Genomic DNA, 53,872 nt, shown 5'->3' with positions numbered 1-53,872 from the left:
TCGGCAAGGCGAGCGATTTCTCCATGCCCATCCAGCAGTACATCACGCGCAATGCCTGGGGCGACGTGTGGCAGCGGCCGGGGCTGGACCTGAAGACCCGCAGCCTGATCACCGTGGCCATGTTGACCGCCCTGGGCAAGCAGCATGAGCTCAAGGGCCATGTGCGCGGCGCGCTCAACAACGGCGTGACACCCGAGCAGCTCCAGGAAGTGTTGCTGCACGCCAGCATCTACTGCGGCCTGCCCGCCGCGGTCGAGGCCTTCCGCACGGCGGCCGAGGTGGTGGATGGGCCCAAACCATGAGCCAGGTGCAGATACGCCGCTGCGAGGAAGCCGACTGGCCGGCCGTCTGGCCGCTGTTGCGCGCCACCTTCGAGGCCGGCGACACGTACGCCTTTTCGCCGCAAAGCACCGAAGCCGAAATCCACGCAGTGTGGATGGAGGCGCCGCGCGCCACCTATGTGGTGCGCGAAGGTGACGGCCCGGTGCTGGGCACCTATTTCATCAAGCCCAACCAGCCCGGCCTGGGTGCGCACGTTTGCAACTGCGGTTATGTGGTCGCCCCCGAAGCCCAGGGCCAGGGCCTGGCATCGGCCATGTGCGAACACTCGCAGCGCGAGGCACTGGCCATGGGTTTTCTGGCGATGCAGTTCAACCTCGTGGTGTCGACCAATGAACGGGCTGTCCGGTTGTGGAAGCGATTGGGGTTTGAGGTGGTGGGGATTTTGCCGAAGGCTTTTCGGCATGTGCGGTTGGGGTTGGTGGATGCTTTTGTGATGTTCAAGACTTTGGGGTAAGGCGGGTCTTGCTCCGGCTTGGCGCGCTCTTCCTCTTCATCCTCCTCCTTCCTCTTCTTAGTTCAGCTGGCCGGGAGTGGCCCGGCGGCCAGTAACTTTCTTTTGCTTCGCCAAAAGAAAGTCACCAAAGAAAAGGCGACCCGCAGTCTGGGTCCCTCCGCTACGCTACGGGCAACCTGCGCTGCTCGACTGCGGAGGGGGTCTGGCTAAACTCGCTACGTTTCACTTCGCTCAAACAACGCCAGCCCTTATCCCTCCTCCGTCTGCGCTGCTCGGCCCAGCCAGGACGGGGCAATCGGGAGCGGGGACAGAAAACCAAGAAGACAAATACAAACAAGGACACGCCATGGCGTGTCCTTGTTTCTTCAGTTATTCAGTATTTTTCTCCCACCCCCTTGTGTATGCGCCGAGGAGCGGAGGTTCAGGCGGATAAGGGATCGCGTTGTTTGAGCGAAGCGAGTTTAGCGAGACCCCGCCTGAACCGAGCACCGCAGGTTGCCCGCAGCGAAGCGGAGGGACGCAGACACCAGGGTCGCCTTTTCTTTTGCTTACTTTTGGTGTTTGCGTAACTTCGCTGCGCGAAGTGAGCAAACCCCGCGCGCATAGCGCGCCTTTTGGCGAACAAAAGAAAACCCGCTTTGCGGGTTTCGATAAAAGTGAGTAGCTGCCGGGCTACCCCCGGCCAGCAGAACTTAACAAAAAGCGCAAAGGCCGGAGCAAGAACCGGCCAAACCAAGCCCGACCGGCAAGGTTAAAAAAACCCTTCCAACACCACCTTGCCGCGCGACTTGCCCGATTCAATCAGGGCATGCGCGCGCCGCAAATTCGCGGCATTGATGCTGCCAAAACGTTCGGTCAGTGTGGTGCGGATCAAGCCCGCATCGACCAGCTGCGCAATCTCGGTCAGCAGCCTGTGCTGCGCCACCATGTCGGCGGTGCCGAACATGGAGCGGGTGAACATGGACTCCCAGTGGATGGAAATGCTTTTGCGTTTGAACTTTGTCATGTCCACGTTCTTCGGGTCGTCGATCAGGCCGAAATGGCCTTGGGGTGCCAGCGCCTCGACGATCTGGTCCAGGTGCGAATCGGTTTGTGTGAGGCTCACCACATAGTCGACCTCGGGAATGCCGATGCGCTTGAGCTCCGCGGCAAGCGGCTGGCTGTGGTCTATGACGTGGTGGGCGCCCAGTTCTTTCACCCAGGCCTGGGTTTCGGGGCGTGAGGCCGTGCCGATCACCGTGAGGGAAGTCAGGCGCGCGGCCAGCTGCGTCATGATGGAACCGACACCGCCCGAGGCGCCGATGATCAGCAGCTTTTGGTGCGTGGGCTTTTTGCCCGGCTGCAGGCCGAGGCGGTCGAACAGCATTTCCCAGGCAGTGATGCTGGTCAGCGGCAGGGCGGCGGCTTGTGCGAAGTCGAGCGAGGCGGGCATGCGGCCCACGATGCGTTCGTCCACCAGGTGTAGTTCGCTGTTGGTGCCGGCGCGTGTGATGGAACCCGCATACCAGACCTTGTCGCCGGCCTTGAACAGCGTTACGTCCGGGCCCACGGCGCGCACGATGCCGCTGGCGTCATAGCCCAGCACCTTGTAGTCCTGGCCCGCGGCGCGCGAAACACCTGCGCGCACCTTGGCGTCCACCGGGTTGACGGAAATCGCCTTCACTTCGACCAGCAGGTCCTGGCCCGTGGGCGTGGGGTCGGGCAGGGTGATGTCGACAAGGCCGGTCTGGCCTGCCGGGTCCAGTGCGTGGGCTTGCTGGTAGCCAATGGCTTTCATGGTGGAGTCCTTTGAGTTGAGAAGAGTTGCAAAAGAGGAATGGATGGCTTGAACTGTATGGATTTTGAAAATCAAGATAAACAGGCGGGCAGTTGAAGCTATTTGCAAATAAAATTTGTAAATGAGAGCCCTGCAAGACCTGGAAATCTTTGTTCGCACCGTGGATTCGGGCAGCCTGTCGGCCACCGCCCGCGGCCTGGACCTGACGCCCGCTGCCGCCAGCGCCGCGCTCAAGCGGCTGGAAGAAGAGCTGCAGGCACCGCTGTTTGTGCGCTCCACGCGCAGCCTGCGCCTCACGCGCGAGGGCGAGGTTTTCCTCGCGCATTGCCGGCCCGCGCTGGCCGCCTTGCGGGATGCGCAGCTGGAACTGGCCAGCGGCCGGCAGCAGGTCAGCGGCATGCTGCAGCTGGCCGCGCCCTCCGATTTCGGCCGCAACCTGCTGCTGCCCTGGCTGGAAGAATTCCAGCAACTGCACCCCGGCATCCAGTACCGTCTGCATTTGTCGGACCGCGTCACCAATGTCTACAGCGACCTGGTCGATGCGGCCTTCCGCCAGGGCGAGCCACCCGATTCCAGCATGCTGGCGCTGCCGGTGCAGCTGACGAATCGCCGCGTGCTGTGCGCGTCGCCCGCCTACCTGCAGGCGCGGGGCAGGCCCGAAACGCCGCAGGCGCTTGCCGCGCACAGCTGCCTGTGCTTCATGCTCGGTGAAGAGGTGTATGACCGCTGGAAGTTCTGGCGCGATGGCGAGGAGGTGGTGGTGCGCGCCGGCGGCGGCAACATCGCCAACGACGGCGACGTGGTGCGCCTGTGGGCGCTGGCCGGCCGCGGCATCATGTACAAGTCACGGCTGGACGTGGCGGCCGACCTGGCCGCGGGCCGGCTGGTGGCCCTGTGCACCGACTGGCAAACCGAGGCATCGCCGATGTACATGGTGCTGCCGGGGCGGCGGCAATTGACGCCGGGCCTGCGCTTGCTGCGGGAATTTATCGGGGAGCGCTGCGCGGCATTGGCCACCCGTTAGTTTGCAACCGTGTGTGTGCATACGCAAGCGAATGGTTCAAACCCGCCCTCACTCCAGGGTTGCGTCCAGGACTACAGACCCGCGGCCCCATCGCGCGCACAATGAATTTTCCAGCCGCCACCTTGGCGGCTCACAAGGCAGCCCGGCCCGCAGGCCCGCGCGCTGCAATTCCTGAAAGGAAAAAAATCCCATGCAAATCCAGGTCAATTCCAAGCACACGATGCACACCGGCGAGTCTTTCGAGCGCTGGGCCAGCGGCGAGCTGCATGAGTCGCTGAGTCGCTTCAAGGGTGACATCACGCGCATCGAGGTGCATATGAGCGACGAAAACGGCGACAAGGCCAGTCCCGACCAGAAGCGTTGCGTAATGGAGGCGCGCCTGGCGCACCACGACCCGCTGGCCGTCAACCACCAGGCGCCCAACCAGGACCTGGCTTTTCGCGGCGCCAGCGACAAACTCAAACGTGTGCTGGACCACACCCTGGGCAAGCTGCGCGACCACCACCGCGACCGCGAAACCATACGGCGCGAACCGGCGCCTGAGTCCGGAACGCCTTAGCGCATTCCCGGCCGGATGCGCATGCGCTCAGAATTTCCCGAGGTAGTCCATCTTGCCGAGCGGCACGCCCTGGTGGCGCAGGATGTCGTAAGCGGTGGTCAGGTGGAAGAATAAATTGGGCAGCACAAAATCCAGCAGGTAGGGCTCGCAGACAAAGTTCATTTCCTTGCCGCGTACCTTGAGCGTCACGGTGCCGCCGGCGCGCGCGTTGATTTGCGCTTCGTCCACGGTCTTGAGGAAGTCCAGCGTCTTGGTGATGCGGGCTTGCAATTCTTCAAACGTGGTTTCGGTGTCGGCGAAGCTGGGCGGGGTGATGGCGGCCAGGCGCGCGGCGCCGAACTTGGCGGCATCGCTGGCGCCTTGCACCTGGCCCGAGAGCGGGTACATGTCGGGCGCCAGGCGGGCGTTGACGTAGGTCGAGAGGTCGACCTTGTTGGCCTCTGCGTGGGCCCTGGCTTTTTCAAGCACGGCCGACAGGTTGTGAAAGCCGCGGATAAAGACGGGAATGGAAGCCTGGTAGAGGGTCAGCGACATGGAAATTTTCCTGGGATGGGGTGAATTCGGGGCGGCGCCAAAACGCCGGCCCTGATTTTGTTCCTGTTGCGGAAATTTTGCTGCCGCCTGGTGCAAACTTGGGGCAAAGCCGTGTTTCACGGTGAATGAAACCAGCGCCAAGCCCATGAAGATTGCCCTGCTGTCGGACATACACGCCAACCTGCGCGCGCTGCAGGCCTGCCTCGCCCATGCCGCCGCGCAAGGCGCCGGCAGGCTGGCGGTGCTGGGCGACCTGGTGGGCTACGGTGCGCAACCGGCCGAGGTGGTGCGGCGCATTCGCGGCCTGGCAGGCGATGGTGCCATTGTGCTCAAGGGCAACCATGACGGGTACGCCGTGGCGCCACCCGGCCAGGCCCATTCTCTCGACCAGAGCGGCGCTGCCTGGACCCGCGAACGGCTGGACCCGGAGGCGCTGGATTTCCTGGCGGCGCTGCCGCTGACGGCCACCGTGGATGCGGCGCTGCTGGTGCATGCCAGTGCCGACGCGCCCGAGCGCTGGTACTACGTCGACAACGAACACCGCGCCGAAGCCTGCCTGGACGCCGCCTGCCTGAACCCGGCCGTGCGTTATGTGTTCTGCGGCCACGTACACGAGCAGGCGCTGTTTTTCCGGGGTGCGGGGCAAGGGCTGATGCGCTTTGCGCCCACGCCGGGCGTGCCCATCCCGGTGCCGCCGCACCGCCGCTGGCTTGCCACCGTGGGCTCGGTGGGCCAGCCGCGCGACGGCGACACCCGGGCCATGTATGCGCTGTTTGACACGGACCGGGCCGAGCTGACCTTCCACCGTGTGGCTTACGACCACCTGGCCGCCGCGGCCGATGTGCGCGCGGCGGGTTTGCCAGGCCATTTCGCTGCGCGGCTGGAGGCGGGCTTGTGAGCTTGATGGCGCCCGGCACCGTGGTCGACGGATTTATCGTTGGCGAATGCCTGCATGCCGGCGGCATGGCGCATATCTACCAGGTGGGCTATGCCGACCCGTCGCGGGCCGCGCCCTTTCCCATGGCGATGAAGGTGCCGCGCATGACGGCCGGCGATGGCGCTGAAAACATCGTGGGTTTCGAAGTGGAGCTGCAGCTGCTGTCGGCGCTGACCGGGCCGCACGTGCCGCGCCTGGTGGCGGCGGGCGACCTCGAAAAGCTGCCCTACCTGGTGATGGAATACGTGCCCGGCCGCACCCTGCAGCAATTGCTGGATGACAGCCCGGGGCCGCTGCCCGCGCAGGACATCGCCAGTCTGGGCGTGGCCGTGGCCCAGGCGGTGCACAGCCTGCACCTGCAGGAGGCCTGCCACCTGGACCTGAAGCCGGCCAATGTGCTGCTGCGCCCTGACGGCAGCGCGGTGCTGCTGGACTTCGGGCTGTCCTGCCATGCGCACTACCCGGACCTGCTGGCCGAGGAACTGCGCCCGGCCGTCGGCTCCCCCGCCTGGATGGCGCCCGAGCAGGTGGTCGGTGTGCGGGGCGACCCGCGCAGCGACATCTTTGCCGTCGGTGTGATGCTCTACGAGCTGGCCGTGCGCGAACTGCCCTTTGGCAACCCGCAGACCCGGGGCGGCCTGCGCCAGCGCCTGTGGATGGACCCGGTGCCGCCGCGCGCCTTGCGGCCGGAGCTGCCCGAGTGGCTGCAGGAGGTGATCCTGCATTGCCTGCAGGGCGAAGCCGGCCGGCGTTATGCGTCGGCCGCGCACCTGGCGCTGGACCTGTCGGACCCGTCGCAGATCGCCGTGACGGAGCTGGGGCGGCGCTTGCAAGCCACCGGTTTCTGGGCGCACTTCAAGCGCTGGCTGCGCGCGGCGGGCAAGCACTACCGGCCCAGCCCCCTGCCTTCGCGGCAGCTTGAGGCGGCGCCCATCGTCATGGTGGCCCTGCCTTACCGGGACGTGAGCGACGCCACGCTGTATTCCCTGCGGCGCGCCGTGATGCGGGTGCTGGGTACGGCGCCCGGCGCGCGGCTGGCCTGCGTGACGGTGATTGACGCGGCGAAAGCGGCCGGCAACGACAGCGAGGCCAATGAAACCACCTTGCACCGGCGCTACCTGGGCATGCTCAGGCAGTGGGCCCAGCCGTTGAACCTGGACAGCCGGGCGCTGTCTTTCCACGTCATCGAATCGGGTGACGTCGCGCAGGCGCTGCTGCACTACGCCAGGGGTAACCAGGTCGGCATCATCGTCATGGGGGCGGCGACGCACGGCTTGCAAATGCAGCGCCTGCTGGCGACGGTGCCCATCAAGGTCGCCATGGCGGCGCCTTGCACGGTGATCCTGGTCAAGCAGGCGCTGCCGTTCGGCCGGCTTGCGGGGGAAGAGGACGGCCCGGACTCCTAGGCTGGCTCATTCCATTTCCAAATCAAGCGTGAACGCGAAGGCCCGCCGCAGACAGTGCTACAGCACGGCAAGGCGGACCGACAAAGTGCACGTTTGATTTGGAGATGGAATCAGGAGCCGGCCATCAGCTTGTGCACCAGGTCGGCCGTGGTCGAGGCCTTGTACTTGCGCATCAGGCGGGCGCGGTAAATCTCGACGGTGCGGTGGCTGATGACCAGCGCGCGGCCGATTTCCTTGGAGGTCAAACCGTCCATCAGGTGGGCGGCCACTTCGCGTTCGCGTGCGGTGAGTTCGGCCGTGACGGGGCGGCGCGAGCTGAGGTCTTCAAAGGTCCAGATGCCGGCCTCGTGCGGCGCGCTGCGGTTGAGGGCACGGCCGGTGACGTGGCACCAGAAGGTCTCGCCCTTGTTGCGGCCGTCCACGCGCTTCATGATGCGGTCGTCGGAGTACAGGCCCTTGGCATTCAGGATGGGAATCATGCGCGCGCCTATGCGCTCGTACTCGTCCGCGCTGGGGTAGAGGATCAGGAAAGACTGGCCCGCGAGTTGCTCACGCGTGGCGCCGAACATCTCGCATAAATGCTGGTTGCAGTCCACAATCGAGCGGTTGCGGGACAGCACCAGTCCCACCGGCGCCAGGTCGAATGCGAGCTGGTAATCCACTTCCACAGTACAAACCTTTAGGGAAAACTACGTAACTTGATAAGTAGTATCGTAATGGATTGCCTGGAACACAAGGAGATGATTTGTGAAGAAACTTTTTCCCTCCGCCGCGGAGGCCCTCAAGGGCGTGGTCAAGGATGGCCAGTTATTGGCCGTGGGCGGCTTCGGCCTGTGCGGCATTCCCGAGGCGCTGATTGACGCGCTGCGCGACAGCCAGGTCAAAAACCTGACGGTGATCTCCAACAACGCGGGCGTCGACGGCTTCGGCCTGGGCAAGCTGCTGGAAACCCGGCAGATCAAAAAAATGATTTCCAGCTACGTCGGCGAGAACAAGGAGTTCGAGCGCCAATACCTGGCCGGCGAACTGGAGCTGGAGTTCACGCCCCAGGGCACGCTGGCCGAAAAGCTGCGCGCCGGCGGCGCTGGCATCCCGGCTTTTTTCACCAAGACCGGCGTGGGCACGCAGGTCGCCGAGGGCAAGGAATTGCGCGAATTCGACGGCGAAACCTATGTGATGGAGCGCTCGCTGGTGCCCGACGTGGCCCTGGTCAAGGCGCATGTGGCCGACAAGTCCGGCAACCTGCGCTTTAACCTCACGGCGCGCAACTTCAACCCGGCCGCCGCGATGGCCGGCAAAATTTGTATTGTCGAGGTGGAGAAGGTCGTCGAAGTCGGCGAACTGGCGCCCGACGACATCCACCTGCCGGGCATTTATGTGCACCGCATCGTGCTCAACGCGAATCCTGAAAAACGCATTGAGAAACGGACCATCACCGAGAAAGCAGGAGTTTGACCATGCCCTGGACCCAAGACCAGATGGCGGCGCGCGCCGCCCAGGAACTCGAAGACGGTTTTTACGTGAACCTCGGCATCGGCATCCCGACCCTGGTGGCCAATTTCACCGGCGACAAGGAAGTCTGGCTGCAGTCGGAAAACGGCATGCTGGGCATAGGCCCTTTCCCGACCGAAGACCAGGTCGACGCCGACCTGATCAACGCGGGCAAGCAGACCGTCACCACCATCAAGGGCTCGTCCATCTTCGGCAGCCATGACAGCTTCGCGATGATTCGCGGCGGCAAGATCAACCTGTCCATCCTGGGCGCCATGCAGGTCAGCGAAAAAGGCGACCTGGCCAACTGGATGATCCCGGGCAAGATGGTCAAGGGCATGGGCGGTGCGATGGACCTGGTGGCGGGCGTCAAGCGCGTCATCGTCCTCATGGAGCACGTCGCCAAAAAGAAGGACGGCACCGAGGACCTCAAGATCCTGCCCAAGTGCACCCTGCCGCTCACCGGTGTGGGCGTGGTGGACCGCATCATCACCGACCTGGCCGTGATGGACGTGACGCCGCAAGGCCTCAAGGTGGTGGAGCTGGCGCCCGGCGTGACGCGCGAAGCGCTGCAGGCCAAGACCGGCGTTACGCTGGTCTGACGCCGTAAAGCAAAAAGCCGCCGGCCTGTTCAGGCGGCGGCTTTGGTTTTACCGAATTTCGCGGATGTCGCGGATTTCCCCCGGGCTTATCGGTTTCCGGGCATCTTTTTTTCGGTAATTTTCACCTTTTCGGTTTTCTCCGGCGGCTCGCCTCTGGCGGCGGCCTTGCGCCTGGCGGGCGCGGCCTTTTCCTGCAGCAATTCGTCCCGGGCCAGGTTCTCGATCATGGCCAGCAACACGGTGCGTGTCATCTTGATGTGTTCCGGCTCTATGCCCTCGATGCTCACGTTGTTGGTCTCTTCGGCCAGGGGCACCAGCAGCTGCTTGAGCGCGCGGCCCTTGTCGCTGAGGTACACATACATATTCTTCTTGTTGGTGGGCAGCTGCTTGCGCTCTATGTAGCCCAGCGCCTCCATGGCCTTCATGGCGGTGAAGGTGGTGGGCTCCATCACGCCGGCGCGCTCGCTGAGCTCTTTTTGTGTCAGGCCGTCGGACTCCCAGAGGATGCGCAGAAAGGTCCAGTGGCCGAAGGGTACCCCGTGCCGCGCCAACCGCACCTGCAGCGCGCGGTGGAAGGCGCGTGAGGCATCGCGGATCAGGTGCGCGAGGCGGTCATTGGGCACGGCTTCACGCCAGTGGCGGATGATGTTTTGGGTGTCGTTGCTCATGACCCCGCATTGTGACCGACTTGGTGCGGGGGAGCGCAATCCCGGCCGCTGCGCGCGGATTCCAGCAGCGCCAGGCAGACCGCGGTGGTGGCGCGGGCCCATTCGCCGCTGTGCACCGGAGGCTTGTCATGGGCCACGGCGGCATACAGCTCGTCAACCACCTCCTGGCGCGGGACGGCCGGGGTGGGCAGGGTTTCCGCGGTTTTTTCGCTGTCGGTATAAATGCTTATTTCCGACGGCCCGGGTCGCAGGTCGGCCTTTTCGCAGCTCACGATGAGCTGGCCGAAATGCTGGTGCCGCAGGCCCGCGGGCAGGGCGCTGCCGGCCGTGTACAGACTGCCGCCGTAGTTGCGGGCCGCCTTGAGCGCGCTTTCTTCGGCGGAGGTGGCCGCGCCCTGAAGGCGCTTGCGGGCTGCGCCGTAGTCGGCCGGGTTTTTGAGCTGGCCCATCTCGCCGATGTTGCCCAGCAGCTCGTCCGAGTCGTAGTGGCCGTAGCCGCTGTAGGTGGCCGAGGCAAAGGCGCCGCCTTCAAAGCCCAGCAGCGCGCTGTAGGCGCCCTCGGTGGGGCGGCTCGCGTCCCAGGCGCCGGTATGGGCGCGCACGCTGCGCACCAGGCCGCCGCCCAGCAGGCGCACGATGTCTATCTGGTGGGTGGCCTGGCTGTGGATCACGCCGCCGCCGGCCGCCGTGTCCAGTTCCTCGGGGCGGCGCGGGCGGTACAGGAAATCGGTGAAGTTCAGCGCGTGGATCATCTTCACCGCGCCGTAGCGGCCGCTGTCAATCAGTTCGCGCGTGCGGCGTATCGGGGTGTTGAAGCTGTGGCTGTGGCCCACGATCAGGTGCACGCCCGCACTACGGGCCGCTTCAATCATGGCGCTGCATTCGTCCACCGTGAGCGCCATGGGTTTTTCCACCAGCACGTGCTTGCCGAAGGAGGCAGCCAGGCGCACGTGTTCGGCGTGGAACTGGTGCGGTGAGGCGATGTAGAGCGCCTCCACCGCCGGGTTGGCGCACAAGGCTTCCATGGACGCGTAGCTGGGCGTGCCGAAGTCTTTTTCAAACTGCGCGCGCGCGGCGGCGATAGGGTCGGTCGCACCCACCAGCTTCACGCGGCCGTCATGCACAAAGGTGGGCAGCATCAGCGTGAAGGCCCGGCCCAGGCCGACGATGCCGAGTTTCAGTGTGCGCTCCGTCATAAGTCCAGTACCAGTTCAGGCGATTTTGCACGCGAGACGCAGACCATGATGTGACCGGCCTTTTCCTCCTCGCTCAGCACCATGTCGCGGTGCTCGGCCTCGCCGGCCAGCAGGCCGGTCTTGCAGCTGCCGCAGGTGCCGCTTTCGCAGGAACTGGCCACGCGCAGACCCGCGCTGCGCAGGGCTTCGAGGAGAGTCTGCTCCGCGCTGACCTCCACCGTCTTGCCGCTTTGGGCCAGGCGCACACGGAAGGGCGTGTTGTCCGCAAACACCGTGGCGTCGACGCCGAAGCTCTCGAAATGCACCTTGCCCGAAGGCCAGTGGCCCGACATGTCGGCCACGCTGTCCATCAGGCCCCTGGGGCCGCAGCAGTAGACGTGGGCAGGGCCAGGCTTTTCAAACACCGGCCACAGGTCCAGCGCTTCGTTGATGTCGCCGTTGTCGTGGTGGATCTGCACCTGGCCCGGAAATTCGGATTGCAGTTCGTTGATGAAAGCGGTGCCGGCGGCGTCGCGCGTGCAGTAATACAGCTTGAAGCCGGCGGCGCCTGTGCGCTTGAGCTGCCGCATCATGGAAAGAATCGGCGTGATGCCTATGCCGCCCGCGATAAAAATGAAGTCGCTCGCCTGCGCGGCCAGTTCGAAGTTGTTGCGCGGCGCACTGACGGACAGCAGCTGCCCGGCCTGCACCTCGTCGGCCATGCTGATGGAGCCACCGCGCCCGCGCCCGTCGCGCTTCACGGCGATCTGCCAGGCGCCGGTATCGGCCGGGTCGCTGCACAAGGAGTAATTGCGGCGCACGCCGCTGGGCACTTGCACCGTGAGATGCGAGCCGGCCGTGAAGGCGGGCAGGGGCGCACCTTCGGGGTGGCGCAGCTCGAACCAATAAATCCCTTGCGCAACCTCCTGCTTGCGCGCCACCGCCAGCGGAAAGAAATCGGGCTCCGCGGCCGGCACGCCATCGGCCCTGGGGTTAACGCTCATTTTTGTCTCCACAAATTTTCTTGACAAACCGCCAAATCGCGATAATCTTAGTCATCTAAGAATAATCACCTTGCCCCGGATTGGCAAGTTGTTTTTAAACCTGTTTTGATTGAGGGCTCCCGCCCGCGGGGCCATGACCGATAAACCGATAAAAGGACATTCGCGATGTTGACCGCTGAGGAAAATGAACTGCTCTGCCGTGTTGAGGGCCAGGCCCCCATGGGGCAGCTGATGCGCCGCCACTGGACGCCGGTCTGCCTGATCGAAGAGGTCAGCGAGCCCGACGGCACACCCGTCAAGGCGCGCGTCTTCGGCGAGGACCTGGTAGTGTTCCGCGACACCAAGGGCCGCGTCGGCGTGATGGACGAATACTGCCCGCACCGCCGCGTCTCGCTGGTCTTCGGCCGCAATGAGGACTGCGGCCTGCGCTGCCTCTACCACGGCTGGAAGATGGACGTGGAGGGCAATGTGCTGGAGATGGTCTCCGAGCCCGCCGCCAGCGGCATGGCGCAAAAGGTCAAGCACCTGGCCTACCCGGTGAAAGAGTGGGGCGGTTTTGTCTGGGCCTATATGGGCCCCAAGGAAACCCAGCCCGAGTTCGTGCCGCCGGCCTGGGCGCCCACGGCCGATGCCAGGGTCACCATCGCCAAGGCGCTGATCCCCTGCAACTGGGCGCAAATCCTCGAAGGCGCGATCGACTCGGCGCACAGCTCCAGCCTGCATTCCTCGGACATGGTGCCGGCGCGCGTGGATGGCGCCGAAGCCACCGACACCAACTGGCTGCGCCCCTCCACCGACAAGGCGCCGCGCATGCAGGTAGAGCGCGGCGGCTACGGCTTCCGGTATGCCGCAATCCGCCGCCCGATCAAGAACGCGGCCGCCAACGACTACATACGCTCCACCGTGTTCGTCGCGCCGGCCACCGCGCTGATCCCGCCCAACAACCTCTACAACGTGGCCAACATCAATGTGCCCATGGACGACACCAACACGGCCTTTTATTTCATCGCCTGGGGCCACCCTGAGCAGACGCCCGACACCGACACCTGGCGCAAGTTCCTGGGCCAGCAGATCGGCCCCGACCTGGACGCCAGCTATACGCCGCTGCGCAACCGCGCCAACAACTTCTGGCAAGACCGTGAAGCCATGAAGGCCGGCAACTTCACCGGCATCACCGGCTTTCCCAACCAGGACATCGCGATGTGGGTCACCATGGGGCCGATCGCCGACCGCACGCATGAGCGCCTGGGCGCCAGCGACATGGCGGTGGTCGAATTCCGCAAGCAGATGCTCGAGGCCGTGCGCAACTTCCAGGCCGGCGGGGCTGCCATAGGCACGGGCGCTTTGCGCATTCCCTCCAGCGTGGTTGCCTTCCAGGCTATCGTGCCCAAGACCACCGACTGGCGCGCCTACCAGGCCGCTTATGTCTGGGATACCCGCGAGCCCGCGCTGGAGCCGTCTTACTCCACCTAGGCCGGCTATTCCTCATTGGCTTTCCGCCCGCAACGTCAGCAAAAAATTATCAGGAGACAAGTCCCATGAAACCACCACGCCGTTCCCTTTTGCTGGCCAGCGCGATGCTGCTGGCCGGCCTGCTGCCCCAGCTTGCCGGGGCCCAGGGCGCCTACCCCAACCACGCCATCAAGTTTGTTGTGCCCTATGCGGCCGGCGGACTGCCCGACACGGTGGCGCGTATCTATGCGCAGCGCCTGGGCGACAAACTGGGCCAGGCGGTGGTGGTCGACAACCGGCCCGGCGCCAACGGCGTGGTCGCCGCGCAGGCGCTGGCCACGGCCCCAAAGGACGGCTACACCTTTCTGGTGACCGACGGCTCCATGTTCTCCATCAACCCCGCCATCTACAAAAACCTGGGCTATGACTACAAGCGCGACTTCATGCCGGTCTCGCTTGCGGCGCGCGCGCCGCTGTACCTCGCGGTGCATCCCAAGGTGCCGGCCAACAGCTTCCAGGAATTTATCGCGCTGGCCAAGGCCAAGCCCGGCACGCTGAACTACGGCTCCTCCGGCATAGGCAGCACCCACCACCTGACCATGGAGGCCATGAAGGCAGCGCTGGGCCTGCAGATCACGCATGTGCCCTTCAAGGGCACCGGCCAGTCCGTGCCCGCGCTGATAGGCGGCCAGGTCGAGGTGCTGTTCTCGGCGCTGCCTTCGCTGTCCGGCTTTGTGAAGAGCGGGCAGGTCAAGCTGCTGGCCAATAACGCGGCGCAGCGCTCCAGCCAGGAGCCCAATGTGCCGGCCATCGCCGAAACCATTCCAGGCTTTGACTTCGCGCCCATCGTCGGCGTGCTGGCCGCCACCGGCACACCGGCCAGCGCCATCGAGCGCATCAGCCACGAGATGGCGCAGATCGCCAGGATGCCGGACGTCATCGCCACGCTCAACAACGCCGGCATAGAGCCCATAGGCAGCAGCCCGGCCGACTACGGCAAAGCCATCCTCGGCGAAAACGAACGCCTGGCCAAGGCCATCTCGGCTTCCGGCATCAAGCCTGAATGACCCACTGGAATCTCTCTCTCAAGGAACACACCGCGACATGTCAAAACTGAAACTGAGCTTCGGCTGCTGGAACTACGACCGCACCCGCGCCCTGATGGACGGGAGCGTGCAGCCCGACGGCATAGACCTGAACTACCTCAACATGCCGGTGGAGGAAACCTTCTTTCGCATGCTGAGGCACAGGGAGTTCGATGTCGCGGAAATGTCGCTCTCCTCGTACACGGTATCCCTGTTCAAGGAGCCGCGGCCCTTTGTGGCGATCCCGGTGTTCCCCTCGCGCTTTTTCCGCCACTCCTGCATTTATGTGAACGCCAATGCCGGCATTCGCGAAGCCAAAGACCTGATAGGCAAGCGCGTCGGCAACCCCGAGTACCAGATGACGGCACCGGTGTGGATACGCGGCATCCTGTCCGACCACTACGGCGTGCCCGTCGACAGCGTGACTTACTTCACCGGCGGCGAGGAAGAACCCGGCCGCTCCGAAAAAATCCAGCTCGACCTGCCGCCCAACATCAAGGTTCAGCGCATAGGCCCGGAGCAGACCCTCGCGCAGATGCTGCTCGACGGCGAGATCGACGCGCTCTACACCGCGCGCATGCCTTCGAGCTTCCTCAAGGGCGGCGGCAAGGTGCTGCGCCTGTTTGAGGACTATGAACAGGTCGAGCGCAACTACTTCAAAGAGACAGGCATTTTCCCCATCATGCACACCGTGGCGATACGCCGCGAGGTCTACGAGGCGAATCGCTGGGTGGCGCGCTCCATGATGAAGGCGCTTGAAGAGTCGCAGCGCCGCACCTATGAAGACCTTTATGAAACCGCGGCCCTCAAGGCCATGCTGCCCTGGCTGACCTCGCATGTCGAGCAGGTCAGGCGCGAGATGGGCGAGGACTTCTGGCCTTACGGCTTCGAGAAAAACCAGGCCACCTTGCAGACCTTTTTGCGCTACTCTTTCGAGCAGGGTTTGTCCAAACGGCTGCTCAAGCCCGAGGAGCTGTTCGCACCCGAGTCGCTGGAGGCCTTCAAGATCTAGGTGTGGCTGCAAGGCGCGCGCTTTTCCGCACAAGACAACAAAATGAGGTTGGATGTCTGACACCTACCTGGGCTACCTGCTGGCCGGCGCCGCCTTGCTGCTTTTCACCGCGTCCATCCTGCTCACCAAGCTGGCCTCCCACAGGCTGGACCTCGGCCTGGGCTTTCTGGTCGCCACTACCGCCAACGTCGTTTTCTCCGCACTGGCCTTTGCGGTGCAGATGGGCCTGCGCGGCGATGCGCTGCTGTGGAACGCCCAGGCCTTCTGGCTGTTCGCCGCGGCGGGCGCCTTTGCCACCTACCTGGGGCGCTTTTTCTTTTACGAGTCCGTCGTGCGCTTCGGCCCGGCCAAGGCCAGCATCTTCCAGATCAGCAGCCCGCTGTTTACCGCCCTGATGGCCTGGCTGCTGCTGGGCGAGCGCCTTAGCGTGCTGGCGGCGCTGGGCATGCTGATGACCATCGCCGGCCTGATGCTGGTGAGCTACAAGCCCGGTTTCTTCTCGCGCCGCAATGCGGTGGTCGTGATGCCGCCCGACGGCGGCCCCGCGCCCGCGGCCCTCAAGTCTAGCGTGGCGCAGCGGACGATGGGGCGCGTGATGCAGTCGGTGTTTCTGCTGGGCGTGGGCAGCTCCATGGCCTATGCCATCGGCAATGTGCTCAGGGGCTCGGCCGTGCGCGGCTGGAACGAACCCGTGCTGGGCGCGCTGGTCGGGGCGCTCAGCGGCCTGGCGCTGCACCTGCTGTTCAGCGCCGGCAAGCGCGAGATCATGCAACGATTGCGCACGGCCGACCGCGGCGGTGTGGCGTTTTTTGCGCTGATAGGCGTCTCGACGATTTCCGCGCAAATCTGCGTCATAGGCGCCATGCGCTACATACCGCTGTCCGTCGCCACGCTGGTGACCTTGTGCACGCCCATCCTGGTGTTTCCGCTCAGCCACCTGCTGTTCAAGAACCAGGACAGGATCACGGCGGTCACGCTGGCCGGCAGCGGCCTGACACTGCTCGGCATCGCCATCATCGTGATGCGGTAACAGGCCCTAAGTCGCCGACCCACTGCCTCCGATTTTTAGAACAATCGGGATAAATTCTGGTGGCAAGGTCGCAAATTGGCTTGCCTGAACGAAATGACTCAGAAAGACAAAATGACCTTGCCAAAATGTTTTCCCGAATGGAGGTGCTGAAGCGCCTCCGCGGCATTTGTCCAGTGGGTGACGGAATCAATCATCGGTTTTGTCTTCGTCGATGCCATCGCCTGGACCAGTTCTTGCAGCATTCGGCGTGAACCGACCGGAATTCCTCGAACGGTCGCCTGCTTGCGGAAAATATCCAGGGGATTGAATCCCCCATCAACGCCGCCCAGATAGCCGATCACGTTAATTTGGCCTCCTGGGCGGATCGATTTCAGCGACTGTTCGAAGCTTTGGGGGCCGCCGACCTCGAGAACGTGATCGACACCCCGGCCGTTCGTCAGTTTGAGAATCTCGGCCGACCAGTTGGGATATCTCTTGTAATTTACTTTCCCCAATACACCCGGCGTGGTGAGCTTCTCCAACTTCTCATCGCTGCCAGAAGTAATCACAACCTGGGCACCCGCCATCTCGGCGAACTGCATTGCAAACAAGGACACCCCGCCGGTTCCCTGCACCAGTACCACCTCACCCGGCTTTACGCCTCCAGAAGTGACAAGGGCATTCCAGGCCGTGGATGCGGCGCAAGGAAGGCTCGCCGCCTCGATGTCGTTAATTTCCGGCGGCACCACCACAAGCCTGTCTTCGCTTGTCAGAAACTGCTCACTCAAAACACCGTCTGAAGGGCCGCCCAGCGGCGCTCCCGCGACACTCGCATCAAAGGAACCGTCGTGCCACCTTTCCCAAAATGCCACAACGGCCCGGTCGCCTTTTTTCACCCGTGTGACGTTCTTCCCTACCTCAATCACTTCCCCCAAGCAGTCCGACATCGGCACGAGCGGAAACTTGAAAGGCGTGTGATAGGAACCGAGCACTATTTCAACGTCGCGGTAATTCAGCCCGACCGCCCTGACCCGCAGAAGAACTTGCCGAGGCCCCGGCAGGGGAGCTTCCCGGCTGATCAACTTCAGTCCGTCAAACCCATTCTTTTCGATCACCATGGATTTCATGCTTTTCTCCTGTTGGTTTTGTCCAGGCGATGCACTATCCTTCAGTGACTGACATTAATCAAATTCATTATTTTGATAATTTGTATTCCAAGGATGCATGATGCTCGCCGAGTTAAAAGCCCTTGTTCTTCTTGCTGAAACAGGCTCAATTCAAGCGGTCGCAAATCGCATTCCGTTGACGCAGCCAGCTGTCACGCGGCAATTGCAGCGCCTGGAAGAAGTACTCGGCACCACGCTGCTGGATCGTCGCGCAAAGCCGGCGCGTCTGACCGCCACTGGTCTGGCGGTGTTGGGGCACGCCAGAAAGGTTCTTGCCGCGTTTGAGGAACTGAAGAACGCAGTCGCCACAGACGCAACGCCAGCCGGTGATTTCAGGGTTGGAATAGCGCATGCCCTGGCGGAATCCGGCGTGGTAAGCAGCCTTCAATATCTGAAGCAAAATTTTCCGGACCTGAACCTGCGATTGACTGCGGGATGGACAAACGAACTCATTCCAAAAGTGGACAAAGGCGAGCTGGACGCCGCCCTTGTCATGGTGGCAGGAGCGAGAGACAGCTTGGCCATGTTGCCCGGCCCGGTATTGGCGCGCGACGACCTTGTCTTTCTTGCCTCGCGCAACCTGGCTCTGCCAAGAACTCCCTCCCTTGGCGAGCTAAATAGGTTCGGCTGGATCCTCACGCCGGATACCCTGTGCGGATCACGCGCCTCTTTGCGTGGCGCAGTAGAAAAGGATGGCTCGCAACTCCGTATCTCAGCGGAGGTCCACGACATGGCCCTGCAGGCATCGCTTATCGAAAGAGGCCTGGGTATCGGGATGCTTCCTAAACGCAAGGCAGCAAGTTTGAAGCGGTCAGGGTTACGCGCCATCAGCGTGCGCGGCCTGGATTTACAGATGCAGATCGCACTCATCAGGGCGCCATACCTGGGAAAACTTCAAGCTGTGGTGGACGGCCTGCAAGAAAACCTGGCGGTTGAATTTCGTCGAAATCAGAGCCGTTAGAGCGCTCATTCCGCTGACCCCGTAAGTGCGCCCCTCCTGGGCGCCAGGTATGCGACAAGACGCCTGCAGATCTCTTCAACGGCATCGAGAGATGGCCAGCGCTGGCCATAACACTTTTCAGTGACCCGCTTCCTGACCTCGCGATCCGGCACGCGTGACGGCCCCCTTACCTGGTTTCAAGACCCTCAAAGCAGGTGGCGTGTGCACCGATACCGGCCTGACGATGCCGGCAAGCTTGACCGCCTGCTTCAGGCTGCGCTGCAATCGCTCTTCATACAGATGATGACGGCGCTCTATGCCACTGCGCGGGTCGGTCGGTTGATGTTGTCAAGCCAGGGCAGATCGACGCCACGCACCTCCCGGTATAAGAACAGCAACGCGCTCAGGGCCTGGTTGTGTGTGGATGCTGAAACCTTGCGTTCCGTGGCCAACATAGTCAGAAAGTCCTCAACCTCCTTCGCCCCCATGTCGCGCGGATGCTTCAAACCATGCCAGCGGATGAAAAAACGCACCCAGTACACATAGAGCTTCTCGGTGCTGAAGCTATAGTGAAGACAGCGAATCCGCTCCCTGACCTGGTCGAGCAAGCGGGTCGATTGCAGCGGTGGGTTGCCGGGTTTCATGGAAGTATTTATAACTGTATGAAAATACGGTGCATATACCGGAAACCCAATAAACAGGAGGCTTTCGGACGATTTTTATGACCAAGTTAAACCTCAGCCGCCAAGTTAAGCCGCAGGTTTTGCGGTCTAAATTACGTTAGGCCTCGCAATGCACGTCCACCACAGTGGAGTTGAAGAGCTGCTTGTCGATGGGCAACCGCTGTATGTTCCATCGTCCGCAGCGTGGCAGGCGCTTTGGAGCGAACCAGTATTCGAGGGCAAGAGACTCCCAGTGCCGGACCTTTTGGCTCGCAAAGTAGCGTCCAACCAGCACTACCCGGAGATAGTCTCTGCGCTGGGTTTCGCCTACGATCGCGTATGGCTCTATGAACTTCTGCGCTTTCAGGGGCAGCTCTATCGAGTGTTCATCGAAGCTGTAATCTGCGACCACTGTGGCCATAGGGCCGTCCAGTCTGCTACCCCAGGAATTATGGAAATCTACTGGGGCAGCGAGAACCCCGAGGCGGCGAGAGAACGCAGCTACAGCCTTCCTCGCCTAAGCTGCTTTCGTTGCCACAAGGTCTTGGAGCGTCGTCGAACTGTGTGGCAGGTAAATGCGCCCGAGGCCTAACCCTTCCTTCAAGCGGACCTGCCTTCGGCAGGCCGCTTAAGTCAAACGTTAGGCCTCACATGCAAGACAACCCGAACGCCGCCGCCGTGAATGCACTGTTAGCCGAGTTGAGCTCTGTTTTGGGCTTCAGTAAGGCTGCGAGAGATAGCGGGAGCTTCATCACCTTAGCGAAGGACGTCGATGGGTTTACGGACAGAGTGTTCGTTACGGAGGGAATGGACCCTCGCAGCGATTCAGCGCTTAGAGAAAAGGTAAGGGCGCGTGTTTCAAGGCGTCTTGGCTCGGAGGACTGAGGTGTGAGGCTTAACATTTCAATCGACACGGATCCACAGCAGCAGGAGGCGGCTTCGCCGCAAGTGTTGGTGGTCCGGTCATTTCTACATTAGGCGTCATGAGCGAAGCACAAAGGCCGGTCTGGGTCGCGTTCCCGAAAATTCCTTGGGGCAGTATCGGCTGGCGCATGGGTGCCGGAGAGGACTACTGGCATGCGTGGGTGCCCTGGTTCAAGGCAATGTCAGGGGAGGAGCGCACGCTCTACAAGCAAGCTTGGCCCGAGCCCGAGGGCTGGGAAGGCTTCTACGCGTTCATCGAGACTGGTGCCAAGCCACCGTGGGTTCTGGAGCAGCAGCGTCTCGTTGCTGAGGCCGCTATTCCGCCCAGCGCTGAGGAAATGGTCATATCGGGCTATCACAGAGTGCTGTGGCTAATCCGCCATCACTTCAAGCGCGTGCGGCTAGACACGCGCGGGGAAGACGAAAGCTTGGCAGAAATCTATGTTGCTCCGGAGGGGTCGGAGTGGCGTTTGTCTGCATCGCTTACGCGCGGAGCAATGCACTTAACGCGGGTTGTAAAGTGACGCCTAACCCTTCCATCGAGGGGACGTCCACAAGCAAGCTTCGCTTGCTTGCGGTCGCCCCTCATGTCAAACGTTAAACATCATGGGCTACCGTTTCACGGGCCTCGTGACACTCGATCCTCGGGCGGCCGAGGTCGCGTTAGAGACTTGGCCGTTTTGCCAGTTGAAGCACGAAGAGCAGCAGTTCAATGGCTACATCCTTCGCTGCCCGGATGAAGGCGACCTTCATCCAGCCGATGGGAATGCGGAATGGGAGCGCATCCTTGACCAAGCAGACCAAGTCAGGTCGGGCTTGGCGGCGCTATCAAACCACTTTCCTGAGTCCTGGCTTGTCTACGTAGAGGTCGAGTGTTTCGGTGGATCGTGTCAAAACACCGGAGCGCAATATCTTGCCGGGTCAGTAGTAGCGACCTTTGAAGCAGGAGAGGAGGAAGCCGACTTGGCCACAATCCTTTTCCCGCTCGGCATTCAACTCGATGAAGACCAACATTTCAGGCCATTCACGCGTGGCTACTTTGAGAGGCGCAGTTATCGTGGCAATCATGTTTAACTGGTCGCTCCAGCGGACGGCTTCGCCGTCCGCTGAGCTCACACGTTAAACATGATCTATCGAGCCGTTCTCGTATGCGATAGTGTTCCGAAGGATGCTGGCTCGGAGGCTGCCATCGATATCGCGAAGGAGTTTGCGGAACATCGCAAATGGCACGCGAACGTTACATGCGCCTGGGACGGTTCGCGACTCACACGTACCGCCGAGAACGACCACGACCCGAAAGGGTTGGCGCTCCTCGACGAGTTCTCAGATTGTTTGTCTGCGTACATGGCTGGCAGATTTGACGGTGATCTGAAAGTCAAATCGATCGATGAAGTGAGCGATCCTGTCTAACAGGCTCGTCGAATGGACCCGCAACGGCGGCCAGCGCGGTCGCCATTCTTGAAAGAAATCAATCAATTACAGAGATATGGAGCGGGTGAAGGGAATCGAACCCTCGTATGAAGCTTGGGAAGCTGCCGTTCTACCATTGAACTACACCCGCGTTGGTGTGGCTGCTGACGAGCCACTTTCCGCTTGAGCCGCGCCGGAAGGGGCTCGCGGCGAATTTTACACCCCGGTTTCGGCTTTCAAGAACGCCAGTAGGGCTCAGGCAAGTCCGGCAACTCGAGCTCAGGCCGCGCCTGCTCCCGCAGCGCCACCTGCAGGCTGTGCTGCAGCTTGCCGGGCTGCTCCATGCCGGCACACAAGGTTTCGATGTGCGCCCTGGCCGTCACGCGGTCGTTGTGCAGGCCAAAAACGGTTTGTGCTTTTTTGAGCCAGTCCAGCCAGGCTTCGGTGGCCTGCGGCTCGTAGCGGCCGGCGATGAATTCGGTGAGGTAGCGCAGCTTTTTGGCGGTGATGCGCAGGCGGTGCAGGCGCGTGGGGCTTAGCTGCTCCAGCCTGGGCAGGGCCTGCCGCAGCCTGTGGGCGAGTTTTTCGAGCTGTGCCGTGAGCGTGTCAAAGGGCACGCCCGGGCCATCGTCGTCCACTTCTGCCAAGCAGCGGCCTAGTTGCAGCAGCAGGCGCTGGGTCTCGCGTTCTTCCAGGGCGGCCTGGGCCTGCAGGCGTGCCGTGGCCTGCTGCAGGGCAGCGGCCTCCTGCAGCTTCTGGCGCAGGGCGGCGTCGTGCAGGCTGTCCGCCAGCGTCGGCCAGGTTTCTTCCATAAAGACATCCCAATCGCGCGCCGCGCCCAGGCGCTGGCCCAGGGCGCGCAGGCTGTCCTGCAAGGGCGCCAGGGTTTCTTGCCGCCATTGGGCCGCACCGGCCAGCGGGCCGCAGGCCACACGCAGCCGCCGTACCGCGACGCGCAGCTGGTGCAGGTATTCGCTGTCGTAATGCCCGTCCTGGGGCTGGGCAAGAAAGCCGGCTTCATTGGCCTGCCAGTGGGCCAGGGCGGCTTCCACCGCCGCTCGCGCGATGGCGCGTGTGTCCTCGCCCGGCGGCACATCCGCCGCTACAGCCTTGGCGGGCGGTGCCGGCGGCCTGCCTTGGGCCAGGCGGTCGCCACGCTCGGCCTTGCTGTGGCTGTCCAGTACCAGCGGGTGGCGTTCCACCAGCAGCAGGGCCAGCGCGAACAGTTCGTCCACCGGGCCGTCCAGCAGTTCAAGCTCGAGCTCGCACAGCGGCTCATGGCGCTCCCGGGCCAGGATCTCGCCCTGGTCGATGGCGACTTCGATGAGGCCGCCAGCGGGGCCGGTGACGCGGCGAATCTCGCGCTTGAAGCGGGTCTGGAACTGCGGCTGCAACCGGTCTTTGAGGGGCTCCAGCACGGGCGCGAAGGCCGTGCCCGCCAGCGGCCCCCATTCGAGCGCCGGGCCGGCGACCGCGAACTCGATTTCCTCGCGCTGGTGCAGGCCGGCGCGGCTGCCGCCGCCGCCCTTGGCGGTTTGCAGCCAGTGCTTGCCGTCGCTGCGCAGGCGCAGGCCTATGCCGGCCCGGGCCAGCGCGCGCTGCGGCGTGTCGAAGTAGATGTTGTCCAGCTGCTTGTGCGTGGCGCGCGTATCGGCCCACAGCGGGTCGGCGCGCAGCGCTGCCAGCGCGTCAGGGGGCAGCCTGAGCTTGAGTTCGATTTCCATGGTGCTTGGTGCGATGCTGCCTCGCGGCGCGGCCAGCCATGGTACTGCGCGCCCGCCTGCCTGGCGAGGCGGCGGCCGGCCCGGATGTAGTCACAAAGGTGTATCCATAGGTTACTATCGCTCGAGCCGTGCCTCCAGCCGGCCGCATCACTTGCGATGCCCGCGGTTTTGGGATTCAAGAAGGCTGCTTTGAACGACCATAACTTATTCAGTCCTAGCGAGTACACCGCCGCCTTGCTGCTTTACCTGCGCAAGCACCCGGCGCGCGTGCATGCGTCCCGGGCGCTGGAGATGGGGCCGGGCAGCGGCGTGGTGATGGCGACGCTGCTGGCGCTGGGGGCGCAAAGCGCGGTCGGCATTGAACTCGAGGCCCTGGCCGTCCAGGCGACCCAGGGGCTGCTCGATCAAGAGGGCCTGCGGGCCAGGGCCAGCCTGGTCCAGGGTGACATGTGGTCGGCCTGCGGAGACGGCTGCTATGACCTGGTGGTCACCAACCTGCCGCAGTTCGCGGCCGAGCACATCGAGGGCGACGGCCGCCTGCCGAGCTGGAGCGCCGGCGGCATAGACGGGCGCCGCAGCGTGGACCCGTTTTTGCAGGGCCTGGGCCGCCACCTGGCGCCGGGCGGCCTGGCCGTGATGACGCACAACGTGTTCCTTGATTTCAGCAAGACCGAGGCCATGGCCGATGCGCTGGGCCTGCGGGCCCGCATCGCTTACTGCGCTTCGGCGCCTTTGCCCGCGCACAAGCTGGCCTGCCTGAGCCCGCAGGTGCGGGCGCGTTTTGAAGGGCGGGGCATTCACAGAATGGGCGATTACTGGTTTGTCGACTTCGACCTGGTGGAAATCAGCTGGAAGCATGATGAGGCATAAGGAAGCTTGATGGCGATCTGCAGCGTGGATCAAGGCGGCGCCGCCCTGCAAGCGGGGGTGCTGCTGCGCCGCTCGATGATCCTGGGCCTGGCGCTGCTGCTGAGCTTGGGCGCCGCCGGCCAGGACAGCCGGCCGCCGCAGGCGCCGCCGGCACAGGCCGCTGCGCAAAAAGCCAAAAAATGCGACGACGCGGTGGACGTGCTCGCGCGCGTGCTGTGCACAAAAACCCTGAGGGTGGGTGTGCGCACCGGCTACCCGCCGTTTGCGTTTGAGGACGCCACAGGCGCGCTGCAGGGTTTTGAAATCGAGCTGGCCCACCAGCTGGCGGGCTCGCTCGGTGTGGAGCCCGTGCTGGTGGTGGTCACGCCGGCGAACCGCCTGGCCTTGCTCGGTGAGGGCCGGGTCGACCTGGTCATCGCCACCATGGGCCACACCCTGCAGCGGGACCGCGAAGCGCTGTTTGTGCGACCGCATTATTACCAGTCGCAAACCATTGTGCTGGGCCGCAAGGAGCTGCAAATCGGCGGCCTGGTCAAGCTGCGCGGCAACACCGTCTGCGTGACGGTGGGCAACAGCACCAATGCCGAACTGTCGGTCAACGGCGCGCGCCTCAAGCTGTTTGACAAAGCCTCCAGCCTGGTCGACGAGCTGCGCCTGGGCGGCTGCTCGCTGGTTGCGCAGGACGACAGTTTTTTTGCCTCTTACCTGCAGCAGCCCGCGTTTGCCGCGGCCTATGACAGCAAGTTCGGCTTCGCGCCGCTGCCCTGGGGCGTTGCCGTGGCGCGCGAGGGCGGCGAGCGCCTGGCCGACGTGCTGGCGCTGTCGATGCAGCAGCTGCACATCTCGGGCGCCCTGCAGGCCCTGGCCCGGAAACACGGCGTGGACTCGCCCTTTCTGGCGCAGCAGCGCGCGCTGTGGAGCAGCAGCACCTGCGCGCAGATCAGCGCCCTGAACGATCCGGCCTGCGTGAAGGCGCCGCTGGACAACCAGCTGCCGCCCACCTCCTTCGCAAGCAGGGTCGACCAGCTCGAACACCTTATCTACCAGGCCACCGGCACACGGGTCACCCTGGCCATGTTCAAGACCTGGGTGGCGCTGGACCTGCTGCTCGAAGGTGTGTGGTTTTCCCTGCTGCTGGTGGTGGGCGCTGTCTTGGCGACCTGGGGCTTTGCGTTGGCCTTTGGCGCGGGCCTGACTTCGCACAAACCCTGGCTAAGGGTGGCCATGCGTTGCGTGCTCTGGCCCATGCAATCGACGCCGCTGATCCTGCTCATGATCTTGGCCGGTGCGGTGGTCGGCGCCCTGGGCGCCACCTCGCCGCTGGTGGCGCTGGCCGCGGCCGTGCTGGTGCTGGGCCTGTTCAACGGCAGCAATGCCGGGCAGGCCGTGGCCGAGGCCATGCTCACGCTGCGCGAGGAGCGCGCGCCGGCCCAGCCCGCGCTGAGCGCCGCGGTCTACCGGGCCAGGGCGCAAATGGTGGCTTTTGTCGTGAACGCCACCCGGGGCAGCCCCGCCGCGTCGGTCATGGGCGTGCCCGAACTGCTGGCGGCGCTGACCGACGTCGCCTCGTTCTCGAGCGAGCGCATCACCACCTACACCTTTTTGCTGATCTTCTACATGCTGCTGGTCGCCCTGGTGCATCGCCTGGCCGATGTCTGGCAGTCGCGCCTGGCCCTGAGCGGGGGTGCTTATGCTTGAGCTGCTGCCGCACTTCTTGCCGGAGTTCCTGCGCGGCCTGCTGGTGAACTTCCAGATCGCGATCTGCGCCTTGCTGGGCGGCATGCTGCTGGGCGCGCCGCTGGCGGCCGCGCGCTTTCACAACGGCCTGGCCGCCACGCCGGCCGCCTGGCTGGTCGCGCTGCTGCGCACCGTGCCCACTTTTGTCGTGATGTTCTTCCTGGTCAATGTCGTGCCGGATTTTCATGTCGGCCAGCGGCAGTTCGCCATGACGCCCTGGCTGGCGGTGGTGCTGTCACTGATGCTGTATGCGGCGGCCTATGTGTCCGACCATGCGGTCGAGGCCATGCGCCAGCTGCGCAGCGGCTCGCCCGTCGCGGCCATGCTGTTTGTGATGGGCCTGGTGCGCGCGTTTTTTGTCATGGTGCTGTCCTCGGGTTTTGGCGCCGCGGTGGGTGTGGTCGAGGCCACCACCGTCACGCTGCGCGCCATCGAAACCCTGCCCAAGGCCGGCGACAGGCTGCTGTTGATCGCCCTGGTGATTGTGATCTTTACCGTGTGTTTCCAGCTGATCTATCACCTGATCAACCACTGGCGCGGCAAGCTCAACCAGCGCTTTCACCGGCCCGTGCAGGCGGCGCGGCTGGAGGGGGCTGAACAGCCTTGAAAAGACGGTGGCCTGTTCGGTTTTGGATCGTGGGTCGTCCTCGGGCATCTGCTGGCCTGCGGTGAAATCGCGGCTGAGCGCGGCCATGCTGATTCTTCACCGGCATGACCTGTTGGGACGCCTAGGTGGTTTTGCGTGAAAGGCAAAGTGCATTGGTGGATGCCGTAAAGTTTTCCAGGTTTTGCCACCACTCTTACAAAGGCCGTAATGCAAACAAACTTCGAAAGCTTTCCTATTCTCACGCTGCATGAAAAACTCGACGCAGGCCAGTTTGCCTTGCCCAAGCTTCAGCGCGCTTTTGTATGGAACGGCGCAAAAGCGGCCAAGATGCTGGATAGCGTCTATGAAGGGATGCCTATCGGCAGCCTGACCCTATGGGACACAAGGAAGAAGAATCGTGGCTTGCTCAGGATTAGCACCAAGGTCCTGCCTCCCTATAAGAATCACCATCGTCGCGTGCTTTTTGTATTAGATGGCCAGCAGCGGCTTTCTGTATTGCATGGGGTTCGGGCGGGTGGCAGCGTGCAGAGTGGGCGTCGCGGAGAGCTTGATTTCGGACGCATGGTGTTTCGGGTGACCGAAGAGGCCGGCCCCCGCTTCCAGTACCGCAACCCAGTGGAGCGGGAATGGATTTCGTTGCAGGATATCTTGGCATCAAATTGGATTGAGCGTCTTGGCGGATTACCTAGAAGGTCGTTTAAGCGGGCAGAAGATTGCCGGGATCGTTTGCTGGCGTACGAGGTGCCCTGCGTGCGCGTCGAGACAGATGACATCGATGATGCTCGAGAATTGTTTATTCGCATCAACTCCACAGGCACACCGTTGGGTGCCGCGGACCGCGCCTTCGCGCGTGCCTCCGAATTCGATTTGCGTGAACTTGCAGATCAGGCTGCTGAGAAGATGCCTGATACCTTCAAGAGAATCAGGGATGAAGTGGTGCTTCAGACTTTGGCATTGCTCGAAGGTTTCGAGGACCTTGGTGGCGATGCCATGGATAAAGTGGTTGCAACCCTTAACGAGCGTATTCGGGCACAGGGACCATCCGCCATCAAACAGTTCACCAAGACGTGGGATTTGCAGCAGAAGGCAATGCATCGGGCATTGGACTTGCTGCGGATCCAATTCCATGTACTCGATGACGGCCTTTTACCTTCGCAATACATGGTGGCGACGTTAACGGTGTTTTTCTTCCGGCACGCCAGGCAGCCGCAGCCCGAGCAACTCGCGCAGATTTCGCGGTGGTTCTGGAGCACGGCATTGGGAAGCCGCTATTCTGGTAGCGGATATCGGGGCAACATTCTTCAGGACTCCGACTACTTCAAGAGGCTGGCCGCCAACGGTCGAGAGGTATTCAGGGTCACCGACCTTATTGACCCAACGGAAATCCGCAGGGCCAGCTATGGCAAGCGCTCGGCCATCGCGGATGCATTTTTTTGTCTGCTGATCGCGCAGAAACCCAAGCTGCTGACCAATGCCACGCTCATGCAGATGGAATATTTCGCGAGCAACGCAAATCGACGGCATAAACATCACATCTTTCCACGCAATTTGTTGACCAAGGCGGGAGTGGGCCCCAGCAGTCTTAACAGCATCCTTAATCTCTGTTTCATTCCCGCGGAAGAAAATAGTAAATTCGGTGCGCGTCCGCCTCATCGTTATCTGCTTGATTACTGCGAGAAGCGCTACTTCCCCGACGTAATGGCCCGGCATTTGATTCCTCACAATGACGAGGCCGGAATCTGGAAAAAGAAGGCCCGTGCGGCTTACTACCAGTTTCTCAGGGAAAGAGAAGAACGCGTCTGCGAAGCATTCGAAAAGGTCGCAGGTTGCCGGTTGTTTCGGCGCGTTTGATCGCTTCATCTGGAGCGGCAAGAACATCAACCGTTTGTCTAAGGAAGTGGATAAACCGCTTCCTGAATGCCGATATTAAGGCCGCAGGTAAGCCCAGCCTTCGTGCTGCTTCTTCATGATTTCCGTCACGCCCGCGGGCACATAGCTGATGCCGGCCAGCATGTCGTCCTTGCTCAGCTTCTGGGCGCGCATGGTGTTCTCGCAGGCGCTGATCTTGACGCCGGCCTTGGCGGCATCGGCGATGCGCGAGCCGGTGGGCGACTCGAGCTTGAGCATGCCTATGCCGGGGCCGTAGGCGACGATCTCGATCTCCACATTGGCCGCGCCTACGTCGTCCTGCAGGTTTTTGGCGTTGTTGAGCGCCAGGTTCCATTTGGCCGGGTCGTTGTCGCTGACCTGGATCACGATACCCTGGCGTTTGGCACCTGCGGACTGGGCGAGGGCGAGCGGCAGGAAGAGGGCGAGGGCTGCGGTGGCGCCGGCCTGGACGAAGAGTCTGCGGTTCATGTTCTAAGGTCTCCTCAAAGAGAGGCTTATTTCAACACAACGGCCGCATGAAACAAGCCCCCGAATCGCCGCAAGGGCCGTTTCGGGGGCTTGTGGTGGGGCGGGCCTTATTCGCCGGAAGCCAGCGACCCCGAGGTGGCCGCCGCCGCGGCAGGCGTGGGGGCCTTGGCGCTCTCGTTGTCCGAGTGGATGTGGTGGTCGGGCGACTTGATCAGCTTGCGGATAAACACCACCGTCTGCCACACGACCAGGATGCCAATCACGCTGAGCAGGGTGCCGCTGATGGGGCGGTTAACGAAGACATTGAAGCTGCCGCGGCTCAGCAGCATGGCGCGGCGGAAATTTTCCTCCAGCATGGGGCCCAGGATAAAGCCCAGCAGCAGCGGCGCGGCCTCCATGTCCAGGCGCAGGAAGAGGTAGCCGATGAAACCGAACACGGCGGTGGTGTAGATGTCGTCCAGGCTGTTGTTGATGCTGTAAGTGCCTATGCAGCAGAAGAACAGGATGGCCGGGAACAGCACGGTGTAGGGAATCTTGAAGACCGACAGCCAGTAGCGCACCAGGGGCACGTTGAGGACCAGCAGGAAGCAGTTGCCTATCCACATGCTGGCCACCAGGCCCCAGAACAGGTCGGGGTGGGTGGCGATCATGTTGGGGCCGGGCTGTATGCCCTTGACCACAAAGGCCGCCATCATCAGCGCCATCACGGCGTTCTCGGGGATGCCGATGGCCATCAGCGGGATGAAGCTGGTGCGCGCGGCAGCCTCGTCGGCGGCGGCCTGGCCGGCCACGCCTTCAATGCATCCGGTGCCGATTTCGTGTTTGTATTTGCTGAGCTTTTTGTCGGCGGCATAGGCGGCGAACTGGGCGATGGTGGGGCCGCCGCCGGGCAGTATGCCCAGGATGGAGCCGATCACGCTGCCGCGCAGCGCGCTGGGGATGATGCGCTTGAACTCGGGCCAGGTGGGCATGAGCTTGATCTTGCCGTTAAAGGGCGTGAGCACGTTTTTGTTGTCGAGGTTTTTCACGACCTCGGCAATGCCGAAGCAGCCCAGCGCGATGCTGATCAGGCCGATGCCGTCCATCAGGAAGGGCAGGTTCATGGTGTAGCGCGCCACGCCGCTGTTGACGTCGGTGCCGACCATGCCCAGCAGCACGCCGACCATGGCCATGGCCAGGCCGTTGAGCAGGCTGCCGCTGCTGACAAAACTCACGCAGAAGAAACCCAGCAGCATCAGCGCGCAGTAGTCGGCCGGCCCGAACAGGAAACCGACTTCGCCCAGCGCGGGCGCCATGGTCGACAGCACCACGATGGCGACCGTGCCGCCAATGAAGCTGGAAACGCCGGCGGTGAACAGCGCCAGGCCGGTCTTGCCCTTGAGCGTCATCTGGTAGCCGTCTATGCAGGCCACGATGCTGCTGGCATGCGGGATCTTCATGGTGATGGCGCTCACGCTGTCGCCGTATTGCGCGCCGTAGTAGATGCCGGCCAGCATGATGAGGGCGCCGCCGGTGGGGATGGAGTAGGTCAGCGGCAGCAGCAGGCTGATGGTGGACAGGGGGCCCAGGCCGGGCAGCAGCCCGATCAGCGTGCCCACCGTACAGCCCAGGGCGCAATACAGCAGGTTTTGCAGCGTCAGCGCGTGTTCGAAACCGAACGAGAGGTTGTGCAGGACTTCCATATCAGTACAGCGGCAGGCTCAGGCCGAGAAATTGTTTGAAGGCGAAGGCCACGGCGACCAGGCCGATGGAGATCTTGACGTTGCGCACCAGCGAATACGAGGTGCCGGCCAGCGTGGAGCAGAACACCAGGAAGACGATGCCCAGGATCATGTTGACGAACTGGGAAATCACCGAGAAGCCGACCAGGCTCACCAGGATGATGGCGATGTTCTTGGCGCTGTAGTCCAGCGGCACGGGGTCGACAAAATGCGAGCGCACCACGGTGAGCACGCCGATGACGAACAGGAAGGAGCTCACCAGCAGCGGGAACAGGCCGGGCCCGGAACGGCTCAGCTCACCCATGGTGTAGCTGAAGGACACCCCGCCGAAGACCAGGGCGATGGCCATGAGGCACAGGCCCCGTACGAAATTGCGGTTGTTGAAGTTCATCGTGGGGCGCTCCATGGCTGGGCCGCGAAGGGCCTTGTCGCAAACGGGGGGTGTGTCATCCGTGTCTCCTTGGGGTGATGTCCCGGCCCCGGGCCGCTCGGGAAATGCGGCCTGGGGGCGTTCGGGCTGGAGGGGATGTTAGGAAGCGAGGCTTCCAATCGGCTTTCGTTTTGCGCGGCCGGGGCCAAAATACGTGTTATCACTAACGGGTATGAACCCGCTGTGGCCGCTCCCGGGCGGGCTGTCAGCGCTACTGTTGGGGCGCCAGCGGCAGGCGCAGGATGGCGCGCAGCCCGGGGCCGGAAGCCGGGTCGGCCAGTTCGATGTCGCCGCCGTTGCGCCTGGCGTAGGCGCGCGCGATGGACAGGCCCAGCCCGGCACCGCGCGAGCCTTTTTCGGCGCCCGGGCCAGCCGAATGAAAGCGCTCAAACACCTGGCCGCGGCGCACCTGGGCAATGCCGGGGCCGTTGTCGCGAACCTCGGCCAGCGCCATGCCGTCCCGGTTGCCCGCCATCACGGTGATCTGGCCGCCGGGCGGTGTGTAGGCGATGGCGTTGTGCACCAGGTTGGAAAGCGCCTCGTGCAGCTCGGGCTCCCGGGCCAGTACCGGGACCGCGGCTGCCGGCGCGTCTTGCGCCGCCGCATCCGTATCCGCCGAATCCCCGCGGGCGTCGACCCAGCCCAGGTCCAGGTTTTTTTCATGGGCCAGCGCCAGGTGCTGCAGCACCACCTCGCGGGCGACGGCGTTCAGGTCGACCAGGGTGGGCGTGCCGGCGGGCGGCGCGCTCTCGCTCGCGTGGGCCAGCGACAGCAGCTGCTCGCACAGGCGCCGGCTGCGCGCGATCTGGGCGACCATGGCGCGCAAGGTCGTGTGAATCTGCCCGGTGTCTTTTTCGCGCAGCGCTACGCCGGCCTGGGTCAGCATGATGGCCAGCGGCGTGCGCAGCTGGTGCGAGGCATCGGCCAGGAATTGCGATTGCTGCTCCAGCAGCTCGCGGTAGCTGGCCAGGTGCTGGTTCAGGGCCTCGACCAGCGGCGCCACCTCATGCGGCACGCCGCTGGTGTCCAGCGGCTTGAGCTCGTCGCCCTTGCCCTGCAACACCGACTTGCGCAGGCGCTCCAGCGGCTGCAGCGACCAGGTCACGCCCAGCCAGACCAGCAGCACCATCACCAGCACCATGCGCGCGTCGCGTATCAGCTCCTGCCGCAAGGTGGCGTCCTGCGCGCGGTCGCGCGGGACCGTACTTTCGGCAACCTGGACCAGCAGGCTGAAGGGCCGGCCCTGCCCATCCCGCACCTGGCTACGCAAGGCCACCACCCGCACCGCATGGCCCGCGTGGAAGCTGTCATACCAGACGGGCGAGCCCGCGGCGGGGGCATCGGCCCCGGGTGCTGAAAGTTCGGGCGGCGGCGCCGGCAGCTCTGTTCCGCCCAGCAGGGTGAGTCCAGATGGGTTGGTGTTGCCGGCCTGCGCCGGCGTCTGCGGCAGGGGCGCCAGGCTCACCTGCAGGTATTTTTGCAGGGGGTAGTCCGCGCCGAATATGGCTTGCACCCCGGCTGGCGCGTTGAGCTGCAGCGAGCCGTCCCGCGCCGGTGTCACGCTGCTTTGCAGCGCGTGCGCGGCTTCCAGCATGCTCTGGTCGTAGGCCTCCTGCACCTGGTTTCTGAGGGCGCTGTAGTCGTTCCAGCTGTCCAGGGCCAGCAGGCCCAGGATGGCCGGGAGCAGCAGCGTGAGCAGGCGCGCGCGTATGCCGAAGCGGTCAGGGTCAGTGCGCAGTATCTTCATGCGCGGCGCTTTCCGGGGCAATGCTTTCCAACATATAACCCAGGCCGCGCACGGTGACGATGCGCACGTCGCCGCCTTCAAGCTTGCGGCGCAGCCGGTGCAGCACCAGCTCGATGGCATCGGGCCCGGCGTTGCTGTCGGCCGGAAAAACCTTGCCCGAGAGCTGCGATTTTTCCACCGGCGTGCCGCTGCGCGCCAGCAGCACGGCCAGGGCCGCGCTTTCGCGCGGCGTGAGCTGCAGCAGCGTGCCGCCCAGCGTGAAGGCGCGGCTGTCGTGCGGGCACGAGAGAGACCCGCACTGCAGCGGCGCGTGGGAGCGGCCGCGGCTGCGCCGCACCAGCGCGGCGAGGCGGGCCTCGAGTTCCTCGAGGGCAAAAGGCTTGCTCAGGAAGTCGTCGGCCCCGACGTTCAGGCCCTTGACCCGGTCCTGCAGCGAGCCCTGGGCGGTCAGCACCAGCACGGGCGTGCGGTTGCCGTCCTTGCGCAGCTCGGCCAGCAGGGCCAGCCCGTGTTTGTCGGGCAGGCGCAGGTCCAGCACCACGGCGTCATAGTCGTTGCCGGCCAGCAGCGACTCGGCGGTGGCGGCATCGGGCGCGTGGTCGGACACATAACCGCTTTGCTTGAAGGCGCGCAGCAGCCACGCCGCCATTTCGGCTTCGTCTTCGACAAGCAGCAGGCGCATAGAGGCGTGGTGGGCGGGCGAGTGTAGGGGGAACCAGTTTAGCGCTGGATGTCGCCCAAGCACAGGTACTTCATCTCAAGGTACTCTTCGATGCCGTGGCGCGAACCCTCGCGGCCCAGGCCCGACTGCTTGACGCCGCCGAAGGGCACGTGCTCGGTGGCGATCACGCCCGCGTTGATGCCCACCATGCCGTATTCCAGCGCCTCGGCCACGCGGTAGATGCGGCCTATGTCGCGGCTGTAGAAATAGCTGGCGAGACCAAACTCGGTGTTGTTGGCCGCGTCAATCGCCTCCTGGTCCTTGTGGAAGCGGAACACCGGCGCGAAGGGGCCGAAGGTTTCTTCGCGGGCGCAGAGCATGTCGGCGGTGGCTTCGGAAACCACCGTGGGTTCGAAGAACTGGCCCTGGAGCTTGTGGCCGCCGGCCAGCAGCTTGCCGCCCTTGGCGAGGGCATCGTCCACATGGCGCTGCACCTTCTCGACGGCGGCGTCCTCGATCAACGGGCCTTGCACCACGCCGTCCTCAAAGCCGTTGCCGACCTTGAGGCCCTTGACCTTGGCGGCGAATTTCTCAACGAACTGGTCGTAGATGCCGTCCTGCACATAGATGCGGTTGGCGCAGACGCAGGTCTGGCCGGCGTTGCGGTATTTGCTGGCCATGGCGCCCTCGACGGCCGAATCCACGTCGGCATCGTCGAACACGATGAAGGGCGCGTTGCCGCCCAGCTCCAGCGCGAGCTTCTTGACGCTGGGCGCGCTTTGCGCCATCAGGATGCGGCCGACCTCGGTGGAGCCGGTGAAGCTGATGTGGCGCACCACGTCGCTGGCGCAGAAGACTTTGCCCACGGCGATGCTGTTGGCGCTGTCGGCCGTCAGCACATTGAGCACGCCGGCCGGGATGCCGGCGCGCACGGCCAGCTCGGCCGCGGCCAGGGCCGTCAGCGGCGTGAGCTCGGCCGGCTTGATAACCACCGGGCAGCCGGCGGCCAGGGCCGGGGCGACCTTGCGGGTGATCATGGCCAGCGGGAAGTTCCAGGGCGTGATGGCGGCGCACACACCGATCGGCTGCTTGATCACCATCAGGCGGCGGTTGTTGTCGAACTGCGGCAGGGTCTCGCCGTTGACGCGTTTGGCCTCTTCGGCAAACCACTCGACAAAACTCGCGCCGTAGGCGATCTCGCCCTTGGCCTCGGCAAAGGGCTTGCCCTGCTCGGCGGTCATGATGCGGCCCAGGTCTTCCTGGTTGGCCATCAGCAGCTGGAACCACTTGAGCAGGATGGCGTGGCGCTCCTTGCCGGTCTTGTTGCGCCATGCCGGCCAGGCGGCGTTGGCGGCGGCAATGGCGGCTTCGGCGTCCTGCGGGCCCAGGTTGGCCACGTCGGCCAGCTTGCGGCCGGTGGCGGGGTCGTTCACGTCAAAACGGGCTTTGCCCGCGACCCACTGGCCGTTGACCAGCGCGTCGGTCTTGAACAGGCTGGGGTCTTTGAGCAGGGAAATGGGGGAAGTTTTCATGTCCATGAACGGGAGTCCTTAAGGCGGGAGGATGCTGGGGGAAGTGGGAGGGGGAGAGACCGTCGGGTGATTTTGACAGCTTTCGCGGGGACGGCAGGGCGGCGGGCCGGTATGCGACCCCGGGAAAGGGTTTCAGTGCGAGAGGCGCGATTGCGGAAAACCAGCCCTTACTTTATGCGTTGGGCAAACTGCTTTTCCAGCGCCGTCCCGCCGGCCTTCGTCCAGAAGGCCGGGTCAAAGGCCAGCGAACGGCGCATGTTGCCGGGCGCCGACGGCAGGTCGCTGCCGGCCATGGACAGGTCCGTGACCGGCGCGCTGGCGGCGGGGCGGGCGCGGCCGGTGTCGTAGCGCAGGATGGCGTTGAAGTGCGTGGGGCCGTAGGGAATCTCGCGCGAAAAGGCCAGCTGTGCTTCTTCCGAGGTGGCGAAACTGATGAAGGCGCGCGCCTGCTCCAGCCTGGGCGTGCCCTTGATGATGACCCAGTAGTCCAACTCGTACACGGCGTCAAGCCAGGAGATGGCCAGCGGGCTGAGGCGCTCGCGGTTGGCAGCGGCGATGCGGCCGTTGAAGGCGGTGGACAGCGTGGTTTCGCCGGAAGCCAGGCGCTGCGGCGGCTGGGAGCCCGACTCCCACCAGACGATGTGGGGCTTGAGCTGCTCGAGCTTGGCCAGGGCGCGCCGGGCGCCCGCCTCGGTGGCCAGCATGGCGTACACGTCGCGGCGGTGCACGCCGTCGGCCATCAGCGCGATTTCCATGTTGTAGCGCGCGCCTTTGCGCAAGCCCCGCTTGCCGGGAAAGCGCTGCACGTCCCAAAAATCCTGCCAGCTGCGCGGCGCCTCCTTGAAGCGGCCCGGTTCGTAGGCCATCACGGTGGCCCATACAAAGGCGCCGACACCGCATTCCTGCACGGTGCCCGGCAACAGCATGCCGGCATGGGGAATGCTGCCGCGGTCTATGCGCTCGAACAGGCCCGCGTCGCATCCGGCCTTCAGGTCGGCGGATTCCACTTCGGCCACATCCCATTCGTTCTTGCGTTCCTTGAGCATGTTGCGAATGGCCGGGAGGTCACCCGGATATTCAACCCCCCGCGCTTCGGTTTTGTAGGCTGCCTTGAAGGGCTGGATGAAGGCCGCGTCCTGCGCCTTGCCGTTGGCCCCGCCGAAGTTGGCGACGGTCAGCCCTTGCGCGGGGATTTGAACGGGGTTCTGGGCGTGCACCGGCAGCACCAGGCTGAAGGCTGCAATGAGCGTGGATAGATGGTGCGTTTTCATGGGAGCGTGCCTTTCAATTCGATTTCCACAAACCGGAATTCCTTCGCGCCTGTGTTGATGACGTTGTGCGCCACGCCTGCGGGCCGCGCATAAGCCTGGCCCGCGTGCAAGTTGACGTCCGACCCGCCTATGCCCAGGGTGCCGTCCGTCAGCGGTACCACTACGTAGGGGCGGGTGTGGACGTGATGGCCTGTTTCGGCGCCTGGCGCAAAGCGCCATTCGGTCACGACGACCCGCTCGTCGTCGACGTGCATGAGTGCGGTGGCTTGGAGCGTCATGGTGCGCTGCCCTCCAGGTGGAAGGCCTTGGACGTGATGCGCCAGCCCTCATCGGTGCGAAGGTAGCCCAGGTGGTCGACGAACACTTTCTGGTTGATGCGCACTCGAACTTTGACCATGGCCTGCCGGCTCGACACCACGTCGATCAGCAGGATTTCCTGCTCCCGCGGCGCGCCTGAATTCATCGGGGAGATGCGGGTCGCCAGAATCTCCCGGTAGGCCGAGGTGGGCCATACCACCAGCGCATCGTCCGTGAAGCCATGGAGTTGCGCCGTGGGATGAAAGACGTTGTCGAACTGCGCGACGTCGCAGTCGTACATGAGTTGGAAATATCGCTCGACTGCTGCGGGCAGGTTGCCGATGACCTCGCCCCGAATGTTGTCTTGGCGCATGAATTGCCCTGTGGTGAAAGAAGGAGCCTGCGCTCAATTGCGCCGCCCGCGCAGCCATTCCAGAAGCAGCAGGAGGGTGGTGGTGAAAATGATCAGCAAGGTGGCCACGGCCGCGATCGTTGGCGAGATGTTTTCCCGGATGCCGTTGAACATCTGGCGGGGCAGGGTAGCCTGGTCCGTGCCGGCCAGGAACAGCGTGACCACCACTTCGTCAAAAGAGGTGGCAAATGCGAACAGCGCGCCGGAAATCACGCCCGGAGCGATGACCGGCAGTGTGATCCTGAAGAAGGTTCGCAAGGGCGTCTCGCCAAGGCTCAGTGATGCCCTGACCAGGTTGTGGTTGAAACCCGCAAGCGTCGCCAGCACGGTGGTGAGCACGAAAGGCGTGCCCAGCGCCGCGTGCACGGCGATCAGGCCCAGGTAGCTGTCGGCCAGGCCGAGCGGCGCGAAGTAGAGGTAGGTGGCCACCCCTACCACCACGATGGGCACCACCATCGGCGCGATGAGAATGCCCATGAGCAGGCTCTTGAAGCGAAAGTGGGTGCGCGACAGGCCCACCGCGGCCATCGTGCCGAGCGTGGTGGCGATCAGTGTGGCGGCGGGCGCCACGATGAAGCTGTTCTTCGCGGCCCGGGCCCATTCGGGCGAATCCATCAGGTTGCGGTACCACTTCAACGACCAGCCCGGGATGGGGTAAGCCAGGAAGGAGCTGTCGGAAAAGGACAGCGGCACCACGACCAGGATGGGCGCCAGCAGAAAGATGAGTATGGCGACGCAAGCGGCACGCACCAGCCACCAGCCGGCTTTGTCGGCCGTGGTGGCATAGCGCGGGAAGACGGGGCCGTTGATGAGTTTGTGCATGGCGGATGAAGAGTGGAAAGCTGCGGAGGGTCTGTATCGTGAGGGGGTATCAGCCCATGCTGAGTTCGGCCTTGCCGATGCGCCGGTAGACGCCGTAAAGCACCATGGTGGCGGTCAGCAGCAGCGCGCCCAGCGCGCAGGCCATTCCCCAATTGACCTGCACATTGGTGTACCGCGCGATGTAATAACTCAGCATCTGGTCGTCCGCACCGCCCAGCAGGGCAGGGGTCACGTAGTAGCCGATGGACAGGATGAACACCAGCAGCGCCCCGGCGCTGATGCCAGGGTAGGTTTGCGGCACGTAGACGCGAAAGAATGCGGCCAGGGGTGCGCTGCCCAGCGAAACCGCGGCCCGCACATAGGTCGGCGGCACGTTTTTCATCACGCTGTACAGCGGCAGGATCATGAAGGGGAGCAGGATGTGCACCATGGCGATCACCACACCCGCGCGGTTGAACAGCAGCGGCAGGGGGCTGTCTATGAGGCCCATGCCCATCAGCCCGCGATTGACCAGGCCTTCCGATTGCAGCAGCACGATCCAGGCGGCCACCCGGACCAGTATGGACGTCCAGAAGGGCACCAGCACCAGGATCATCAGCAGGTTCGCCTTGCGCGCCGGAAGCGAAGCCAGCCACCAGGCCAGTGGATAACCCAGCGCCAGGCAGAAGAGCGTGACGATAAAGCTGATCTGGAAGGTGCGCAGCAGGATGGGGCCGAAGGCGCGCAGCTCGGGCGGCATGCGCTCGATATCACCCTGGCTGCCCCGCCGCAGGTCCACCGATGCCAGCAGGTAGTCGGGCGTCCAGCGGGAACCGTTTTTGGCGATCGCTTGCCAGAAGGGCGGGTCTGCCCAGCGCGGATCGAGCTGGAGCAGCCGGTCCCGTATTTCCTCGGGAGAGCCCGTGACGGGCAAGGCGCGGAATGCTCCCATCACCAGGGAGCGAGCGCCGGGCACTTCAGAGTTGAGCCTTCGCGCCAGTGCACCGGCATCGGAGCTGTCTGAAAGGTGGCCCAGGTCTTGCACCAGCGCCGCATAGCTTGCGGCGGCCGGTGGCGCCTCGGGGTTCCAGCCCTCAAGGCTTTTCACCGTCCGGGGCAGCGCTGTCGCCACCTCCGGGTTTTCAACGGCGCGCTGAAGCAGCGCCGCGATAGGAATGAGCAAGGTCAGCAGAAGAAACACCAGCAGGGGCACTGTCAGGGCGAAGGCGCGCCATTTGCGCCGCGCCTCGGCCCGCGACAGCGCCTTGCGCAGCGCGCGGGCGTCTTCGCCCGTCAGGGCTGCTTTGCTGGTGGAACTGGTCATGCTGGCTTGCTCCGGGTTTTACTGCGTGGCCCAGGCGGCGAAACGTTTTTCCAGCGCTTCGCCCTGGTCGGCCCAGAAGCCGACGTTCATCTGGATGGCTTCTTTGGCGTTGGCCTGCGAGGTCGGCAGGTCGTCCAGCACTTTCTTGTCCAGCTTGGCCAGGGCCTTGGTGTTCACGGGGCCGTAGGCGATGTTTTGCGCATACACGGCTTGCGTGGCGGGCTGGCTGGCGAAGGCGATGAATTTCATCGAGGCATCCTTGTTCGGTGCGCCTTTGGGGATGACCCAGTAGTCCAGGTCGTAAATACCACCGGGCCAGTAGATCTTCAGGTTGCGGCCTTCGCGGTTGGCGGCGTCTATGCGGCCGTTGTAGACCGTGCTCAGGGCGACGTCACCGGCCACCAGGAATTGCGCGGGCTGGGCGCCGGCTTCCCACCACTGGATGCTGGGCTTGAGTTCGGTCAGCTTGCGGAATGCGCGATCCGCGCCATCCTTGGTGGCCAGGACCTTGTAGACATCGGCGGGCTTGACGCCATCGGCCATCAGCGCGAACTCCAGGTTGTAGCGCGCGCCTTTGCGCATGCCGCGTTTGCCGGGGATCTTTTTGACGTCCCAGAAATCAGCCCAGCTGGCGGGGGCGGTCTTGACCTTGTCGGCGTTCCAGGCCATCACGGTGGACCAGACAAAAACGCCCACGCCGCAGTCGTGCACGGCGGCGGGAAGGAAGTCCGCCTTGGCGCCTATCTTGCTGAAGTCGATCTTTTCGAACAGCCCTTCGTCGCAGCCGCGCTGGACGTCGGGCGACTCGACCTCGACGACGTCCCAGGTGACCTTCTTGGTTTCGACCATGGCCTTGATCTTGGCCTGCTCGCCGTTGTATTCGCCGGCGATGACTTTGGTACCCGTCTTTTCGTAAGGCTCGTAATACGCCTTCTTTTGCGCGTTGGCATTGGCGCCGCCGAAGTTGATGACGGTGATCTGCTGCTGCGCCAGGGCTGGCAGGGCCAGGCAAGAAGCCGCCGTGATGGCGATGATGTTTTTCTTCAGGGTAGTCATGGGGTGAGTCCTCGGTGGTTGATGAAAGAAACGCGTGAAAAAGAAAGGCAAAAAGTGTGGTGCGGGCGCGGTCAGGTGCCGTAAATCCGCGTGAATGCCGCGGGGAATTCCAGGTGTACGGCCTCCCCGGGCTGCGGCGACGCCAGGCCGTCCAGCGCGATCAGGGGCAGCTTCACCGTGGCTTCGGCCTGGCCTTCGCCAAGGTCGCAGAGCAGGCGCAGGTGGTCACCGAAATAGATGACCCGCGCGACGCGCGCGGCGAGCACGTTCGCCAGCGCGGGCAGGGGCTGGCGGTGCAGCACGATGCGCTCGGGCCGGATGTAGGCCTCAACCTGCGCACCGGCAGGCGCCTGGTTGACGTTGATGCCGCCCAGGACGCGGCCGTCCGGCAATTCGATGCCGGCGGTGCCGGCTTTGCCCTTGAGTACCGTGCTGTCACCGACGAAGCCGGCGACAAAACGGTTGGAGGGCGTCTCGTACAGCGCCTCCACAGGGGCCAGTTGCTGGATCACACCATCGTTGAACACCGCCACGCGGTCGCTCATCGTCAGGGCTTCCCCCTGGTCGTGCGTGACATAGACAAAGGTCACGCCCAGCTGCTTGTGCAGCTCCTTCAGTTCAATCTGCATGTGCTCGCGCAGCTGCTTGTCGAGGGCGCCCAGCGGTTCGTCCATCAGCACCAGCTGGGGCTCGAACACCAGCGCGCGCGCCAGGGCCACGCGCTGCTGCTGGCCGCCGGAAAGCTGGCCGGGCAGGCGGTCGGCCATGCCCGACAGGCGGACCATGTCGAGCGCGCGCTGCACGCGGCTTGCCTGGTCGGCCTTGGAGACCTTGCGCACCGTAAGCGGATAGGCCACGTTCTGGCCCACGGTGAGGTGCGGGAACAGCGCGTAGTTCTGGAACACCATGCCGAAGTTGCGCTTGTGCGGCGGGGTGCCCGTGATCTGCGCGCCGCCCAGGAAAATCTCGCCGGCCGTGGGGGACTCGAAGCCGGCAAGCATCATCAATGTCGTGGTTTTCCCGGAGCCCGAAGGGCCCAGCAGGCTCAGAAACTCCCCGCGATGGATGTCGAGGTCAAGCTGCTGCACGACAAGCTGCTCGCCGTCATAGGTTTTCTGCACGCCTGCAAAGCGTACGAGGACATCGTGATCAGTCATCGTTTTTCCTGAGCTGGTCACGGAGATCAACGCGTTGCGGCGAAGCTGTCGGCCAGGATCTTCAGGCCTTCGTCGAGCAGCGCGTCGGACGCCGTGAGGGGAACGAGAATGCGGATCACATTACCGTAGGTACCGCATGAGAGCAATATCAGCCCGCGCCGGGCGGCCTCTGCCACCACGCGCTTGGTCAGGGCCGCGTCGGGGCGGGCGAGGTCCCCGTTTTCGAAGAGCTCTATGGCCACCATAGCGCCCAGGCCGCGCACGTCACCTATGGATTTTTCCGTTTCAGCGATGGCGCGCAGGCCCTTGACCAGATGGGCACCCATGGACTTGCTGCGCTCCAGGAGTTTTTCCTTCTCGAAAACCTTGAGCACCGCCAGGGCGGCCGCGCAGCCTACGGGGCTTCCCGCGTAGGTGCCACCCAGGCCACCGGGGCCGGGGGCATCCATCACCTCGGCGCGGCCAACCAGGCCCGAGATGGGGAAACCGCCGGCCATCGATTTGGCGATGGCGATCAGGTCGGGGGCCACCGGCCACTGTTCGCTGGCGAACCAGGTGCCTGTGCGTCCCGCGCCGGTCTGGACCTCATCGGCGATCAGCAGGATGCCGTGGCGGTCGGCCAGCGCCTTCAGGCGGCTGATGAATTCGGGCGGGGCGACGTAAAAGCCCCCTTCGCCCTGGACCGGCTCAACGATGAAGGCCGCCACGCGCTCGGGTTCGACGTCGTTCTTGAGGATCTGCTCCACCGAATGCAGCGCCTGCTCGATGCTCACGCCGTGCAGGGCGTTGGGGAATTCGGCGTGGAAGACTTCGCCGGGGAAGGGTCCAAAGCCCAGCTTGTAAGGCGCCACCTTGCCGGTCATGCCCAATGTCATGTTGGTGCGGCCGTGGTAGCCGCCCGTGAAGGCGACGACGCCGGGGCGCTTGGTGTAGGCCCGCGCCACCTTGACCGCGTTCTCGACCGCCTCGGCGCCGGTGCTCAGCAGCAAGGTTTTTTTGGCGAAGTTGCCGGGCGCCAGGGCATTGAGCTTTTCCGCCAGTTCGACGTAGGGCTCATAGGCGATGACCTGGAAGCAGGTGTGCGTGTAGAGGTCGAGCTGGGCCTTGACCGCGGCAATGACTTCGGGATGCAGGTGGCCGGTGTTGAGCACGGCGATGCCGCCGGCGAAGTCGATATAGCGGCGGCCTTCCACGTCCCACAGTTCGGCGTTTTTCGCCCGGCTGGCAAAAATCTCGTGTGCCTGGCCGACGCCGCGCGTCACGGCTGCTTGGCGGCGCGCCATCAGGGCGGCGTTGGTGGAGGTTTGGTTTGGCTGCATGATGAGGGTGGTTTCAAGGTTTAAGTAGGGAATGGGGTGGACTTTAAAATTCGGCGCCAGCCCAGTCCATGTACAGCTTTGCGTGCTTTTCAACACACTGTACGGGTCTAAAATCCTGTACATGGATACCCCAACCTGGTGCGTGAGGATTGCGATGCACAATTCGCCCTTTTTGGTTTTTTGATGCTCACACTTCGCCCGGAACTGCAGACCCCCCTGGTGAGCCAGATCGTTGACGGCCTGCGTGGGATGATTGCCGGGCAGGCGCTGAAACCGGGGGTCAAGCTGCCTTCCATCCGCGGTTTTGCCGCCATGCATGGGGTCAGCGTCTTCACGGTGGTGGAGGCCTATGACCGCCTGGTGGCCCAGGGCTGGCTTGTTTCCCGGGCCAATGCCGGGTTTTTCGTCAAGCGCCGGGGTGACGAGGGGGCTTCGGGCACGCTGTATGCGCAGCCCCCGCAGCCGAAATTCGACGCGCGCTGGTACCTCAAGCAGATATTCGAAAACCGCAACCTGCCGATGAAACCCGGCTGCGGCTGGCTGCCCCACGATTTCCTGTTCGGGGACGCGCTGCGCCGCAGCATGCGGCAGCTGTCGGTGGACGGCTCTTCCCTGGAAGGTTACGGCCTGCCCCATGGGCATATGGCGCTGCGCATGGTCATCGCGGAGGCCCTGGCTGAAAGCCAGATCGCGGTTGAGGTGAACCAGGTGTTGCTGACGCAGGGCTCCAGCCAGGCGCTGGATCTGGTGGCCCGGCAACTCCTCAAGCCGGGCGACACTGTGCTGGTGGACAACCCGGGTTATCCCAACCTGATGTTCATGCTGCGTTTCCTGGGGGCCAATCTGGTGGGCGTGCCGCGCACCCCCACGGGCTACGACCTCGCCGCGCTGGAGGCGCTGCTGGTCGAGCACAAGCCCAAGGCCTTTTTTACACAGCCTCGCCTGCAGAGCCCGACCTGCTCCATCGCCTCGGCGGCCCATCTGCACCGCTTGCTGCAACTGGCCGAGGCGCATGATTTCACGCTGGTGGAGAACGATATCTACGCCGACATGGACCCGACCTCGCGCTCCACGCTGGCCAGCCTGGACCAGCTGCAGCGCGTGGTGTATATCGGCAGCTTCTCCAAAACCATTTCCCCGAACCTGCGCGTGGGCTACCTGCTGGCGCGAGGCGAGCTGATTGAAGACTTGGCCCAGCTCAAGATGATTTCCGGGTTGACGTCCTCGGACATCGCCGAGCGGCTGACGTTCGGGGTGGTCACCGACGGCCGCTGGCGCAAGCACCTCAAGTCGCTTCGGGAAAAGCTGGCCCTGGCGCATCGCAAGACCGAAAAGAATCTGACCAACCTGGGATTCGAGCTTTTCCATGAGCCGGGGGCCGGCATGTACCTGTGGGCCCGGCACCCGGACCTTCCGGACGGCGCCGTGCTGTCCAAGGAGGCGACGCCCGAGGGCATCATGCTCGGCCCGGGGCAGCTGTTCCTGCTGGAGCCCCATCCCACGGGCTGGCTGCGCTTTAACGTGGCTTTCAGTGACGACGAGCGCATATGGCGCTTTTTGGCCCAGCGCATTGAGCTGGGCCAGCAAGCCGCGCAATAGCCGGCCGGTAGCCGCCTGGCGGCCCGTGACCTCAGATCTCGATGACGCGGCGGGCAAAGCCCTCGAGGTAGTCCATGAGCTTGTTGGCGCCCAATACCGCGGCGGCCTCGTCGCCGGTGGCGATGCCCTGGGCCAGCTCCATGTGAAAGCGCGCGCCTTCGGCGATTTCGCCCTCGTGCTGGTAGGCGTACCAGAAGCGCCGGCACTGCACGATCAGCGGCACCACGCTCTTGACGGCCGAGCTGTTGCGGCAGGCTTCGTGGTTGACCAGGTCCAGCTCGTGGTCGGCTGCCATATAGGCCTCGAGGTTGGCGCGCTCGGCGGCCTTGACCATCTTGGCCGCGCAGCCGACGATGGCCTTGCGCTGGGCCGCCGTGGCGCGGCGCGCCGAACACGCGGCGATCACGCCCTCGAGCACGCGCCGCGTGAGGATCACGTCCAGGTGGTCGGCCAGGTCGATGTTGGAGACCAGCAGGCCGCGCCGGGGCTGCTGCACGATCAGGCCTATGGAGACCATGCGCAGGAGCGCCTCGCGCACCGGGGTGCGGCCCAGCTGGGTGCGCTGGGCCAGGTCGGCCTCGACCACGGGCGCCCCGGGCTGCAGCTGCAAGGTGGCGATCATGGCTTCGATCGCGTCGTAGGCGACGTCGGCGGCCCGGCGCTTAAGGGGTGTGGGCTGTGCGGTCGTGGACAGGGACATGGTGTTGTTGGGCATCTCGGCGTTGCAGCAGGGCCTGCCATTCGCCGACCAGGCCACGCCGGAAGAACGATACACAGACGATGAAGGTCAGGCCTATGAGCACGGTTACCACGCCGCCCAGGGCGGCGAGGTGGTTTTGCAGGCTGACCACCAGTGTGGAGCCTACCACGGGCCCCCAACTGGTGCCTAGCCCTCCCAGCAGCGTCATCAGCAGCACTTCGGTCGAGGTGCTCAGCATCACGTCGTTGAGCGCCGACAGCTGCAGCACCAGCGCCTTGAGCGAGCCGGCCAGCCCGGCCAGCGCGGCCGACAGCATGAAGGCGTAAAGCTTGCAGCGGTCGGTGTCGTAGCCCAGCGAGACGGCGCGCGGCGCGTTGTCGCGCAGCGCCTTGAGCGCCTGGCCGAAGGGCGAATGCACGATGCGGTGTATGGCCAGGAAGGCCGCGACGAACACCGCCAGCGTGAAGTAATACATGTTGTTGTCCACCGAGAGGTCGACCAGGCCCAGCAGCTTGCCGCGCGGGATGCCCTGCATGCCGTCCTCGCCGCCGGTCCAGGGAATCTGCACCGCCAGGAAGTAGGCCACCTGCGAGAGCGCCAGGGTGATCATCGCGAAGTAGATGCCGGTGCGGCGTATCGCCAGCGTGCCTATCAGCCAGCCTATGGCGGTGGCCACGGCCATGCCCGCCAGGATGGCCAGCTCGACCGGAAAACCAGCCGCCCCGAAGCGGATCATCAGGATGCCCGTGGTGTAGCCGGCCCAGCCGAAGAAAGCCGCATGGCCGAAGGACACCAGCCCGGTGAAACCGATCAGCAGGTTGAAGGCCAGCGCGAACAGCGCGTAGCACAGCACCTTCATGATGAAGACCGGGTAGGCGATTTCGGGGAAGGCCGGCACCAGCAGCGCGGGCAGCAGCAGCGCCAGCAGGATGCGCACGGGCATGGGGATGTGGGTGAGCAGGGATTTCATGGCTTCAGTGCTCCTTGCCGAAGAGGCCGGCGGGGCGCGTCAGCAGCACCACCGCCATGATGACGAACACCACCACGGTGGAGGCCTCGGGGTAGAACACCTTGGTCAGGCCCTCGAGCAGGCCCAGGGCCAGGCCGCTGACCACGGCGCCCAGGATGGAGCCCAGCCCGCCTATCACCACCACCGCGAACACGATGTTGAGCAGGTTGGCGCCCATCAGCGGGTTGACCTGCATGATGGGTGTGGCCAGCACGCCGGCGATGCCGGCCAGGCCCACGCCGAAGCCGTAGGTCAGCGTGATCATCAGCGGGATGTTGACGCCGAAGGCCTGCAGCAGCTTTGGGTTCTCGGTGCCGGCGCGCAGCAGGGCGCCCAGCCGGGTTTTCTCGAACAGGAACCAGGTGCAGCCGCAGATCAGGATGGAGGCCACCACCACAAAACCGCGGTACAGCGGCAAATACATAAACCCCAGGTCGACGCCGCCCTGCAGCAGTGCGGGCGGGTCGTAGCTGGCGCCCGAGATGCCGTAGAAGTGGCGGAACACGCCTTCGAGCACCAGCGAGACGCCGAAGGTCAGCAGCAGGCCGTAGAGGTGGTCCAGGTGGTAAAGCCGCTTGAGCAGGGTTTTTTCGAGCAGCACCCCCAGGCCGCCGACGATGAGGGGCGCCAGCACCAACGCCGCCCAGAAGTTGATCTTGAACTCCGGGCCCAGCAGCAGCGGCAGCTGCGAAAAGCCCATCCAGGCCAGGAAGGCGGCCACCATGAACTGCGCGCCGTGCGCGAAGTTGATGATGTTGAGCAGGCCGAAAATGATCGCCAGGCCCATGCTCAGCATGGCGTAGAAGCAGCCGTTGATCAGGCCCACCAGCAACTGGGCCAGCAGGGACTGCATCGGGATGTCAAACATGATGTGTGTTTCGTCGGTGGCGCGGCGGCCGCCCCCTGGCATGCCGCCGCGCGCGGGATGGAGTTACTTGCCGGCCTGGCAGGCGGGGTTGATGGGCGGGAACACGTCGGCGCCCTTGAGCACGGACTTGACCTTGTAGTAGTCCCAGGGCGCTTTCGACTCGGCTGGCGTCTTGACCTGCAGCAGCAGCATGTCGTGCACCAGCGCGCCGTCCTCGCGCAGCTTGCCCTTGCGGATCACCGCGTCGTCGATGGTCATCTTGCGCAGCTGCGCCATGACGGCCTTGGCCTCGTCGGTGCCCGCGGCCTGCACGGCCTTGAGGTAGCTCAGCGTGGCCGAGTAGACGCCGGCCTGGGCGGCGGTGGGCATGCGTTTTTGTTTCTCGAAGAATTTCCTGGACCAGGCGCGCGAGCGCTCGTCGAAGTCCCAGTAAAAGGCTTCGCTCAAATACATGCCCTGCGCCTTGTCCAGGCCTATGCTGTGCACGTCGGAGATATAGGTCAGCAGCGGCGCGACCACCTGCTTGCGCGTGATGCCGTATTCGTTGGCCTGCTTGATGGCGTTGACCGTGTCGTTGCCGGCATTGGCCAGCGCGATGACGTCGGCCTTGGAGGCCTGGGCTTTGAGCAGGAAGGACGAAAAGTCGTTGCCGGGGAAGGGGTGGCGCGAGCTGCCGACCACGCTGCCGCCGTCGGCCTTGATGACCTCGGTCGCGTCTTTTTCGAGCGAATGGCCGAAGGTGTAGTCTGCGGTGACGAAGTACCAGGTCTTCTTGCCTTCCTTGACCAGCGCGCGCGCCGTGCCGGCCGCCAACGCGTAGGTGTTGGTGGTCCACTGCGCGGTCAGCGGCGTGCATTTTTCGCCGAGGATGGCGGTGGCCAGGCCCGAGGAGGGCATGACCACGCGGTTTTTCTGCCGGGCGATTTCCATCACGGCCAGCGCGGTGGAGGTGGTGGGGAAGTCCGTCACCATGTCGACCTTGCCCTGGTCGAACCAGCCGCGCGCCAGGTTGGCCGCCACGTCGGGCTTGTTCTGGTGGTCGGCGAAGACCAGCTCGACCGGCTTGCCCAGCACCTTGCCGCCCATCTCCTCGATGGCCATGCGCGCCGCCGTGACCGAGCCCTGGCCGGACAGGTCGGAGTAAATGCCCGAGAGGTCGTTGAGCACGCCTATCTTCACGACGTCATCGCTGACCTGGGCGTGGACGGAGAAGGGCGAAAGGGCCGCGCAGGCCGCCAGGCAGACGGAGAGTTTGCGAAATTGCATAAAGGGCTCCATGGGTTAAGGAAAAAAGCAAAGGGAAGGGGAGGGGTGAAAACTCAGATGCCGAGCAGCTCGTCAAGCCGGCCTTGCCGGGCTTCGACCTCGCGCTGCTCCATGACTTCGACCACCTGCCCGTGTTCGATCACGTAGTGGCGGTCCGCCAGGTGTTTGGCGAAGCGGAAGTTCTGCTCCACCAGCACGATGGTGAAGCCGCGCGCCTTGAGCTCGCGTATCACCTGGCCGAGCTTTTGCACGATCACGGGCGCCAGGCCTTCGGTGATCTCGTCGAGCAGCAGCAGTTGGGCGCCGGTGCGCAGGATGCGCGCCATCGCGAGCATCTGCTGCTCGCCGCCCGACAGCCGCGTGCCGGGGCTGTTGGCGCGTTCCTGGAGGTTGGGAAACATGGCGTAGATCTGCTCCAGCGACATGCCGCCTTCGCCGACCTTGGGCAGCAGCAAGAGGTTTTCCTCGGCGGTCAGCGAGGCATAGATGCCGCGCTCTTCGGGGCAGTAACCCAGGCCCAGTCGGGCGATGCGGTGCGGCGGCAGGCCGATGGTTTCCTTGCCCGCCACGCGGATCGAGCCGGTGCGCTTGCCGACCAGCCCGAGGATGGCGCGCAGTGTGGAGGTGCGGCCCGCGCCGTTGCGGCCCAGCAGGGTGATGCATTCACCGGCCTTGACGTCCAGGTTGATGCCCTGCAGCACATGGGATTCGCCGTACCAGGCGTGCAGGTCGCGGATGGTGAGCATGGCCTCGCCGGTGGGGTGGAGGGGTTCAGGCATCTTCTTCGACTCCCATATAGGCTTCACGCACGGCCGGGTTGGCCGAGACCTCGGCATAAGGCCCCTCGGCCAGCACCTCGCCGCGCTGCAGCACGGTGATGGTGTCGCTGATGTCGGCCACCACCTTCATGTTGTGCTCCACCATCAGCACGGTGCGCTGCGCGGAGACCTGCTTGATCAGCTGTTTGATGCGGTCCACGTCCTCATGGCCCATGCCCTGCGTGGGCTCGTCGAGCAGCAGCAGTTCCGGGTCCAGGGCCAGTGTGGTGGCGATCTCCAGCGTGCGCTTGCGGCCGTAGGGCAGGTCGCCGGCGAGCAGCGCGGCAAAACGCGCCAGGCCCACCTGCTCGAGCAGGGCCATGGCCGGCGCGTCGAGCTTGCGCATGGCCGCGATCGACTGCCAGAAGTGGTATTCCACGCCCAGCTTGCGCTGCAGCGCGATCTTGACGTTCTCCAGCACCGTGAGCTGTGGGAACACGGCGGAGATCTGGAAGGAACGCACGATGCCGCGGCGCGCGGTCTGCGCGGGTTTTTCCTGCGTGATGTCGGTGCCGTTAAAGAGGATTTTTCCTTCGGTCGGCGTGTGGAACTTGGTCAGCAGGTTGAAGACCGTGGTCTTGCCGGCGCCGTTCGGGCCTATCAGCGCGTGTATGCTGCCGCGCCGCACGCGCAGGGCGACGTTGCGCACGGCGACAAAACCGCGGAACTCCTTGGTCAGCCCCTGCGTTTCGAGAATGATGTCCTGTGGCATGGTGGTGGATGGGTGCTTTCAGTCGTTGGTGTGGGGGCTAGCCAGCGTGGCGATGCGCGCGGGCGACAGCGGCGGCCTGGGCGCGGGCGGCGTCCAGCCGAATAAAAAATTCGCCGCCGCGCCGCAGACGCGGCCCTGGCAGGCGCCCATGCCGCAGCGCGTGTGCAGCTTGGCTTCGGTCCAGCCGCCGCAGCCGGCCAGCGCGGCCTGTGTCACGTCTTCGCAGCGGCAGACCAAGGTGTCGGGCCGCGCCAGGGTCTTGAGCGAGGGCGCCAGCGCGAAGTGCCGCTGCAGCTGCCCGGCAAAGGCTTGCCAGTGCGCGCGTTCCGCGTGGTGGCGCTGCGCGGCGGTGTTGTCCCCGATGGCGGCCAGCCCGGCGATGCGGCCCTGCGCGAGCGCGCGCTCACTGCCGCCCACGCCTGTGCATTCGCCGGCCGCGTAGATACCGGCCACGCTGGTCGCCTGCAGGCTGTCGACCGCCAGGGCCTGCGCGCCGCCGCCGGCCGGCACCAGCGCGCAGCCCAGCAACTGGCCCAGTTCGGTGTTGGGCACCAGGCCGAAACCACAGGCCACGCGGTCGCAGGCGATCTCGGTCTCACGGCCGGCATGCAGCAGGCGCGCGGACTGCACGCGACCCTCGCCGTGCGCCGAGACCACGCAGGTACTTGTGCGATAGCGTGCGCTGGCCAGGCCCAGGGCTTGTGTGGCCTTGCCGGGCCAGCGCAGCAATTGCGCCGCAAAACCCGCGACGGCCGGCAGGCCGGCCTGCTCGGCGATGCGGACCACTTTGGCGCCGGCGCGCCGCGCCGTGTCGGCCGCCACCAGCAGCAAGGGGCCGCTGCCGGCGATCACAATGCGCTCGCCTGCGACCGGCAGGCCGGCCTTGACCAGGGCCTGCAGACCACCGGCGCCTGTGACGCCGGGCAGCGTCCAGCCGGGGAAGGGCAGCAGCAACTCGCGCGCGCCCGTGCACAGGATCAATTTGTCATAAGGCTGCACCCAGCCTTGTTTGGCGTCCTCCAGCAGCAGCGCGCTGCTGCCGGCCAGGCTCACCACGCGCGTGCCGCACAGCAGGCGCACATTGGCGCAGCGCGCCAGCGCCTCGCGCATGCGCAGCGCCTGCGGCGTCAGATGGGCGCCCGGGCCGTCGCGCCAGATCTGGCCGCCCAGGACCGGGTTGTCGTCCAGCAGTGTGATGCGGGCGCCGCTGGGTGCGGCGGCCAGCGCGGCCGCCATGCCGGCCGGGCCCGCGCCGACGATCAGCAGTTCGCACGGAGCCGCGGGAGCTAGGGGCTTGTCGGGAGCGTTCATGGATTCTGCCCTCCAGCTGGAAGTCCGGTGTCCACGCGCAGGCCGTCGCTGCACAGGGTCTGGCAGGCCAGGCGACGCTGGCCATCGATGTCGACGCGGCATTCCTGGCAGATGCCCATGCCGCAGAACGGCGCGCGGGCTTCGCCGTGCACGGAGCGGCGTGCCACGCCCATGCGCGCGGCGTCGGCGATGCGCAGCGCCGCGGCCACGGACGTTCCCGTCTTGACCGACAGTGGCCGGCCGTTGACGTGGATCGTCACGGTGTCTGGCGTTTTCATGGTTGTGCGGTTTTGGCAAACCGCCGGGCGGCATACGGCGTGGGGCCGAGGGCGGGCGTGGCACAGCGCATCCGCGCGGCCGACCACAGACCCTCACCCCAGGGATGGCGGCTGAGAGGGGGCAGGTTGTCGGACCTTGCGTTGCGCATGGCATTGCCCGTCATGGCCGTGTACCGGTGGTGCGGATCGTGTCAGTAACTCGCCAGCGCCGTGGGCTGGGCATTCTTGAACGTGAACACCGTGATGGGCGCCTGGGTCATGTTGCCCTTGTCGTCATAGGTGTAGGTACCCGCGACGCCCTTGTAGCTGCCCTTGTAGATTTCGGCGCCGACCTTGGCCACGTCGATGGAGTCGGCTTTGCGCATGGCCTCGCCGATCAGCATCGTCTGGTCATAGAAGGAAGCGCCGTAGGCGTCCGTATCGAGGTTGAAGCGCTTTTTGTATTTGGCCTTGAAGGCCGGTCCACCTGCGGCCTTTTCCAGCATGGAGCCGCCTTGCGCGCAAAAAACCGTGTCGTTGACCGCTTCGCCGCCGAGCTTGCCCATTTCGGGGCTGCAGAGCGTGTCGCCGCCCAGCAGCTTGGCGGACAGGCCCAGCTGTTTCATCTGACGCACCATGGGTGCGGCCTGCGGTGCGTAGCCGCCGAAGAAGATGGCTTCCGGTTTCTGCGCCTTGAGGTTGGTCAGGATGGCAAGGAAATCCACGGCCTTGTCGGTCGTGAACTCCTGCCCGACCACGGTGAGGCCCTGTTTTTTGGCTTCCTTGACGAATTCTTCCGCAACGCCCTGGCCGAACGCCGTGCGGTCGTCAATCACGCCGACCTTGCTGACCTTCAGGACCTTGGCGGCATACACCGCCATGCTGGAGCCGATCTGTGTGTCGCTGGCAATGATCCGGAACAGGTTTTTGTAGCCGCCCTGGGTGACCTTGGGGTTGGTGCCCACGGTCGACATCATGGCGCCACCTTCGCTGTATACCCGTGATGCGGGAATCGCAACGCCCGAGCAATAGGGGCCCATGATGTACTTCACTTTGCTGTCAACAAGTTTTTGGGCTGCGCTCACGCCGGCCTTGGCGTCGCACTGGTCGTCCTCCGACTGCAGTTCGAACTTGAGTGTCTTGCCACCCACCACCATTTTTTTGGCATTGAGTTCTTCGACCGCCAGGCGCACACCGTTTTCGTTGTCCTTGCCGGCGAACGCGTTCGGCCCCGAAAGCGGGCCGGTGTGGCCGATGGCCACGACCTGTTCCTGGGCCTGTGCCGCTGAAGCCAGCGCGATGGCTGCGATGCCGATCAATGAAACGATGCTGTTGCGATGTGTCATGGGTGTCTCCTCGGTGCTGGTTGCGGGGTTGGAAAAATTTACGGGGCGGACTGGTACTTGGCCGGCCGTGTCGCCAGGGCTTTTTTGACGATGGCTTCGACGAACTCGCGCTCGGCGCCTACCAGCGGCAGGCGCGGGCGGCGCATGTGCTCGGTGCCCACGCCGACCAGCGCGTCGATGAGCTTGAGGTTTTGCACCAGCTTGGTGGAGACGTCCAGGTGCAGCATGGGCGTCATCCACTGGTAGAGCTTGAGCGCCTCGGCGAATTGGCCGGCTTTCATCAGGTCATAGAGCGCCACGGTCTCGCGCGGGAAGGCGCAGCCCACGCCGGCCAGCAGGCCGTCGCAGCCCAGCGCCAGGCCTTCGTAGGCCAGGTCGTCCACGCCCAGGAAGAGCTGGTAGCGGTCGCCCACCGTGTTGCGCAGGTCGGTGATGCGGCGGATGTTGTCGGTGCTCTCCTTGATGGCGACCAGCCATTCGCAGTCGGCCAGCTCGGCCATGTGCTCGGGCTTCAAATCCACCCGGTAGGCGACCGGGTTGTTGTAAATCATGAGCGGCTTGCGCGCGGCCTCGGCCATGGTGCGCACATTGAGCATGGCTTCGCGCGCGTCGGCCACGTAAATCACCGAGGGCATGACCATAAAGCCGTCCACGCCGAGCTGGTTGGCGCCGGCGATGTAGCGCAGCGCCTCGCGGGTGCTGGTTTCCGACACATTGGCCAGCACCGGGATGCGGCCTTTGCTGGCGTCCAGCGCGATCTTGGCGACCTGGAGTTTTTCCTCCAGCGTCAGCGTGCTGGCTTCGCCCAGCGAGCCGCAGGTCACCAGGCCGTGGATGCCGTTGCGGATCTGGAAGTCGATGTGCCGGGCCGTGCCTTCGGCGTCAATGCTTTCGTCGGCGTGGAATTTGGTGGTGACGGCGGGAAAAATGCCTTGCCAGCGGGGGTTGTTCAAGGGAGTGCTCCTGAGGATGGGGGTGAAAAAAGGCTTGGATATAAATATATTAAGAAGATATTTAATTTATCTTTATAGGGTATTAAGCAGCTTGCGTGCCAGCGAATTTGGCGGTAAAGGAGGGTCGGAATGCCTGTTTTTGGGGCCGCCGTGCGGCCTGGCTCGCGCGCCGGCGCCGGGGCGGTGCGCCGGGCACCGCCTTGATGCGCCGGCCCCGCGCGGGGCTTGGCCTGGCGCCGGGGCTGCCGGAGAGGTCCACGCCTATAATCGAATGTTCAAGTAAATCAAGCGCTTAGGTGGGTTCGACGCAGTGGGCCAGAGGTCGCCGGCGGCCGGCCACCTTGGCCAGACCACAAAATCCAAGATGAGCCAGCCC

At 64.3% G+C, this 53,872-nt stretch carries 55 protein-coding genes, 1 tRNA gene and 1 pseudogene (2 of these 57 cut by a window edge); 22 read left to right on the top strand and 35 right to left on the bottom strand.

Annotation, left to right across the window (positions count from 1 at the left end; genetic code table 11):
* Both BLQ85_RS06245 and BLQ85_RS06240 read left to right on the top strand, forming a co-directional pair.
* Positions 1–302 carry the 3' portion of a carboxymuconolactone decarboxylase family protein gene (locus BLQ85_RS06245; protein ID WP_139200923.1) on the top strand. It extends 28 nt beyond the left edge of the window, so 302 of the gene's 330 nt are visible here — the last part of the coding sequence; its start codon lies beyond the left edge, outside the window; it ends in the stop codon at positions 300–302.
* Positions 299–796 carry a GNAT family N-acetyltransferase gene (locus tag BLQ85_RS06240; protein ID WP_074575466.1) on the top strand — a complete coding sequence of 166 codons (498 nt, stop codon included), beginning with the start codon at positions 299–301 and terminating at the stop codon, positions 794–796. The genes BLQ85_RS06245 and BLQ85_RS06240 overlap by 4 nt, the downstream gene beginning before the upstream one ends.
* A gap of 751 nt (positions 797–1,547) precedes the next feature.
* On the opposite strand, the gene BLQ85_RS06235 is transcribed toward BLQ85_RS06240, so the two are convergent.
* A complete protein-coding gene (locus tag BLQ85_RS06235; RefSeq protein ID WP_074575465.1) occupies positions 1,548–2,573 on the bottom strand; it encodes a zinc-binding alcohol dehydrogenase family protein in 1,026 nt (341 codons plus the stop codon).
* A gap of 121 nt (positions 2,574–2,694) precedes the next feature.
* Here BLQ85_RS06235 and BLQ85_RS06230 point away from each other — a divergent pair, with 121 nt between their 5' ends.
* On the top strand, positions 2,695–3,597 hold the full coding sequence (locus tag BLQ85_RS06230; RefSeq protein WP_074575464.1) for a LysR family transcriptional regulator: 903 nt from the start codon (positions 2,695–2,697) through the stop codon (positions 3,595–3,597).
* 190 nt (positions 3,598–3,787) lie between these two features.
* Complete coding sequence (locus BLQ85_RS06225) at positions 3,788–4,156, top strand: HPF/RaiA family ribosome-associated protein (protein ID WP_074575463.1); 369 nt, start codon at positions 3,788–3,790, stop codon at positions 4,154–4,156.
* 27 nt (positions 4,157–4,183) lie between these two features.
* Here the strand turns inward: BLQ85_RS06225 and BLQ85_RS06220 are convergent, their stop codons facing one another.
* Positions 4,184–4,690: a DUF1993 domain-containing protein gene (locus BLQ85_RS06220; protein ID WP_074575462.1), complete on the bottom strand. Its 507-nt coding sequence runs from the start codon at positions 4,688–4,690 to the stop codon at positions 4,184–4,186.
* Between the two features lie 145 nt (positions 4,691–4,835).
* Here BLQ85_RS06220 and BLQ85_RS06215 point away from each other — a divergent pair, with 145 nt between their 5' ends.
* Complete coding sequence (locus BLQ85_RS06215) at positions 4,836–5,588, top strand: metallophosphoesterase family protein (protein ID WP_074575843.1); 753 nt, start codon at positions 4,836–4,838, stop codon at positions 5,586–5,588.
* Complete coding sequence (locus BLQ85_RS06210) at positions 5,585–7,033, top strand: bifunctional serine/threonine-protein kinase/universal stress protein (RefSeq protein ID WP_074575461.1); 1,449 nt, start codon at positions 5,585–5,587, stop codon at positions 7,031–7,033. Before BLQ85_RS06215 ends, BLQ85_RS06210 begins: the two co-directional genes overlap by 4 nt.
* 110 nt (positions 7,034–7,143) lie before the next feature.
* On the opposite strand, the gene BLQ85_RS06205 is transcribed toward BLQ85_RS06210, so the two are convergent.
* Complete coding sequence (locus BLQ85_RS06205; RefSeq protein WP_074575460.1) at positions 7,144–7,701, bottom strand: PAS and helix-turn-helix domain-containing protein; 558 nt, start codon at positions 7,699–7,701, stop codon at positions 7,144–7,146.
* 79 nt (positions 7,702–7,780) lie between these two features.
* Here BLQ85_RS06205 and BLQ85_RS06200 point away from each other — a divergent pair, with 79 nt between their 5' ends.
* On the top strand, positions 7,781–8,488 hold the full coding sequence (locus BLQ85_RS06200; RefSeq protein WP_074575459.1) for a CoA transferase subunit A: 708 nt from the start codon (positions 7,781–7,783) through the stop codon (positions 8,486–8,488).
* 2 nt (positions 8,489–8,490) lie between these two features.
* Complete coding sequence (locus BLQ85_RS06195; protein ID WP_007868823.1) at positions 8,491–9,126, top strand: 3-oxoacid CoA-transferase subunit B; 636 nt, start codon at positions 8,491–8,493, stop codon at positions 9,124–9,126.
* 86 nt (positions 9,127–9,212) lie between these two features.
* Here the strand turns inward: BLQ85_RS06195 and BLQ85_RS06190 are convergent, their stop codons facing one another.
* The 3 genes from BLQ85_RS06190 to BLQ85_RS06180 are packed head-to-tail and all read right to left on the bottom strand — an operon-like array spanning position 9,213 to position 11,973.
* On the bottom strand, positions 9,213–9,794 hold the full coding sequence (locus BLQ85_RS06190) for a MarR family winged helix-turn-helix transcriptional regulator (protein ID WP_074575458.1): 582 nt from the start codon (positions 9,792–9,794) through the stop codon (positions 9,213–9,215).
* Positions 9,791–10,990 (bottom strand): Gfo/Idh/MocA family protein, encoded by a 1,200-nt coding sequence (locus BLQ85_RS06185; RefSeq protein WP_074575457.1) that lies wholly within the window; start codon positions 10,988–10,990, stop codon positions 9,791–9,793. Before BLQ85_RS06185 ends, BLQ85_RS06190 begins: the two co-directional genes overlap by 4 nt.
* On the bottom strand, positions 10,987–11,973 hold the full coding sequence (locus tag BLQ85_RS06180) for a PDR/VanB family oxidoreductase (RefSeq protein ID WP_074575456.1): 987 nt from the start codon (positions 11,971–11,973) through the stop codon (positions 10,987–10,989). Before BLQ85_RS06180 ends, BLQ85_RS06185 begins: the two co-directional genes overlap by 4 nt.
* 165 nt (positions 11,974–12,138) lie before the next feature.
* Between BLQ85_RS06180 and BLQ85_RS06175 the strand changes: the two genes are divergently transcribed.
* The 4 genes from BLQ85_RS06175 (at position 12,139) to BLQ85_RS06160 (ending at position 16,552) form a co-directional block, all read left to right on the top strand.
* On the top strand, positions 12,139–13,446 hold the full coding sequence (locus BLQ85_RS06175) for a Rieske 2Fe-2S domain-containing protein (protein WP_074575455.1): 1,308 nt from the start codon (positions 12,139–12,141) through the stop codon (positions 13,444–13,446).
* A gap of 65 nt (positions 13,447–13,511) precedes the next feature.
* On the top strand, positions 13,512–14,492 hold the full coding sequence (locus BLQ85_RS06170; protein ID WP_074575454.1) for a Bug family tripartite tricarboxylate transporter substrate binding protein: 981 nt from the start codon (positions 13,512–13,514) through the stop codon (positions 14,490–14,492).
* Positions 14,493–14,529: 37 nt separating this feature from the next.
* On the top strand, positions 14,530–15,522 hold the full coding sequence (locus tag BLQ85_RS06165; RefSeq protein WP_074575453.1) for a substrate-binding domain-containing protein: 993 nt from the start codon (positions 14,530–14,532) through the stop codon (positions 15,520–15,522).
* 52 nt (positions 15,523–15,574) lie between these two features.
* Entirely contained in the window at positions 15,575–16,552 is a 978-nt protein-coding gene (locus BLQ85_RS06160; protein WP_074575452.1) for a DMT family transporter, read from the top strand.
* Between the two features lie 98 nt (positions 16,553–16,650).
* Here BLQ85_RS06160 and BLQ85_RS06155 read toward each other — a convergent pair whose 3' ends face one another.
* Positions 16,651–17,658, bottom strand: a complete 1,008-nt coding sequence (locus tag BLQ85_RS06155) for a zinc-dependent alcohol dehydrogenase family protein (protein ID WP_074575451.1) — start codon at positions 17,656–17,658, stop codon at positions 16,651–16,653.
* Between the two features lie 97 nt (positions 17,659–17,755).
* On the opposite strand from BLQ85_RS06155, the gene BLQ85_RS06150 reads away from it, so the two are divergent.
* The gene (locus BLQ85_RS06150; RefSeq protein WP_074575450.1) at positions 17,756–18,658 is read left to right on the top strand and encodes a LysR family transcriptional regulator; all 903 of its coding nucleotides are present in this window, start codon (positions 17,756–17,758) and stop codon (positions 18,656–18,658) included.
* Between the two features lie 311 nt (positions 18,659–18,969).
* Here the strand turns inward: BLQ85_RS06150 and BLQ85_RS06145 are convergent.
* Positions 18,970–19,281 (bottom strand): annotated as a pseudogene (locus BLQ85_RS06145) (phage integrase N-terminal SAM-like domain-containing protein); the annotation flags it as partial.
* 136 nt (positions 19,282–19,417) lie between these two features.
* The gene (locus tag BLQ85_RS06140) at positions 19,418–19,720 is read right to left on the bottom strand and encodes a hypothetical protein (RefSeq protein WP_074575449.1); all 303 of its coding nucleotides are present in this window, start codon (positions 19,718–19,720) and stop codon (positions 19,418–19,420) included.
* 562 nt (positions 19,721–20,282) lie between these two features.
* Between BLQ85_RS06140 and BLQ85_RS06130 the strand changes: the two genes are divergently transcribed.
* From BLQ85_RS06130 to BLQ85_RS24680, 3 genes are all read left to right on the top strand, one after another.
* Positions 20,283–20,747 (top strand): hypothetical protein, encoded by a 465-nt coding sequence (locus BLQ85_RS06130; protein ID WP_074575447.1) that lies wholly within the window; start codon positions 20,283–20,285, stop codon positions 20,745–20,747.
* An 82-nt stretch (positions 20,748–20,829) separates the two neighbouring features.
* Positions 20,830–21,297 carry a hypothetical protein gene (locus BLQ85_RS06125; RefSeq protein WP_074575446.1) on the top strand — a complete coding sequence of 156 codons (468 nt, stop codon included), beginning with the start codon at positions 20,830–20,832 and terminating at the stop codon, positions 21,295–21,297.
* Positions 21,298–21,348: 51 nt separating this feature from the next.
* Positions 21,349–21,633: a hypothetical protein gene (locus BLQ85_RS24680; RefSeq protein WP_074575445.1), complete on the top strand. Its 285-nt coding sequence runs from the start codon at positions 21,349–21,351 to the stop codon at positions 21,631–21,633.
* A 77-nt stretch (positions 21,634–21,710) separates the two neighbouring features.
* Here the strand turns inward: BLQ85_RS24680 and BLQ85_RS06115 are convergent.
* A tRNA-Gly gene (locus BLQ85_RS06115) sits at positions 21,711–21,784 on the bottom strand.
* 85 nt (positions 21,785–21,869) lie between these two features.
* A complete protein-coding gene (locus BLQ85_RS06110; RefSeq protein ID WP_074575444.1) occupies positions 21,870–23,357 on the bottom strand; it encodes a CYTH and CHAD domain-containing protein in 1,488 nt (495 codons plus the stop codon).
* Between the two features lie 189 nt (positions 23,358–23,546).
* Between BLQ85_RS06110 and BLQ85_RS06105 the strand changes: the two genes are divergently transcribed.
* The 4 genes from BLQ85_RS06105 (at position 23,547) to BLQ85_RS06090 (ending at position 28,422) form a co-directional block, all read left to right on the top strand.
* Positions 23,547–24,227: a methyltransferase gene (locus tag BLQ85_RS06105; protein ID WP_074575443.1), complete on the top strand. Its 681-nt coding sequence runs from the start codon at positions 23,547–23,549 to the stop codon at positions 24,225–24,227.
* A gap of 9 nt (positions 24,228–24,236) precedes the next feature.
* A complete protein-coding gene (locus BLQ85_RS06100; protein ID WP_074575442.1) occupies positions 24,237–25,925 on the top strand; it encodes a transporter substrate-binding domain-containing protein in 1,689 nt (562 codons plus the stop codon).
* Positions 25,918–26,571 (top strand): ABC transporter permease subunit, encoded by a 654-nt coding sequence (locus BLQ85_RS06095; RefSeq protein WP_074575441.1) that lies wholly within the window; start codon positions 25,918–25,920, stop codon positions 26,569–26,571. Before BLQ85_RS06100 ends, BLQ85_RS06095 begins: the two co-directional genes overlap by 8 nt.
* 207 nt (positions 26,572–26,778) lie before the next feature.
* Positions 26,779–28,422, top strand: coding sequence for a DUF262 domain-containing protein (locus BLQ85_RS06090; protein WP_074575440.1), 1,644 nt, complete (start codon positions 26,779–26,781; stop codon positions 28,420–28,422).
* 75 nt (positions 28,423–28,497) lie between these two features.
* Here the strand turns inward: BLQ85_RS06090 and BLQ85_RS06085 are convergent, their stop codons facing one another.
* The 14 genes from BLQ85_RS06085 to gabT form a co-directional block, all read right to left on the bottom strand.
* The gene (locus BLQ85_RS06085) at positions 28,498–28,929 is read right to left on the bottom strand and encodes a DsrE family protein (protein WP_074575439.1); all 432 of its coding nucleotides are present in this window, start codon (positions 28,927–28,929) and stop codon (positions 28,498–28,500) included.
* Positions 28,930–29,036: 107 nt separating this feature from the next.
* Entirely contained in the window at positions 29,037–30,611 is a 1,575-nt protein-coding gene (locus tag BLQ85_RS06080) for a tripartite tricarboxylate transporter permease (protein WP_074575438.1), read from the bottom strand.
* Position 30,612: 1 nt separating this feature from the next.
* Positions 30,613–31,041 carry a tripartite tricarboxylate transporter TctB family protein gene (locus BLQ85_RS06075; RefSeq protein WP_083336782.1) on the bottom strand — a complete coding sequence of 143 codons (429 nt, stop codon included), beginning with the start codon at positions 31,039–31,041 and terminating at the stop codon, positions 30,613–30,615.
* Positions 31,042–31,291: 250 nt separating this feature from the next.
* Entirely contained in the window at positions 31,292–32,827 is a 1,536-nt protein-coding gene (locus tag BLQ85_RS06070; RefSeq protein ID WP_074575437.1) for a sensor histidine kinase, read from the bottom strand.
* Positions 32,808–33,509 (bottom strand): response regulator, encoded by a 702-nt coding sequence (locus BLQ85_RS06065; RefSeq protein ID WP_074575436.1) that lies wholly within the window; start codon positions 33,507–33,509, stop codon positions 32,808–32,810. Before BLQ85_RS06065 ends, BLQ85_RS06070 begins: the two co-directional genes overlap by 20 nt.
* Before the next feature lie 38 nt (positions 33,510–33,547).
* Positions 33,548–35,026 carry an NAD-dependent succinate-semialdehyde dehydrogenase gene (locus BLQ85_RS06060; protein ID WP_074575435.1) on the bottom strand — a complete coding sequence of 493 codons (1,479 nt, stop codon included), beginning with the start codon at positions 35,024–35,026 and terminating at the stop codon, positions 33,548–33,550.
* Positions 35,027–35,187: 161 nt separating this feature from the next.
* On the bottom strand, positions 35,188–36,291 hold the full coding sequence (locus BLQ85_RS06055; RefSeq protein ID WP_074575434.1) for an ABC transporter substrate-binding protein: 1,104 nt from the start codon (positions 36,289–36,291) through the stop codon (positions 35,188–35,190).
* Positions 36,288–36,569, bottom strand: coding sequence for a cupin domain-containing protein (locus tag BLQ85_RS06050; RefSeq protein ID WP_074575433.1), 282 nt, complete (start codon positions 36,567–36,569; stop codon positions 36,288–36,290). The genes BLQ85_RS06055 and BLQ85_RS06050 overlap by 4 nt, the downstream gene beginning before the upstream one ends.
* Positions 36,566–36,961, bottom strand: coding sequence for a nuclear transport factor 2 family protein (locus BLQ85_RS06045; protein WP_074575432.1), 396 nt, complete (start codon positions 36,959–36,961; stop codon positions 36,566–36,568). The genes BLQ85_RS06050 and BLQ85_RS06045 overlap by 4 nt, the downstream gene beginning before the upstream one ends.
* Before the next feature lie 33 nt (positions 36,962–36,994).
* The gene (locus BLQ85_RS06040; protein ID WP_074575431.1) at positions 36,995–37,822 is read right to left on the bottom strand and encodes an ABC transporter permease; all 828 of its coding nucleotides are present in this window, start codon (positions 37,820–37,822) and stop codon (positions 36,995–36,997) included.
* 49 nt (positions 37,823–37,871) lie between these two features.
* A complete protein-coding gene (locus tag BLQ85_RS06035; RefSeq protein WP_074575430.1) occupies positions 37,872–39,125 on the bottom strand; it encodes an ABC transporter permease in 1,254 nt (417 codons plus the stop codon).
* A gap of 18 nt (positions 39,126–39,143) precedes the next feature.
* Complete coding sequence (locus BLQ85_RS06030; RefSeq protein WP_371327264.1) at positions 39,144–40,181, bottom strand: ABC transporter substrate-binding protein; 1,038 nt, start codon at positions 40,179–40,181, stop codon at positions 39,144–39,146.
* A gap of 71 nt (positions 40,182–40,252) precedes the next feature.
* Positions 40,253–41,338 carry an ABC transporter ATP-binding protein gene (locus BLQ85_RS06025; protein WP_074575840.1) on the bottom strand — a complete coding sequence of 362 codons (1,086 nt, stop codon included), beginning with the start codon at positions 41,336–41,338 and terminating at the stop codon, positions 40,253–40,255.
* Between the two features lie 26 nt (positions 41,339–41,364).
* Positions 41,365–42,657, bottom strand: coding sequence for a 4-aminobutyrate--2-oxoglutarate transaminase (gene gabT, locus BLQ85_RS06020; RefSeq protein WP_074575429.1), 1,293 nt, complete (start codon positions 42,655–42,657; stop codon positions 41,365–41,367).
* 183 nt (positions 42,658–42,840) lie between these two features.
* Here gabT and BLQ85_RS06015 point away from each other — a divergent pair, with 183 nt between their 5' ends.
* Positions 42,841–44,256, top strand: coding sequence for an aminotransferase-like domain-containing protein (locus BLQ85_RS06015; protein ID WP_074575428.1), 1,416 nt, complete (start codon positions 42,841–42,843; stop codon positions 44,254–44,256).
* A 31-nt stretch (positions 44,257–44,287) separates the two neighbouring features.
* On the opposite strand, the gene BLQ85_RS06010 is transcribed toward BLQ85_RS06015, so the two are convergent.
* The 10 genes from BLQ85_RS06010 to BLQ85_RS05965 all read right to left on the bottom strand — a co-directional run bounded on the left by BLQ85_RS06010 (position 44,288) and on the right by BLQ85_RS05965 (position 53,496).
* A complete protein-coding gene (locus BLQ85_RS06010; RefSeq protein WP_139200906.1) occupies positions 44,288–44,956 on the bottom strand; it encodes a GntR family transcriptional regulator in 669 nt (222 codons plus the stop codon).
* Positions 44,919–45,926: a branched-chain amino acid ABC transporter permease gene (locus BLQ85_RS06005; protein WP_217631803.1), complete on the bottom strand. Its 1,008-nt coding sequence runs from the start codon at positions 45,924–45,926 to the stop codon at positions 44,919–44,921. The genes BLQ85_RS06010 and BLQ85_RS06005 overlap by 38 nt, the downstream gene beginning before the upstream one ends.
* A gap of 4 nt (positions 45,927–45,930) precedes the next feature.
* Positions 45,931–46,833 (bottom strand): branched-chain amino acid ABC transporter permease, encoded by a 903-nt coding sequence (locus BLQ85_RS06000; protein ID WP_074575838.1) that lies wholly within the window; start codon positions 46,831–46,833, stop codon positions 45,931–45,933.
* Between the two features lie 63 nt (positions 46,834–46,896).
* A complete protein-coding gene (locus tag BLQ85_RS05995; RefSeq protein ID WP_074575837.1) occupies positions 46,897–48,099 on the bottom strand; it encodes an ABC transporter substrate-binding protein in 1,203 nt (400 codons plus the stop codon).
* A gap of 53 nt (positions 48,100–48,152) precedes the next feature.
* Positions 48,153–48,878, bottom strand: a complete 726-nt coding sequence (locus tag BLQ85_RS05990) for an ABC transporter ATP-binding protein (RefSeq protein WP_074575427.1) — start codon at positions 48,876–48,878, stop codon at positions 48,153–48,155.
* Positions 48,871–49,629: an ABC transporter ATP-binding protein gene (locus BLQ85_RS05985; RefSeq protein WP_074575426.1), complete on the bottom strand. Its 759-nt coding sequence runs from the start codon at positions 49,627–49,629 to the stop codon at positions 48,871–48,873. The genes BLQ85_RS05990 and BLQ85_RS05985 overlap by 8 nt, the downstream gene beginning before the upstream one ends.
* Positions 49,630–49,647: 18 nt before the next feature.
* A complete protein-coding gene (locus BLQ85_RS05980) occupies positions 49,648–50,940 on the bottom strand; it encodes an NAD(P)/FAD-dependent oxidoreductase (RefSeq protein ID WP_074575425.1) in 1,293 nt (430 codons plus the stop codon).
* Positions 50,937–51,218 carry a 2Fe-2S iron-sulfur cluster-binding protein gene (locus tag BLQ85_RS05975; protein WP_074575424.1) on the bottom strand — a complete coding sequence of 94 codons (282 nt, stop codon included), beginning with the start codon at positions 51,216–51,218 and terminating at the stop codon, positions 50,937–50,939. The genes BLQ85_RS05980 and BLQ85_RS05975 overlap by 4 nt, the downstream gene beginning before the upstream one ends.
* 191 nt (positions 51,219–51,409) lie before the next feature.
* Positions 51,410–52,543, bottom strand: a complete 1,134-nt coding sequence (locus BLQ85_RS05970; RefSeq protein WP_074575423.1) for a branched-chain amino acid ABC transporter substrate-binding protein — start codon at positions 52,541–52,543, stop codon at positions 51,410–51,412.
* A gap of 38 nt (positions 52,544–52,581) precedes the next feature.
* Positions 52,582–53,496, bottom strand: coding sequence for a dihydrodipicolinate synthase family protein (locus tag BLQ85_RS05965; RefSeq protein ID WP_074575422.1), 915 nt, complete (start codon positions 53,494–53,496; stop codon positions 52,582–52,584).
* A gap of 364 nt (positions 53,497–53,860) precedes the next feature.
* Between BLQ85_RS05965 and alaS the strand changes: the two genes are divergently transcribed.
* Positions 53,861–53,872: the 5' portion of an alanine--tRNA ligase gene (gene alaS / locus BLQ85_RS05960; RefSeq protein ID WP_074575421.1), read on the top strand. 2,613 nt of this gene lie beyond the right edge of the window; only the first 12 of its 2,625 coding nucleotides appear in the window; its start codon is at positions 53,861–53,863; its stop codon lies off the right edge, out of view.

It is taken from the genome of Polaromonas sp. JS666 (genome assembly GCF_900103405.1).
Taxonomy (GTDB): Bacteria; Pseudomonadota; Gammaproteobacteria; order Burkholderiales; family Burkholderiaceae_C; genus Polaromonas.
The sequence above is the reverse complement of the archived record's forward strand: the minus strand, read 5'-3'. Positions and strand labels throughout refer to the sequence as shown.

What these genes read in the sequence shown, in the direction of transcription:
- BLQ85_RS06125 (WP_074575446.1), top strand. Translation starts at nt 20,830, where the DNA reads ATGGGCTACCGTTTCACGGGCCTCGTGACACTCGATCCTCGGGCGGCC.
- BLQ85_RS06005 (WP_217631803.1), bottom strand. Translation starts at nt 45,926, where the DNA reads ATGAAATCCCTGCTCACCCACATCCCCATGCCCGTGCGCATCCTGCTG.
- gabT (WP_074575429.1), bottom strand. Translation starts at nt 42,657, where the DNA reads ATGCAGCCAAACCAAACCTCCACCAACGCCGCCCTGATGGCGCGCCGC.
- BLQ85_RS06100 (WP_074575442.1), top strand. Translation starts at nt 24,237, where the DNA reads ATGGCGATCTGCAGCGTGGATCAAGGCGGCGCCGCCCTGCAAGCGGGG.
- BLQ85_RS06070 (WP_074575437.1), bottom strand. Translation starts at nt 32,827, where the DNA reads ATGAAGATACTGCGCACTGACCCTGACCGCTTCGGCATACGCGCGCGC.
- BLQ85_RS06195 (WP_007868823.1), top strand. Translation starts at nt 8,491, where the DNA reads ATGCCCTGGACCCAAGACCAGATGGCGGCGCGCGCCGCCCAGGAACTC.
- BLQ85_RS06190 (WP_074575458.1), bottom strand. Translation starts at nt 9,794, where the DNA reads ATGAGCAACGACACCCAAAACATCATCCGCCACTGGCGTGAAGCCGTG.
- BLQ85_RS06075 (WP_083336782.1), bottom strand. Translation starts at nt 31,041, where the DNA reads ATGAACTTCAACAACCGCAATTTCGTACGGGGCCTGTGCCTCATGGCC.
- BLQ85_RS06225 (WP_074575463.1), top strand. Translation starts at nt 3,788, where the DNA reads ATGCAAATCCAGGTCAATTCCAAGCACACGATGCACACCGGCGAGTCT.
- BLQ85_RS06150 (WP_074575450.1), top strand. Translation starts at nt 17,756, where the DNA reads ATGATGCTCGCCGAGTTAAAAGCCCTTGTTCTTCTTGCTGAAACAGGC.
- BLQ85_RS06065 (WP_074575436.1), bottom strand. Translation starts at nt 33,509, where the DNA reads ATGCGCCTGCTGCTTGTCGAAGACGAAGCCGAAATGGCGGCGTGGCTG.
- BLQ85_RS06230 (WP_074575464.1), top strand. Translation starts at nt 2,695, where the DNA reads ATGAGAGCCCTGCAAGACCTGGAAATCTTTGTTCGCACCGTGGATTCG.
- BLQ85_RS06000 (WP_074575838.1), bottom strand. Translation starts at nt 46,833, where the DNA reads ATGTTTGACATCCCGATGCAGTCCCTGCTGGCCCAGTTGCTGGTGGGC.
- BLQ85_RS06090 (WP_074575440.1), top strand. Translation starts at nt 26,779, where the DNA reads ATGCAAACAAACTTCGAAAGCTTTCCTATTCTCACGCTGCATGAAAAA.
- BLQ85_RS06110 (WP_074575444.1), bottom strand. Translation starts at nt 23,357, where the DNA reads ATGGAAATCGAACTCAAGCTCAGGCTGCCCCCTGACGCGCTGGCAGCG.
- BLQ85_RS05985 (WP_074575426.1), bottom strand. Translation starts at nt 49,629, where the DNA reads ATGCCACAGGACATCATTCTCGAAACGCAGGGGCTGACCAAGGAGTTC.
- BLQ85_RS06035 (WP_074575430.1), bottom strand. Translation starts at nt 39,125, where the DNA reads ATGACCAGTTCCACCAGCAAAGCAGCCCTGACGGGCGAAGACGCCCGC.
- BLQ85_RS06055 (WP_074575434.1), bottom strand. Translation starts at nt 36,291, where the DNA reads ATGAAAACGCACCATCTATCCACGCTCATTGCAGCCTTCAGCCTGGTG.
- BLQ85_RS06240 (WP_074575466.1), top strand. Translation starts at nt 299, where the DNA reads ATGAGCCAGGTGCAGATACGCCGCTGCGAGGAAGCCGACTGGCCGGCC.
- BLQ85_RS06010 (WP_139200906.1), bottom strand. Translation starts at nt 44,956, where the DNA reads ATGTCCCTGTCCACGACCGCACAGCCCACACCCCTTAAGCGCCGGGCC.
- BLQ85_RS06185 (WP_074575457.1), bottom strand. Translation starts at nt 10,990, where the DNA reads ATGACGGAGCGCACACTGAAACTCGGCATCGTCGGCCTGGGCCGGGCC.
- BLQ85_RS06085 (WP_074575439.1), bottom strand. Translation starts at nt 28,929, where the DNA reads ATGAACCGCAGACTCTTCGTCCAGGCCGGCGCCACCGCAGCCCTCGCC.
- BLQ85_RS06015 (WP_074575428.1), top strand. Translation starts at nt 42,841, where the DNA reads ATGCTCACACTTCGCCCGGAACTGCAGACCCCCCTGGTGAGCCAGATC.
- BLQ85_RS06235 (WP_074575465.1), bottom strand. Translation starts at nt 2,573, where the DNA reads ATGAAAGCCATTGGCTACCAGCAAGCCCACGCACTGGACCCGGCAGGC.
- BLQ85_RS05995 (WP_074575837.1), bottom strand. Translation starts at nt 48,099, where the DNA reads ATGCAATTTCGCAAACTCTCCGTCTGCCTGGCGGCCTGCGCGGCCCTT.
- BLQ85_RS06215 (WP_074575843.1), top strand. Translation starts at nt 4,836, where the DNA reads ATGAAGATTGCCCTGCTGTCGGACATACACGCCAACCTGCGCGCGCTG.
- BLQ85_RS06025 (WP_074575840.1), bottom strand. Translation starts at nt 41,338, where the DNA reads ATGACTGATCACGATGTCCTCGTACGCTTTGCAGGCGTGCAGAAAACC.
- BLQ85_RS06155 (WP_074575451.1), bottom strand. Translation starts at nt 17,658, where the DNA reads ATGAAATCCATGGTGATCGAAAAGAATGGGTTTGACGGACTGAAGTTG.
- BLQ85_RS05980 (WP_074575425.1), bottom strand. Translation starts at nt 50,940, where the DNA reads ATGAACGCTCCCGACAAGCCCCTAGCTCCCGCGGCTCCGTGCGAACTG.
- BLQ85_RS05975 (WP_074575424.1), bottom strand. Translation starts at nt 51,218, where the DNA reads ATGAAAACGCCAGACACCGTGACGATCCACGTCAACGGCCGGCCACTG.
- BLQ85_RS06140 (WP_074575449.1), bottom strand. Translation starts at nt 19,720, where the DNA reads ATGGCCACAGTGGTCGCAGATTACAGCTTCGATGAACACTCGATAGAG.
- BLQ85_RS05990 (WP_074575427.1), bottom strand. Translation starts at nt 48,878, where the DNA reads ATGCCTGAACCCCTCCACCCCACCGGCGAGGCCATGCTCACCATCCGC.
- BLQ85_RS06050 (WP_074575433.1), bottom strand. Translation starts at nt 36,569, where the DNA reads ATGACGCTCCAAGCCACCGCACTCATGCACGTCGACGACGAGCGGGTC.
- BLQ85_RS06220 (WP_074575462.1), bottom strand. Translation starts at nt 4,690, where the DNA reads ATGTCGCTGACCCTCTACCAGGCTTCCATTCCCGTCTTTATCCGCGGC.
- BLQ85_RS06165 (WP_074575453.1), top strand. Translation starts at nt 14,530, where the DNA reads ATGTCAAAACTGAAACTGAGCTTCGGCTGCTGGAACTACGACCGCACC.
- BLQ85_RS05970 (WP_074575423.1), bottom strand. Translation starts at nt 52,543, where the DNA reads ATGACACATCGCAACAGCATCGTTTCATTGATCGGCATCGCAGCCATC.
- BLQ85_RS06130 (WP_074575447.1), top strand. Translation starts at nt 20,283, where the DNA reads ATGAGCGAAGCACAAAGGCCGGTCTGGGTCGCGTTCCCGAAAATTCCT.
- BLQ85_RS06180 (WP_074575456.1), bottom strand. Translation starts at nt 11,973, where the DNA reads ATGAGCGTTAACCCCAGGGCCGATGGCGTGCCGGCCGCGGAGCCCGAT.
- BLQ85_RS06030 (WP_371327264.1), bottom strand. Translation starts at nt 40,181, where the DNA reads ATGACTACCCTGAAGAAAAACATCATCGCCATCACGGCGGCTTCTTGC.
- BLQ85_RS06045 (WP_074575432.1), bottom strand. Translation starts at nt 36,961, where the DNA reads ATGCGCCAAGACAACATTCGGGGCGAGGTCATCGGCAACCTGCCCGCA.
- BLQ85_RS06080 (WP_074575438.1), bottom strand. Translation starts at nt 30,611, where the DNA reads ATGGAAGTCCTGCACAACCTCTCGTTCGGTTTCGAACACGCGCTGACG.
- BLQ85_RS06170 (WP_074575454.1), top strand. Translation starts at nt 13,512, where the DNA reads ATGAAACCACCACGCCGTTCCCTTTTGCTGGCCAGCGCGATGCTGCTG.
- BLQ85_RS24680 (WP_074575445.1), top strand. Translation starts at nt 21,349, where the DNA reads ATGATCTATCGAGCCGTTCTCGTATGCGATAGTGTTCCGAAGGATGCT.
- BLQ85_RS06160 (WP_074575452.1), top strand. Translation starts at nt 15,575, where the DNA reads ATGTCTGACACCTACCTGGGCTACCTGCTGGCCGGCGCCGCCTTGCTG.
- BLQ85_RS06095 (WP_074575441.1), top strand. Translation starts at nt 25,918, where the DNA reads ATGCTTGAGCTGCTGCCGCACTTCTTGCCGGAGTTCCTGCGCGGCCTG.
- BLQ85_RS06040 (WP_074575431.1), bottom strand. Translation starts at nt 37,822, where the DNA reads ATGCACAAACTCATCAACGGCCCCGTCTTCCCGCGCTATGCCACCACG.
- BLQ85_RS06175 (WP_074575455.1), top strand. Translation starts at nt 12,139, where the DNA reads ATGTTGACCGCTGAGGAAAATGAACTGCTCTGCCGTGTTGAGGGCCAG.
- BLQ85_RS06060 (WP_074575435.1), bottom strand. Translation starts at nt 35,026, where the DNA reads ATGGACATGAAAACTTCCCCCATTTCCCTGCTCAAAGACCCCAGCCTG.